This is a genomic window from Chryseobacterium sp. R2A-55, from assembly GCF_021401085.1.
Taxonomy (GTDB): domain Bacteria; phylum Bacteroidota; class Bacteroidia; order Flavobacteriales; family Weeksellaceae; genus Kaistella.
In genome coordinates this window covers 1-57,671 of the sequence record NZ_JACBFP010000012.1, presented here as the reverse complement: position 1 = coordinate 57,671, position 57,671 = coordinate 1, and the positions used below count along the sequence as shown (strand labels likewise).

Annotated in this window: 51 protein-coding genes (1 of these 51 running past the window's edge); 15 read left to right on the top strand and 36 right to left on the bottom strand. The window is 41.9% G+C overall.

The genetic code is table 11. The features are described from left to right. The 11 genes from sprA to speB form a co-directional block, all read right to left on the bottom strand. On the bottom strand, positions 1–3,440 hold the start of the coding sequence (gene sprA, locus L0951_RS12215) for a cell surface protein SprA (protein WP_234111540.1). Its footprint begins 3,634 nt before the window's first position; the window shows 3,440 of its 7,074 coding nt (coding positions 1–3,440); it begins with the start codon at positions 3,438–3,440; its stop codon lies beyond the left edge, outside the window. 3 nt (positions 3,441–3,443) lie between these two features. Then, positions 3,444–4,028 carry a Holliday junction branch migration protein RuvA gene (ruvA, locus tag L0951_RS12210; RefSeq protein WP_234111539.1) on the bottom strand — a complete coding sequence of 195 codons (585 nt, stop codon included), beginning with the start codon at positions 4,026–4,028 and terminating at the stop codon, positions 3,444–3,446. Between the two features lie 520 nt (positions 4,029–4,548). Next, positions 4,549–6,834, bottom strand: a complete 2,286-nt coding sequence (locus tag L0951_RS12205) for an NADP-dependent malic enzyme (RefSeq protein WP_234111538.1) — start codon at positions 6,832–6,834, stop codon at positions 4,549–4,551. Positions 6,835–7,003: 169 nt separating this feature from the next. After that, a complete protein-coding gene (locus L0951_RS12200; protein ID WP_234111537.1) occupies positions 7,004–7,864 on the bottom strand; it encodes a BadF/BadG/BcrA/BcrD ATPase family protein in 861 nt (286 codons plus the stop codon). A gap of 139 nt (positions 7,865–8,003) precedes the next feature. Continuing rightward, complete coding sequence (locus L0951_RS12195; protein ID WP_234111536.1) at positions 8,004–8,249, bottom strand: NifU family protein; 246 nt, start codon at positions 8,247–8,249, stop codon at positions 8,004–8,006. Positions 8,250–8,338: 89 nt separating this feature from the next. Beyond that, entirely contained in the window at positions 8,339–9,442 is a 1,104-nt protein-coding gene (locus tag L0951_RS12190) for an Mrp/NBP35 family ATP-binding protein (RefSeq protein WP_234111535.1), read from the bottom strand. Between the two features lie 143 nt (positions 9,443–9,585). Beyond that, complete coding sequence (locus tag L0951_RS12185) at positions 9,586–10,836, bottom strand: dicarboxylate/amino acid:cation symporter (protein WP_234111534.1); 1,251 nt, start codon at positions 10,834–10,836, stop codon at positions 9,586–9,588. A gap of 288 nt (positions 10,837–11,124) precedes the next feature. Beyond that, a complete protein-coding gene (locus tag L0951_RS12180) occupies positions 11,125–11,544 on the bottom strand; it encodes an SH3 domain-containing protein (RefSeq protein ID WP_234111533.1) in 420 nt (139 codons plus the stop codon). Positions 11,545–11,550: 6 nt separating this feature from the next. Then, positions 11,551–12,027 (bottom strand): BON domain-containing protein, encoded by a 477-nt coding sequence (locus L0951_RS12175; protein WP_234111532.1) that lies wholly within the window; start codon positions 12,025–12,027, stop codon positions 11,551–11,553. A 202-nt stretch (positions 12,028–12,229) separates the two neighbouring features. Further along, positions 12,230–12,844, bottom strand: coding sequence for an alpha-ketoglutarate-dependent dioxygenase AlkB family protein (locus L0951_RS12170; protein WP_234111531.1), 615 nt, complete (start codon positions 12,842–12,844; stop codon positions 12,230–12,232). Positions 12,845–13,286: 442 nt separating this feature from the next. Next, the gene (gene speB, locus L0951_RS12165) at positions 13,287–14,141 is read right to left on the bottom strand and encodes an agmatinase (protein ID WP_234111530.1); all 855 of its coding nucleotides are present in this window, start codon (positions 14,139–14,141) and stop codon (positions 13,287–13,289) included. 159 nt (positions 14,142–14,300) lie between these two features. Between speB and L0951_RS12160 the strand changes: the two genes are divergently transcribed. Next, entirely contained in the window at positions 14,301–15,398 is a 1,098-nt protein-coding gene (locus L0951_RS12160) for an acyltransferase family protein (protein WP_234111529.1), read from the top strand. Positions 15,399–15,426: 28 nt separating this feature from the next. Here L0951_RS12160 and L0951_RS12155 read toward each other — a convergent pair whose 3' ends face one another. After that, a complete protein-coding gene (locus L0951_RS12155; protein WP_234111528.1) occupies positions 15,427–15,666 on the bottom strand; it encodes a hypothetical protein in 240 nt (79 codons plus the stop codon). 181 nt (positions 15,667–15,847) lie between these two features. On the opposite strand from L0951_RS12155, the gene L0951_RS12150 reads away from it, so the two are divergent. The 3 genes from L0951_RS12150 to L0951_RS12140 all read left to right on the top strand — a co-directional run bounded on the left by L0951_RS12150 (position 15,848) and on the right by L0951_RS12140 (position 18,696). Continuing rightward, positions 15,848–16,426 carry a tRNA-(ms[2]io[6]A)-hydroxylase gene (locus L0951_RS12150; protein ID WP_234111527.1) on the top strand — a complete coding sequence of 193 codons (579 nt, stop codon included), beginning with the start codon at positions 15,848–15,850 and terminating at the stop codon, positions 16,424–16,426. A gap of 123 nt (positions 16,427–16,549) precedes the next feature. Beyond that, on the top strand, positions 16,550–17,218 hold the full coding sequence (locus tag L0951_RS12145; RefSeq protein ID WP_234111526.1) for a DUF502 domain-containing protein: 669 nt from the start codon (positions 16,550–16,552) through the stop codon (positions 17,216–17,218). A gap of 101 nt (positions 17,219–17,319) precedes the next feature. Further along, positions 17,320–18,696 carry a tryptophanase gene (locus L0951_RS12140; RefSeq protein WP_234111525.1) on the top strand — a complete coding sequence of 459 codons (1,377 nt, stop codon included), beginning with the start codon at positions 17,320–17,322 and terminating at the stop codon, positions 18,694–18,696. Between the two features lie 342 nt (positions 18,697–19,038). Here the strand turns inward: L0951_RS12140 and L0951_RS12135 are convergent, their stop codons facing one another. The 11 genes from L0951_RS12135 to L0951_RS12085 all read right to left on the bottom strand — a co-directional run bounded on the left by L0951_RS12135 (position 19,039) and on the right by L0951_RS12085 (position 30,273). Continuing rightward, positions 19,039–19,527, bottom strand: coding sequence for a hypothetical protein (locus tag L0951_RS12135; RefSeq protein WP_234111524.1), 489 nt, complete (start codon positions 19,525–19,527; stop codon positions 19,039–19,041). Positions 19,528–19,613: 86 nt separating this feature from the next. Beyond that, the gene (locus L0951_RS12130; protein WP_234111523.1) at positions 19,614–20,384 is read right to left on the bottom strand and encodes an alpha/beta hydrolase family esterase; all 771 of its coding nucleotides are present in this window, start codon (positions 20,382–20,384) and stop codon (positions 19,614–19,616) included. Positions 20,385–20,475: 91 nt separating this feature from the next. Beyond that, on the bottom strand, positions 20,476–20,805 hold the full coding sequence (locus L0951_RS12125; RefSeq protein ID WP_234111522.1) for a metal-sulfur cluster assembly factor: 330 nt from the start codon (positions 20,803–20,805) through the stop codon (positions 20,476–20,478). Continuing rightward, positions 20,802–22,073: a hypothetical protein gene (locus L0951_RS12120; RefSeq protein ID WP_234111521.1), complete on the bottom strand. Its 1,272-nt coding sequence runs from the start codon at positions 22,071–22,073 to the stop codon at positions 20,802–20,804. Before L0951_RS12120 ends, L0951_RS12125 begins: the two co-directional genes overlap by 4 nt. 125 nt (positions 22,074–22,198) lie before the next feature. Next, positions 22,199–23,032 carry a DUF2249 domain-containing protein gene (locus L0951_RS12115; RefSeq protein ID WP_234111520.1) on the bottom strand — a complete coding sequence of 278 codons (834 nt, stop codon included), beginning with the start codon at positions 23,030–23,032 and terminating at the stop codon, positions 22,199–22,201. A gap of 33 nt (positions 23,033–23,065) precedes the next feature. Continuing rightward, positions 23,066–23,560 (bottom strand): hemerythrin domain-containing protein, encoded by a 495-nt coding sequence (locus L0951_RS12110; RefSeq protein ID WP_234111519.1) that lies wholly within the window; start codon positions 23,558–23,560, stop codon positions 23,066–23,068. Between the two features lie 59 nt (positions 23,561–23,619). Beyond that, entirely contained in the window at positions 23,620–24,894 is a 1,275-nt protein-coding gene (locus L0951_RS12105) for an NAD(P)/FAD-dependent oxidoreductase (RefSeq protein WP_234111518.1), read from the bottom strand. Between the two features lie 55 nt (positions 24,895–24,949). Next, positions 24,950–26,086 (bottom strand): DUF2249 domain-containing protein, encoded by a 1,137-nt coding sequence (locus L0951_RS12100; protein WP_234111517.1) that lies wholly within the window; start codon positions 26,084–26,086, stop codon positions 24,950–24,952. A gap of 112 nt (positions 26,087–26,198) precedes the next feature. Next, positions 26,199–26,633: an RrF2 family transcriptional regulator gene (locus tag L0951_RS12095; protein WP_234111516.1), complete on the bottom strand. Its 435-nt coding sequence runs from the start codon at positions 26,631–26,633 to the stop codon at positions 26,199–26,201. A 124-nt stretch (positions 26,634–26,757) separates the two neighbouring features. After that, positions 26,758–28,884, bottom strand: coding sequence for an elongation factor G (locus tag L0951_RS12090; RefSeq protein ID WP_234111515.1), 2,127 nt, complete (start codon positions 28,882–28,884; stop codon positions 26,758–26,760). 441 nt (positions 28,885–29,325) lie between these two features. After that, positions 29,326–30,273, bottom strand: a complete 948-nt coding sequence (locus L0951_RS12085; RefSeq protein WP_234111514.1) for an isopenicillin N synthase family dioxygenase — start codon at positions 30,271–30,273, stop codon at positions 29,326–29,328. A gap of 214 nt (positions 30,274–30,487) precedes the next feature. Here L0951_RS12085 and menD point away from each other — a divergent pair, with 214 nt between their 5' ends. Continuing rightward, a complete protein-coding gene (gene menD, locus L0951_RS12080; RefSeq protein ID WP_234111513.1) occupies positions 30,488–32,158 on the top strand; it encodes a 2-succinyl-5-enolpyruvyl-6-hydroxy-3-cyclohexene-1-carboxylic-acid synthase in 1,671 nt (556 codons plus the stop codon). Positions 32,159–32,270: 112 nt separating this feature from the next. Here the strand turns inward: menD and L0951_RS12075 are convergent, their stop codons facing one another. Next, entirely contained in the window at positions 32,271–32,897 is a 627-nt protein-coding gene (locus L0951_RS12075) for an aminotransferase class IV (protein ID WP_234111512.1), read from the bottom strand. Next, on the bottom strand, positions 32,881–33,825 hold the full coding sequence (locus L0951_RS12070) for an aminodeoxychorismate synthase component I (protein WP_234111511.1): 945 nt from the start codon (positions 33,823–33,825) through the stop codon (positions 32,881–32,883). Before L0951_RS12070 ends, L0951_RS12075 begins: the two co-directional genes overlap by 17 nt. Positions 33,826–33,977: 152 nt before the next feature. On the opposite strand from L0951_RS12070, the gene L0951_RS12065 reads away from it, so the two are divergent. From L0951_RS12065 to L0951_RS12050, 4 genes are all read left to right on the top strand, one after another. Next, a complete protein-coding gene (locus L0951_RS12065; RefSeq protein WP_234111510.1) occupies positions 33,978–34,700 on the top strand; it encodes a hypothetical protein in 723 nt (240 codons plus the stop codon). Positions 34,701–34,769: 69 nt separating this feature from the next. Further along, on the top strand, positions 34,770–35,504 hold the full coding sequence (locus L0951_RS12060) for a beta-carotene 15,15'-monooxygenase (protein WP_234111509.1): 735 nt from the start codon (positions 34,770–34,772) through the stop codon (positions 35,502–35,504). Between the two features lie 72 nt (positions 35,505–35,576). Next, a complete protein-coding gene (locus L0951_RS12055; protein ID WP_234111508.1) occupies positions 35,577–36,659 on the top strand; it encodes an AI-2E family transporter in 1,083 nt (360 codons plus the stop codon). A gap of 88 nt (positions 36,660–36,747) precedes the next feature. Beyond that, the gene (locus L0951_RS12050) at positions 36,748–36,999 is read left to right on the top strand and encodes a DUF3820 family protein (protein WP_234111555.1); all 252 of its coding nucleotides are present in this window, start codon (positions 36,748–36,750) and stop codon (positions 36,997–36,999) included. A gap of 267 nt (positions 37,000–37,266) precedes the next feature. Here L0951_RS12050 and uvrB read toward each other — a convergent pair whose 3' ends face one another. Next, the gene (gene uvrB, locus L0951_RS12045; RefSeq protein ID WP_234111507.1) at positions 37,267–39,261 is read right to left on the bottom strand and encodes an excinuclease ABC subunit UvrB; all 1,995 of its coding nucleotides are present in this window, start codon (positions 39,259–39,261) and stop codon (positions 37,267–37,269) included. Positions 39,262–39,646: 385 nt separating this feature from the next. On the opposite strand from uvrB, the gene L0951_RS12040 reads away from it, so the two are divergent. Further along, positions 39,647–40,885, top strand: coding sequence for a PQQ-dependent sugar dehydrogenase (locus L0951_RS12040; protein ID WP_234111506.1), 1,239 nt, complete (start codon positions 39,647–39,649; stop codon positions 40,883–40,885). Positions 40,886–40,942: 57 nt separating this feature from the next. Here the strand turns inward: L0951_RS12040 and L0951_RS12035 are convergent, their stop codons facing one another. Both L0951_RS12035 and L0951_RS12030 read right to left on the bottom strand, forming a co-directional pair. Continuing rightward, positions 40,943–43,384: a TonB-dependent receptor plug domain-containing protein gene (locus tag L0951_RS12035; RefSeq protein WP_234111505.1), complete on the bottom strand. Its 2,442-nt coding sequence runs from the start codon at positions 43,382–43,384 to the stop codon at positions 40,943–40,945. Positions 43,385–43,601: 217 nt separating this feature from the next. Next, positions 43,602–44,630, bottom strand: a complete 1,029-nt coding sequence (locus L0951_RS12030; RefSeq protein ID WP_234111504.1) for a threonine aldolase family protein — start codon at positions 44,628–44,630, stop codon at positions 43,602–43,604. A gap of 296 nt (positions 44,631–44,926) precedes the next feature. Between L0951_RS12030 and L0951_RS12025 the strand changes: the two genes are divergently transcribed. The 5 genes from L0951_RS12025 to L0951_RS12005 all read left to right on the top strand — a co-directional run bounded on the left by L0951_RS12025 (position 44,927) and on the right by L0951_RS12005 (position 49,920). Beyond that, entirely contained in the window at positions 44,927–45,577 is a 651-nt protein-coding gene (locus tag L0951_RS12025; protein WP_234111554.1) for a metal-dependent transcriptional regulator, read from the top strand. Positions 45,578–45,651: 74 nt separating this feature from the next. Further along, a complete protein-coding gene (pruA, locus tag L0951_RS12020) occupies positions 45,652–47,277 on the top strand; it encodes an L-glutamate gamma-semialdehyde dehydrogenase (RefSeq protein ID WP_234111503.1) in 1,626 nt (541 codons plus the stop codon). Positions 47,278–47,478: 201 nt separating this feature from the next. Next, complete coding sequence (locus tag L0951_RS12015; protein WP_234111502.1) at positions 47,479–48,213, top strand: carbonic anhydrase family protein; 735 nt, start codon at positions 47,479–47,481, stop codon at positions 48,211–48,213. Between the two features lie 197 nt (positions 48,214–48,410). Next, positions 48,411–48,653, top strand: coding sequence for a YtxH domain-containing protein (locus L0951_RS12010; RefSeq protein ID WP_234111501.1), 243 nt, complete (start codon positions 48,411–48,413; stop codon positions 48,651–48,653). Between the two features lie 481 nt (positions 48,654–49,134). After that, entirely contained in the window at positions 49,135–49,920 is a 786-nt protein-coding gene (locus L0951_RS12005; protein WP_234111500.1) for a hypothetical protein, read from the top strand. 209 nt (positions 49,921–50,129) lie between these two features. Here the strand turns inward: L0951_RS12005 and L0951_RS12000 are convergent, their stop codons facing one another. The 8 genes from L0951_RS12000 to L0951_RS11965 form a co-directional block, all read right to left on the bottom strand. Beyond that, the gene (locus tag L0951_RS12000; RefSeq protein WP_234111499.1) at positions 50,130–50,984 is read right to left on the bottom strand and encodes a neutral zinc metallopeptidase; all 855 of its coding nucleotides are present in this window, start codon (positions 50,982–50,984) and stop codon (positions 50,130–50,132) included. A gap of 144 nt (positions 50,985–51,128) precedes the next feature. Continuing rightward, the gene (gene eptA, locus L0951_RS11995) at positions 51,129–52,649 is read right to left on the bottom strand and encodes a phosphoethanolamine--lipid A transferase EptA (RefSeq protein ID WP_234111498.1); all 1,521 of its coding nucleotides are present in this window, start codon (positions 52,647–52,649) and stop codon (positions 51,129–51,131) included. Continuing rightward, complete coding sequence (locus L0951_RS11990; protein ID WP_234111497.1) at positions 52,636–53,466, bottom strand: phosphatase PAP2 family protein; 831 nt, start codon at positions 53,464–53,466, stop codon at positions 52,636–52,638. Before L0951_RS11990 ends, eptA begins: the two co-directional genes overlap by 14 nt. 120 nt (positions 53,467–53,586) lie before the next feature. Then, a complete protein-coding gene (gene ribH, locus L0951_RS11985) occupies positions 53,587–54,102 on the bottom strand; it encodes a 6,7-dimethyl-8-ribityllumazine synthase (protein WP_234111496.1) in 516 nt (171 codons plus the stop codon). 112 nt (positions 54,103–54,214) lie between these two features. Next, positions 54,215–54,925, bottom strand: coding sequence for a tetratricopeptide repeat protein (locus L0951_RS11980; protein ID WP_234111495.1), 711 nt, complete (start codon positions 54,923–54,925; stop codon positions 54,215–54,217). Positions 54,926–55,031: 106 nt separating this feature from the next. Further along, the gene (locus L0951_RS11975; RefSeq protein WP_234111494.1) at positions 55,032–55,568 is read right to left on the bottom strand and encodes an adenine phosphoribosyltransferase; all 537 of its coding nucleotides are present in this window, start codon (positions 55,566–55,568) and stop codon (positions 55,032–55,034) included. A 1-nt stretch (position 55,569) separates the two neighbouring features. Continuing rightward, the gene (locus L0951_RS11970) at positions 55,570–56,748 is read right to left on the bottom strand and encodes a DUF6694 family lipoprotein (RefSeq protein ID WP_234111493.1); all 1,179 of its coding nucleotides are present in this window, start codon (positions 56,746–56,748) and stop codon (positions 55,570–55,572) included. Between the two features lie 790 nt (positions 56,749–57,538). Next, positions 57,539–57,671, bottom strand: a 133-nt coding sequence (locus L0951_RS11965; protein ID WP_234111553.1) for a tyrosine-type recombinase/integrase, incomplete at its 5' end; no start/stop codon positions are given.

Genomic DNA, 57,671 nt, shown 5'->3' with positions numbered 1-57,671 from the left:
ATTGTGTACTGGTTGTAGTTTTCGTTCTGATCCAGATTGTAATCACGGTTCACATCTTCCGCATCGGGAGTTTGGGTGGAAACTTCCAAGGAATTGGATTGCGAGTTTCCTTCCGGACCCCTGAAATATTTGTATCGTTCTGTCACAGATGAAGCCTGATCGCCCTGGAATTTGTTGGATAAATAAAATACGAAATCATCGGAAGCCGGATCCTGATTATTGGTTACAGGGTTCACAAAATCAGTTCCAAATTTTGCAGCCTCTCCTGCAGCATCCAGTCCGTCGTATCCTAAATCCTGTGCGCTTCTTTCGGCTCCTTCGGTGGAAAACGCATAAAGAATCGGAAATTGGTTGGGCTGCGTTCCCCAATTGGTCGTACTGGTATTTGCCGGAATATTTGGAGTTGGCAAACCATTTTCATATTGAAGTTTTCCATCTTTCAAAACATCTTCTGAAACATTTCCTAAATGCAGCAAAAGTTTCGGATTGGTTCCAAAGGTATTTCCATCCGCATAAGGATCCATCATCCAAAATTCCACATATTCAATATTTGAATTGATAAAATTGGATACAGAAACCGCCCTCATCAATCCTCCCCATCTTTGCAGCGGAGATTCATTTGCTTTATTGACGTTGTAAGGTCCTCTTTCATTTGGAAAATAAGAAATATCCAAAGTATTGGTGAAAATCTGCTCGCCTGCCACAAAATCCCTGCTATTATAGAGTTCCCTCATTTGCACCCGTCTGGAAGCATGGTTGGAAACTGCCTGTGCATTGATTCCGTTTGGCGCACTTCCACCAACACCGTAAAATCTAGGGTCAATATTGTACCAAGTCAGCAAACCTCTTCCGTTTCCATAATCCAGGTTGTCATTGAGACCTGCATTAGAGAAAATAGGTTCAGGATTTTTCTCAGGTTTTGAAGCAAGCGCCCATAATCCAGGTTCTTTCAATGATATTTTAGAAGTAGTTTGTTCAAAATCATCAATATACGACTGGTCATTTGTTCCTTTGCTCTGTCCCGGGATGAGATAGGCGGCTTCGGCCATGAAGTTTAGGTTGGATGGAGCTTCCGTATTGATCAGTGGAATCTTATCCGTCAATCTGGTCAAGAATGGCAATTCATTATTATACAGCACATTAAATCCGGCCATCGTGTTGTTCACCGCTTCCTGACCGAAATTCACTTTTTGGGTTAAAGGAGTTTCGGCATAATTGACCACGGTTCCACCAATGGTAAGGTGTTCGTTGAATTTTCGTTCTAAGTTCAGTCCCAGGAATCGCTTTCTCTGTGTATTGAAAGTGAGCTGGTTTTCCAGGGAAATGTTGATGGCCTGTCCGGATTGTTTGACTGCCTCATTGATGATATTCACCGATCCCAACATATAATCCACCGTATAGTCTATTCCTTCCTGAAGGAGCACTCCGTTTGCAGTTACTTTAACCGAACCTTGCGGAACGTTGATTGCACCGAGCGAAATTCCGCTTCCCTGTGAACCTTTGTAGCGACCCTCCATGGTATATCGCAAAGCGAGGTTGTTTTGGGTGGCAACCTGCTTAAGCTGGTCATAGAGGTCATTGAACACAAACTTCGGATCATTGCTTCCCAGCATGGTTTGCAGATATTCCCCAAATGGTTTCTTCTTGGTGAAGATTACCTTTCCATTTTCGGGGTCAATAGTGATATTGGGCACAAAGTCGAAAATTCCGTCGCCAGTGGTTCCTCCGTTTTGCTGCAGGTCACCATTGATATTCAACCGGTCCCAGTTGAACAATTTCAGCAAGTTTTGTCCATCCACTTGCGGGTTTCCTGATGTGGATGGCAAATAATTAACCTTTCCATTCTGGGCATCACGGTAATAAACATTGAGCAAGAAACCATCAGCAGACACGGCATTTGAATTGAGTGAATAAATATTCTTCATCATCAAATTCCACATCGGCGAAGTGGTTTTCACCGTAGTGTTAGGTTTCAAAACTTTGGTAATCAAAACCGAGCCGTCTTCAGAAAACTCCCCGACTTTATACACCTTGCTATCTCCATTTAAGGTATAGGAATAGGCGATCGCCAACAATTGATTGTCATTAAGCCTCTGATTAAGAGAAAGGTAACCCAGCTGCGGATGAAATTTATATTCGTTTGTATTGAGTTTTCTTGCTTTACGGTTAAAGATGAATTGTTCGCCGTCTGTATAGGTTTCCGGAACACCGTTTGCATTTGGAAAACTCTGTCCGTTTATGGCATTGTAAGCAGTATTGACATCACGAATTGCCGGTCCTAAGTTGGCAATACTTTGGTAAAGGTTGTTCTGCGAGTTATCCGGATATCCACTGACGCCTTCCCCTAAATCACGGATACCGAGGATTCCTTTCTGATCCTGAAGATTCCCTGAACCCTGGTCCAAAACCCATGCTTCAATTCTGGTGATATTGATTCTGGAATTAACTTGCGGATAATTCAAAAGTGCATTATCATAACTATTGAAGAAATAATGCCCCATGAAATAGTGCTGATTATCCTCATAATCAATTGCGTTCAGCTTGAAAGTGTTCATCACGCCGCCTCCCTGTGCCACAATTGTGCGGGCTTCACCCTGCTGTTGGGAAAAAACCACGGTACCATAGGTTTTTCCCAGCTGAAATTCGGTTTTCAGACCAAAAAGAGATTCCGATCCACGGATTAAACTGGTGGATAGGGGCATATTCACATTTCCGAATTCTACCCGCTTGATGATTTTATCCTCTCCTCCTGTAGTTTTATCATTCAGGCCTTTGCTCATCAAATCCTTCCATGTTCCTTTTGCCTGCCAAACCAAATTCATTTTGTTCTCGAAGGCAAATCCACTTTGGGTGTCATAATTGGCTTTAAGCTGCAGATTCTCACCCACTTTTCCCAATAATCCCAACTGAATTCTCTGCTGAATGTCTATCGCAAAACTGGTCCGGTTCTGCGGCAAAATTAATGGATTGTCTATTTTTTGATAAAGGATGCCCAAATCGAAAGAGGCGAAACCCTGTGGAATCAGCTCTATTTTGGTACCTCCAAAGATGGTTTCGAAAAGTTTATTCTTAATATTTAAAGTCGGCAGAAGTCCCTTCTTCACGGCATCAGTCTGGTCTTTTCGGTAACCCAGATTATTGAGTGCCGATTTTTCTTTGTAGTAAGCCGCCAACTGATTGTTCAATACATATTGATGATATTCATCAGTCGTCATGGAAACGGGTGTTCCTACCACCATGTTGCCTACTTTCGGGTAAAGAATATACATCCCACTGTGAACATCATAGAATGCTTCATAGTGAAGGGGATTTGGCAGGGGAAAATCCCGGCGGACTGATGCACTGTCTGATGGTTTTACCTGTGCAAACACCGAAGCAAAGGAAAAACAAAGAAATAAAAATGCGAGTACTTTATGCTGAAAAATAGTTTTCTTCTCCAAATGTTAAATATTTTTTAATATTTGTTTCACCAAATCCTCCACGGAAAAAGCGGGATTTTGCTTCAGAATTCGGTCTGCAATCTTTTCGCTCATCTTCTTTGGAATCCCCAAAACCTCTAATGCAGATAACGATTCTTCTTTCACTTTATTATCTGCAAATGTAGAAATATTTTCATCGGAATCTTTGAATTTTTGGACTTTATCACGCAGATCGACAATGATTCTTTCGGCCGTTTTTGTCCCGATTCCCTTTACTTTTTGTAAAAGAGAACTGCTGCCGGAAAGTATAGCCGAAGAAATCTCATCAAGTGAAAGCGAAGACAGCATGATGATGGCCGAAACAGGCCCCACTCCATTAACACTAATTAACAGATTAAACATTTCCTTTTCCGAAATTGTGTTAAAGCCAAAAAGCAGATGAGCATCTTCGCGGATAATCTGCTGAATATGTAAAAAGGTGGGCTGTCCTAAAATCAATTTTTCGGAAGTCTGCAAACTGATTCCTACGAAATAACCCACTCCGTTCACGTCTATTACGACTGAAGTAGGGTTGAGTTGTTGCACAATTCCTTTGAGGGAGTATATCATATGTGTCGAAATGACAAATATAGTCAAACTTATTTGAGTTTTGATCAACCAAACGAAGATTCGTTTTCTGAACTTTCAGACCACTATGATTTTGAAGACTCCAAAAACCACAATGATTTTCCCGGAATAGGTTTGCCGGCTCCATTCACCGGGAACTGAAATTGGCAGTTTGAGCCCTTCATTTTTTTGGGCATCCACAATTAATCAGTTCTGGCACCGCTTTCCTTACGTGTTTCCGCCAATAATTTTGATGGGGATCAACAACACATCCACCATTTTTGCCGAAACAAAAACTACCGGAAAATTTTTCCACGAATCGTCGAAACATCAGCTGTTTTCAGCCGATCGTTCGCACCCTGTTTTTGCGCTGCGAATTACAACCAGGCTGCCTTATTCAAAAATCCAAATTACTGAATCGTTTCTTTTTCTGGGGTAAGGTTGCGAAAAGCGTAAATGGATGATGAAGATTCCTGCTTAGATGAGCTGTTCTAAAAATGCTCCACCAAAATTACTCTCCAACTTAATTCCCTTCTCTCCTTTGTGCATCCAAAACCGCTATGGTTGCCAAATTCACAATTTCATCTACACTTGCGCGCATCTGCAATACGTGGACTGGTTTTTTCAATCCCATCAAAATAGGTCCCACTACTTGCGCCACCTTCATTCCCCGGATTATTTTGTAGGAAATATTGGCACTCTCCAAATTTGGAAAAATGAAAACATTGGCCGGTGTAGTTCCCAATTTTGAGAACGGATAGTCTGCAAGATGGTCAGAATTCATGGCGAAATCCGGCTGAATTTCCCCATCTACAATCATGTTTGGATATTTTTCGTGAAGGATGGAAACCGCTTTTGCCACTTTTTTCGAAGTATCTGAAATAGACGCAAAATTTTCAAAGGAAAGCATGGCGATTCTTGGATCAATAGCGAAAGTTTTCACGGTAATTTCCGCCATTTTTGCGATGTTCACCAAATCTTCAGCTGTAGGATTTTGAATAATCGATGCGTCGGCGAAAAAAATCGGTTTTTTCTCCGTGAGAATCATCATCATGGAAGAAATCTTGTCCACTCCTTTTTCTTTTTCCACAATTTTCAGAATCGGCTTTAAAACTGAAGAGTAATTTTTAGAAAAACCTACTATGAGCGCATCTGTATCACCGTGATGAAGCATCAACGGACCAAAATAATCTCTTTGTCGCACATATCTTTTCGCTTTGTACTCGTTCATCCCTTTTCGCTGACGCATTTTCCAAAGGGTTTCGCGGTATTTTAGCCGGTACTCTTCCTGGTCATCGTCCATTGGATCCACAATAGGAACATTCAAGTCGATGCCGTATTTTTTCATCTGCTCCTTGATGAATTTTTTCTCGCCGAGAAGAATTGGCTGTGCGATCCCTTCTTCGTAAAGAATCTGGGCAGCTTTCAAAACATTGTATTCTTCGGCATTTCCGAGGGTGACACGTTTCGGATTGGATCTTGCGCGGTTTTGCATCATTCGGATGAGTTTTTCATCCCGACCCATTCTGTCTAAAAGGGTATTTTCATAATCCTCGAAATCTTCAATCGGTTTCCCTGCGATTCCGCTTTCCATGGCGGCTTTTGCAACCGCGATAGAAACCTTGGTAATCAATCGGTTATCAAATGGTTTTGGAATAAAATATTCTCTTCCGAAATTCAATCCCTTTAAATTATAAGCCAGAATCACTGCTTCCGGAACCGGTTCCTTCGCCAAGTCCGCAATCGCCCGAACGGCCGCCAACTTCATGGCTTCATTGATGGCAGTGGCCTGAACATCCAGCGCGCCGCGGAAAATATAAGGAAAACCAAGCACGTTATTCACCTGATTAGGATAATCACTTCTGCCGGTTGCCATGATGGTATCTGGTCTGGTTTCCATAGCCAAATTATACTCGATTTCCGGATCTGGGTTGGCCAAACCGAAAACTATCGGATTTGCCGCCATGGATTTCAACATTTCAGGACTCATCACATTTCCTTTTGAAAGCCCCACGAAAACGTCTGCTCCTTTCAGTGCATCTTCCAAAGATTGAAGATCAGTTTGGGCAATGAAATCGATTTTTTCTGGCGTCAGGTTTTCTCTTTTATGGTTGATGATGCCTTTGGAATCACACATCAGGATATTCTCCTTTTTCACACCGAGTTCGATGTAGAGTTTCGCACAAGCGATCGCAGCAGCTCCTGCACCATTCACCACCATTTTCACCTCACCGATTTTTTTGTCGGCAATTTCCAGAGCATTGATCAGCGCCGCTGCGGAAATGATCGCGGTTCCGTGTTGGTCATCGTGCATCAATGGGATATCCAGTTCATCTTTCAGGCGCTGTTCGATGTAAAAAGCTTCCGGAGCTTTGATGTCTTCAAGGTTGATCCCACCAAAAGTGGGTGCAATTCCTTTCACAATTTCAATGAATTTATCCGGATCTTTCTCGTCAATTTCTATATCGAAAACATTGATGTCTGCAAATATTTTAAACAAGAGTCCTTTTCCCTCCATCACGGGTTTTGACGCTTCTGCACCAATATTTCCCAAACCCAGAACTGCGGTTCCGTTTGAAATAACTGCTACCAAATTTCCTTTTCCGGTATAATCATAAACAGCTTTCGGATTTTTTTCAATCTCCAGACAGGGAACCGCCACTCCCGGAGAATAGGCTAAAGAAAGATCTCGCGCTGTAGAGTGGGGTTTAGACGGAATCACTTCGATTTTTCCTTTCGGTTCTGCTTTGTGGTAATCGAGTGCGGCCTGGCTAAAGTTTTTTTCGTCTCTTTTATTTTTGTTGGGCATAAACTTGAGTTTAATGTATTAGAAAAACATTTTGAAGTCCAAAAAAATGGGTTCAAAATTCTGAGCGCGATTCTGACAATTCAAAATTGCGGATGCAAAGTTCGGAAATTGAAACGAAATAGTATTCGCTACATGGTAGAGATTTTGAAAATCACTGCAAATTGAAGGATTAATCCAGATTCAGGAGGTATTTTTTGTGGTAATCCACCAAACTCTCGATGGGTTTCTGCACGATGTTTCCAACCGTGAGATTTAATTCCGCTGCAGCAGCACGGATAAAATCCTCATAGTAGAACGCTATTGATCCGATGAAATTGATTTCCGCTTCTCTGGCTTCTTCATAAGGCAAAACCTGATAATCCAAAAAATTTTTCATCTCGTCGAAAATCATATTCTGAAAATACGGATGGCTTTTATGCTGCACTACGAATTTGTTGAAATCGGCTAAGTAAGCGTTTGCTCTAGGATTATGATACATGTTTTTTATGGCATCTTCAATGGTGAGATGATATTTTTCCACGAAATCATGATGCAAATCTGAAGGAAGTTTTTTCATGAAATACCGGCGAAGAAGCAGCTTGCCGATTGCGCTTCCGCTTCCTTCGTCACCAATCAAAAAACCGAGTGACGGCAATTCGCGCTTTACTGTTTTCCCATCGAAATAGCAGGAATTGGAACCTGTTCCTAGAATGCAGACAATTGCAGGCTTTCCATTATAAGCGGCGTAAGCAGCCGCAGTAAGATCCTCTTTCACAATGATTTCACCGTGTTTAAAAACCCTCTGAAACTCATTTTCCACCAAAGCCACATTCTCCGGAACGCCACATCCGGATCCGTAGAAAAATACTTTTTGCAAAGAATCTTTGATGGAAACCAGATTATTGTTCTTTTCAATTTCCGGAACAATCATCTCCGCGTCTATAATATTTGGATTAAATCCGATGGTTTCAGTTTTTAGGAAAATCTTCCCGAACTTGTCGAGAATCACCCAGTCGCATTTGGTGGAGCCGCCGTCAACAATGGCAATCATAAAATATAATTTAGTCCGCTAAAGTATTAATTTAATTTGAAAAAACTTCAAGAGCATCATTTTCAATATTTAGCAGCCATTGAGATCATAAAAAAAGCGAACCCAAAAAGCCCGCTTCCACATTTTTTAAGATCTAGAATCACTCCACATTCAGAACCTCAACAATATCAGGCGCGAACTGCTTAATGGTGTTTTCGACACCCAATTTCATGGTGGAAAAACTCATCGGGCACCCATTGCAATTCCCCACCAGTTTTACAAAAACCGTTTTTCCTTTTACATCTACCAACTCAATATCGCCACCATCTTTGTTCAAAAATGGTCGGATACTTTCCAGCGCATCCATCACCTTGGTTACTGTTTCTTCGTGCTTTATATTTTTCATAATTCTTTCTTTTTGGGTGATAGGAGTTGGGTGATGAATCTTTACCTCACTCAGCCCATCATCCAATCTCCAACTTCTTTATGCTCCCGTTATTTCTTCGGAGAACATCCCGCCATGGTCGTGATTTTCACGGCTTCTGTCGGAGGGAGGCTCTTGTTTCTTTCCACCAAGCTTTCAATCATGTTTTGAGTGGTTTTGGTGTAGATTTCGGCAATCTTTGATCCATCCTGCATTGCGGCAGGACGGCCAACATCACCTGATTCTCGGATGCTTTGGATTAATGGGATTTCGCCCAGAACAGGAATTCCCAGATCTTCCGCTAAATGCTGTGCACCTTGGTTTCCGAAGATATAGTATTTATTGTTCGGTAATTCTTCAGGGGTAAAGTACGACATATTTTCAATCAATCCAAGCACCGGAATATTAATGCTGTCCATAGTAAACATGGCGATTCCTTTTCTCACGTCGGCTAAAGCGATATGCTGTGGAGTGGACACAATCACCGCTCCGGTCACCGGAACTTCCTGAACGATGGAAAGGTGGATATCTCCTGTTCCCGGTGGAAGGTCGATCAAAAGGAAATCCAGCTCACCCCAATGTGCATCGCGAATCATTTGATTCAAGGCTTTTGAAGCCATTGGTCCCCGCCAAACTACGGCTTGATTGGCACCGGAAAAAAATCCTATCGAAAGCATTTTCACTCCATAATTTTCTACCGGCTTCATCAGGTTTTTTCCGTCCACTTGTACCGACAAAGGCTTGTCGCCGAAAGTATCCAGCATGGTCGGAATTGAAGGTCCGTAAATGTCTGCATCCAAAATTCCGACTTTGAATCCCATTTTGGCTAAAGTGACCGCTATATTGGCGGTAACTGTAGATTTCCCGACACCGCCTTTGCCGGAAGCTATTGCGATGATATTTTGGATCCCGGGAATCTGTTTTCCTTTGATTTGATTTTGTTGAACTTCGGAAGGTTCGGGAGAAGCGATCTTCAGTTTCAAGACCACGTCTTCACCAAACTCCGTTGCAAACGCCTGCTTCATGGCTACTTCCAATTTCTTCTTTTCGTGCATTGCAGGTGAATGTGCGGTCATATCGATATACACATCATTTCCCATTACCTGGAAATTGTGAACCAAATCGTCCACTTCTATCTCTTTCAGGAAATCCTGAACTTTTGCTTTCGTCAACATAATTTTCTTCTAAAAATTGAGTGACAAATTTAGGCAAAATTTTTCTTATTTAGAATGAATAAAATTTATGACTTTTGTCTTTAAATAAAAATGACCGCCAATGCAGCAGTCATTAAAATATCGCAGGTAAATTGAATTTTATGTTACAGTTCTCCGCCGTGATGATCGAGTTGTCCTTCCCATTTGGATACGGCGGAAGTGGCCAAAGCATTCCCCAAAACATTCGTCATGCTTCTTCCCATATCGCAGAAATGGTCGATCGGGAGGATTAATGCTATTCCTTCCGGCGGAATTCCAAACATGGTGCAAGTTGCCACGATGATGACCAAACTTGCTCTGGGAACTCCGGCGATTCCTTTGGAAGTGAGCATTAAAACCAAAAGCATCGTGATTTGTTGTCCAATGGTCATGTCGATTCCATAAATCTGTGCAATGAAGATCGCTGCGAAAGTCATGTACATCATACTTCCGTCTAAGTTGAAAGAATATCCTAAAGGCAAAATGAATGAGACTACTCTGTTGTTGCAACCAAATCTCTCAAGTTCTTCTACCAATTTCGGGAAAACCGCTTCTGAACTTGTGGTAGAGAATGCAATGAGCAACGGTTCTTTGATTCTGCGAAACAATTCGAAAAGTCTGTTTCCGATGATTAAATAACCCACCACACAGAGGATAAGCCATAAGACAGCCAATGCGAAAAAGAAATCCCGGAGATAAATGGCGTACACTTTGAAAATCTCGAATCCGTTTGTGGCCACCACTGCCGCGATTGCGCCCAAAACTCCCAGTGGAGCAACCCACATAATGTAACCCACCATTTTCAGGATGGCATGTGCGCAAATATCAAATGCTTTGATGATAGGCTTCGTGTATTCTTCGCCCATGTTTGCCAATGCGACACCAAACATAATGGAGAAAACCACAATCTGCAAAACCTCATTGGTCGCGAATGCCTCGAAAATACTTTTCGGGAAAATGTGCTTTACGAAATCTTCCATCGAAAATCCTTTGCTGGATTTGATCAAATCTTCGGCAGAAGCATGATCCTGAATCGGAAGCTGAGTCACATGTCCCGGTTCCAGCCAGTTTACAAAAATCAACCCGATGAAAAGCGAGACCAGTGATGCAGAAATAAACCAGAGCATCGCCTTTGTACCGACTCTTCCGATCATCCGCATATCGCTCATTTTAGCAATTCCCACCACCAGTGTAGTGAAAACCAGCGGTGCGATAATCATCTGAACCAATCTGATGAAAACCGTTCCCAAAAGTTTGATGTTTTTCGAGAAAGAATCTATGCTTTCAGGATATTGCGTGTGCACCACTCCGCCCATAATCACACCAAGAACCAAACCGATGATAATGGCGATGAAGAGTTTGTTTTGACCTTTCATGTATTTTGATTTTTTTCAAAGATTACAAATATAGATTTTTTTTGGTTCTGTGGGAATTGAGGATCCATGATTTTTGGCAGCGGAAAAAAGCCAGAAAAAGAAAAAGAAAATTTGTAATAATCATTTTCAATTGTTCCGGATCATTTTTGACACCAATTCGCACGGGGACAATTTCCGAAATGGATCCCAAAAAAATTAATAATAAAGTATGGGCAAAAAATAATGAATCTTGGCAGAAGCAAAAAACCCCCGAAGAATTCAGAGGTTTAATTTTTATTTGGGTTCGGATCAGGCCTGCAAATATCTTGCATAGGCATATCCTTCAGTTCCCGAAGCGGTTTTTACTTTCCACCAGTCGTCGGAAGTTTGCTCTACCAAAGTGAGGTTTTCACCTTTTGCAGCTTTTCCTATGATTGCGGCTTCGGTGGAAGGTTCCTGTCTGATGTTCAAATTGGAATCTTCTGTAACCACGGTCAGTGAAGCACCAGCTGCCAATCCCGAAACCTGCACATCCACATTAATATCTGAGGCTGAATAGGTGGAATCAATAGCTCCCAATGCGTTCCAGACTGCATCTTTTGCCGCAGAATTAGAAGCATTTCCGGAAACGTAAAGAATTCCGTTTTGTTCTGTAACCTGCAAATTTGAAATTCCCGCCGACTGTGCCGCCGAAATCACTCCCGCATATTTGTCTTGTAATGCACTCATTTTGAATTATTTTACAGTGTAATTATAATTAACTTTTCCAGCTTTCAAAGCATCTACCGACATTTTGATTTTTCTGGCCTGTTCTGGAGAAACGTTCCCGGTAAGGGTGAGTTCGCCATTCACTACTTCCACTTTCACTGAAGGGAAATCTTTCACTGCATCAGTCACTTTTTGCTGAACCAAAGGATCCACCGCTGAAACGGTTTCTACCACCGCAGGAGCTATGGTTGCCATATCCATCACATCCTTAATTCCCGGAATAGCTTTTAGGGAGGCAATCATCGCATCTTTTTCCGCTTCATCAGCGAAAGTTCCGCTCAGATGTGCAGTTCCGTCTTTCACTTCCACAGATGCATTTGGATTAGAAGTCACCACAGTAGTTGCCTGCGTTTGAAGTTCGGCATCGGAAGTTTTTTTCTTGCAGCCTATTGTGACAAATGACACTGAAAGTGCCAAAGCTGCCATAGCGAGTGTTTTTTTCATAGTTGAATGATTTAGCGTTATTAAAATACTTATGCTCAAATTTAGCAATTATTTATCTACCAATTTTTGTAAAAAAATATAAATTTTTCTTAAAATATCTGAAAAAATCCAACTGATTTTAGAATTTTCAGATGATTCTGATTGCAAGACCACAAACTAAAAAACGCTCTAAAATAAAAGCCTCCCAGAATTTCCGAGGCAATTATTTTCCGGCAATGGTGCGGAAAGTGAGATTAATTCTGGGCGAAAATATTTTTTTTGTGGGCGGCAGCCGGTGAAGCCAAAATGATTGGGTTTCGCCTTTCATCACCAAAAGACTGCCGTGCTCCAAAACCAGCTCCACCTTCTCTTTGGTTCCCTTATGTTTCAATGAAAATTTCCTTTCAGCTCCGAAACTCAGTGAACCGATTGCGCCATTTTTCTTCAGGTCTTTTTCGTCATCACTGTGATAAGCCATTCCTTCGGTTCCGTCATGATAAAGGTTCAGCAGACAGGAATTGAAGGTTTCACCCGACTTCTCTTCGATTCGCTTTTTCAGTTCCAACAATTCAGGAATCCATGGCAACGCTTTTTTGGTGGTTTTGGAATAGGTGTATTCAAAATCTTCATTTCCGTACCATGCAACTTTCCTCCTGGTAAAAATTTTTTCTCCGAAAATGACGGCTTCATCGTTTTTCCATTCGATCTTTTTCAGAAGTTGTTCGAAATAAAAATCAGATTTTTCACGATCAAAAATTTTGCCATAATAATTCACGGTTCCATCTTTGGGAAGGAGGTTGATTTGTGAGTCAAATTCAAGAGGGAAGAGTGATTGCATGCTCAAAAATAATCAAATTGTGGATTTCCGTTTCCGTTCAAAAAACTGCCGCTCATCTAAAATTGCGGGAGGTGCAGAACCCCTTTAAAAAGGACCTTAAATCAGTCCTCAGATTTCGGGTAGGTGATTTTCACTTTTTGCCTTGAATCCAGAAAAATTCTTGCCAAATCAGAATTTTGAGGCAAAAAAAAGTATTCATCAAAAAATCTACTGATGATCGGGATAAAACAGGCGTTTTGAAATCATAAAAAAAATCGTGCATAAGTGGCTGAAAATACCACGAATACACGAATGATTTTTAGACGAAAGGAATGTATCGGTTAATCACTTTAATCTTCCAAACCTGCGGCTTTTGGACAAGTCACGAGTGGCAGATAAAGCCGCGGAATTTCTTGAAAACAATTCAATCAATGTGTTCAGAAATCCCTGATCTCCGGATTTCTTAATTATTAGAAATGTGATAGTACGCCAACATTTTGTAATAAAGCTTCGCTGCCAAAAAAGCAGTTGGTTTCGGCATTGCAGAATCCATTAATTCCACGATGTCAAAAGCTACGACATTGCATTTTTCAAACACTTTTCTCAATAATTCCAAAGTAGGATACCACTGCAATCCGCCCGGTTCCGGAGTTCCTGTGGATGGCGCAATGGATGGATCGAAAGCATCCAAATCAATGGTGATATAAACGTTTCCGGAGACCTTTTCCAAAACGTCATTGATCCAGTTTTCATTGACGGCAATTTGGTGTGCCCAAAAACACTGATCCTCATTCACATGTTCCATTTCTTCCAAATCGCATGAACGGATTCCTACCTGAACCAAATTATGCTTTTTGCTGGCTTCATACACTGCGCATGCGTGATTGCAAGTGGAACCGTGGAAATCTGGCCTCAAATCGGTATGCGCATCTAATTGCAACACGGTCAGGTTTTCATATTTTTCGCCCACTGCGCGGATTGAACCAATGGAGACGGAATGTTCGCCACCAAAAAGCGTAAACAATTTCCCGTCATGGTTCAGCAATTCTTTGGTTTTCTGGTAAACCGCTTCTGTCATTGCTTCGGGTGTGGAATTTTCTGTGACTTCACCTGCAAGATAAACTCCCTCCAGATAAGGTTCGGTTCTGGTTTCGATATCAAAAAGTTCCATGTTTTCGGAAGCATCCAAGAACAGTTCAGGACCTTTGTCTGCACCTTTTCCCCAGGTTGAAGTTCCATCATACGGAACGGTGACAAGCATTACTTTTGAGTTTTCAAGGGTTGCGTTTTCTTCTGGAATTCCGGCGTAAGTGTTCATATTTTGTTTTTTTTGAGTGCCACAAAGATATGAAAATGTCCGGTTTGATTTGGGTTAAAGGAAGCCGGTCACCGTAAGCGAAAAAAAATGTTTTACCCGAAAAAAACAGTTCATAATTCCACAAACCCACCCTAATTGCTATATTTGAAAAAAAAACGCATGAAACGGGATCTCTACATCGACTTTGCCAAAGGATTTGCCACCATTTCCATTATTTTTATCCATACGGTTTTTTGGTCCGGGCAATTTTACGTTCCCACAGAATTGCGGGTTTTGTCTTTGCTGGTAGATGTTCCGCTGTTTTATGCGTTAAGTGGTTTGACTTCCGGTGGGAATATAGAAAAAACGATGTACCGATTGCTGAAACTGCAGATTACCTACATGATCTTCGTGACGTTTCTGTTCTTTCTCGATTACTTTTTTAAAGTTTTCGGGCTGAATTTTTTCGGCCTGGACTGGATGAAGGATTTCTACTCCACTTTTGGGGCGAAATATACTCCTTCGGATATCTCCACCAAACCGCAATGGCAGAATCTTGGCAATTGGTACCTTCACCAATACACGATGGCAGATACTTTTCCTGTGGTCATGGGTAGTTTCTGGTACCTCAAGGTCTATTTCATCCTCACTGTTTTTGGTGTTCTGATTCTAAGGTTTTTCCCAAAACATATCAAATGGTTCACTTTCCTTTGTTTGGGTTTAACCCTCATGTTCAATATTTTGCCTTCCTACTATCCGAGCGGACAAGTGGGTTATGTGGCGTTTTACCTCGGATTGTTTTTGGTGGCACACCAAATGAAGGGAAAACAAATACCGAAAAAGTGGATCCCTTTTCTGTACGGCGTTTTAACGGTAATTCTGGTCATCCTTTTCTGGCATTTCGGGAAAGACTATTTTATGCGGATGAATAAGGCCAAATTCCCTCCGAAGCTGCTCTATATTTTCTGGTCTTCCTTTTCTTTACTGACCCTTTTCGTTTTATATAACCGGCTGAAAATCACCAAAAACAATTTCATCACCTATATCGGGAAAAATGCGATTTTTTATTATTTCGCACAGGGAATGAGTTCCTCACTGGTTTATTTTATCGTGGTTCCCTTGAAAGAAAAGTTGATCTGGTGGGTTTTGATGATTCTGATATTCTGCATCAATCTCATTTTGGCTATCATCATTGCGGAAGGCGCAAAAAAACTCGATGATTTTGGCTGGAAGGTTTTGGAATTATTGCGAAAAAAAACCGCTTCAGCGACAAACTAAAACGGCAATGGATTGACAAAAGCAATGGTTATTCTTTGTTCCCGCCACTTCTCACGATGACGGCGATCAAGATGATGAAAAGCAACGCACCAATCACCCAATAAACCGGATTGGTAAACCATTCCTCGGTGGTGGTGGTTTTTGTGGATGTAGTGGTCACATCTACTTTAGGGGTTTGTTCTTGCGCCAAAGCAATGATGCCGAAGAAGAAAGTAACTAAGAAAATCCCCAGATTTTCAATTTTTTTGGAAATAGCTTGCGTATTCATAATTTAAAATTTTAATGTTGTTGATTCTACTTTCAAGTTTTATGCCAATATTTCAGACCTTTATTTATCAATTATTCAAATAAGAATCGTATTATCCCTATTTTCGACAATCTTGATGCAAGCAAAAAAAAACAGAAGTACCCTCAGATAGAATCACTATTTTTACCGAAAAGTTTTACCGATGTTTAAACTTAAATTATTGACCGACCCCAGATGGGCAAATATTGCTGAAGGTAATTTGGCCGAGATCCTCACCGATCATGCGTGGTGCGAACAGAAGGCAACAACCAATGCCATTACTTTAGTCACCATGCTTCCTGAATATCCCGAAATTGTGACCGAACTGCTGGAGATTGCACAGGAAGAACTTGATCATTTTCAGCAGGTTCACGAAATCATCAAAAAACGGGGCTATGAATTCGGACGCGAAAGAAAAGACGATTATGTCAATCAGCTGTTCAAATTCATCGTGCAGGGAAGCCGGCAGGATTACATCGTGGACCGGATGCTTTTCGCGGCCATGATTGAAGCAAGAAGCTGTGAACGGTTTAAAGTCTTAACTGAAAACATCAAAGATGAAGAACTCAAGACTTTCTATAAGGAACTGATGATTTCTGAAGCGAATCACTACACCACTTTCATCGGTTTTGCCAGAAAACTGGGAGATCCGGAAAAAGTGAATAAACGCTGGGAAGAATGGCTGGATTACGAAGCGGAAATCATCAAATCTTACGGAAAGAAAGAGACCATTCACGGGTAAGGATCCCTTACAAGCAACACTGTTGCAAGCCTGTCTGCCGACCGACAGATTTCCGGTTTTGGATGCAGGTAAACTGGGCAGTCTTCATTTTATAATTTTTGTTATTTTTACCAACAGTGTTTGATGAACCTGGAAACTTCAAACCCGCAAACCAAAACCCACCTGAATCCATTGGAAGAATCCAAATACAGCAGAATCCTCAATATCCTGGCAAAATCTTTTTTCCAGGGACTTTTGATTCTGGGTCCGTTTCTGGTCACCGTCTGGATTATTTGGTACGTGGTCTCCAGCATCGATAGCCTGATTCCCTCCCTTTCTGAAAAAACCTACCCCGGAATCACTTTCCTGATTGTAATTGCCACCACTACCCTGATCGGTTTTTTGGGAAGCAAATTTATTCTGGGACGGGTGGTGGTGGACAGTTTCGACTTTCTGCTGGAAAAAACGCCGGGAATCAAATATATCTACACTTCACTGAAAGAAGTGATGACCTCATTCGTGGGTGACAAGAAGAAATTCAACCAACCCGTGCTCATTAAAACCAATGAAAATCCAGAGATCTGGCGCGTAGGATTCTTAACCCAAAGTGATCTGTCTTCCGTGGGGTACCCGGATTATGTTTCGGTTTATCTGCCTCATTCCTATGCGGTTTCGGGTTGGGTAGTTTTTGTTTTGGCTACCAATATCGTGCATCTGGAAAATGTTTCCGCAGCACAGGCCATGAAATTCGCTGTGAGCGGCGGCATTGCGGGCTTCCATTCGGATGATAATGTTTTCAAAGCGCCGGAATGAAACCATTAATAATTAACAATGAAGCATGAATCCCGGAAGACCTCCAAGAATTCATCTTCCGAAAAAACCTTAATTATTCATTTTTACTTAGTCCTTAAATCATGAAACTTCCTTACGCAGAACCTTTCAGAATAAAAATGGTGGAAGAAATCCGGCAATCCACCCGTGAACAAAGAGAACAATGGCTGAAAGAAGCCGATTATAATTTATTTAACCTGAAATCATCCCAGGTTTTTATCGACCTTTTGACGGATTCGGGAACCGGAGCGATGAGTGACCAACAGTGGGGCGCACTGATGACCGGCGATGAAAGCTATGCCGGTTCCAGAAGTTTCCAGCAACTCCATGAAACCGTTCAGAAAATATCCGGGTACAAATATCTGCTTCCCACCCACCAGGGAAGAGCGGCGGAAAACGTGTTGTTTTCTGTTTTGGTGAAAGAAGGCGATGTGGTTCCCGGAAATTCCCATTTCGATACTACCAAAGGACACATCGAGTTCAGGAAAGCACATGCGATAGACTGCACCGTGGATGAAGCTTTCGACATCGAAAACCTTTACCCCTTTAAAGGAAATATAGACTTACAAAAACTGGAGAAAGTGTACCAAACCTATCCCAAAGAAAAAATCCCGTTTTGTCTGGTCACCATCACCTGCAATTCTTCCGGCGGACAACCGGTTTCCCTGGAAAACATGCGTGCCGTGAAAGAACTTTCAGACCGATACGGAATCCCGGTTTATTTCGATTCCGCGCGTTTTGCCGAGAACGCCTATTTCATTAAACAAAGAGAAAAAGGCCAGGAAAACCGTTCGATCAAGGAAATCGCAAGAGAAGTTTTTTCTTACGGAGCCGGAATGACGATGAGCTCCAAAAAAGACGGCCTGGTCAATATCGGTGGGTTCATCGCATTAAATGATGAAAAAGTCTATCGTGCCGCGTCCAATTTCACGATTATTTATGAAGGTTTCATCACCTATGGCGGAATGGCGGGAAGAGATATGGCTGCTTTGGCGGTGGGTTTGAATGAAGCCACGGAATTCCCGTATCTGGAAAGCCGCATATCGCAGGTGGAATACCTCGGAAATAAAATGATTGAATACGGAATACCGCTCCAGAAGCCAATTGGCGGTCATGCCGTTTTTATTGATGCCTTGAAATTTTTGCCCAACGTAAAGAGAGAAGAATATCCCGCTCAAACGCTGGCAAACGAAATCTACAAGGAAGCCGGAATCCGCACCGTGGAAATAGGGACCATTTTAGCAGACCGCGATCCGGAAACGCGAGAAAACCGTTATCCAAAACTGGAATTGGTCCGTTTGGCGATTCCGCGCAGAACTTATACCAATAACCACATGGAGTACATCGCAGCGGCGGTAAAAAATGTTTTCGACCGGCGGGATGAAATCCTGAAGGGTTACCACATCACCTGGGAATCTGATATTTTAAGGCATTTTACCGTGAAACTGGAGGAAGCTTAAAACAAAGATCCGTTCGGCATTGCTGAGCGGATTTTAATTTCCCCCCGCTCCCTAAATCCCCCCACTCTAAACTCCTATCCCCCAAAACTCTCCACTCCAACACACTCCATTAGGTTAATGCCCCAAAACTTTAGGTCTTTTACCCAAAGCATTAGGTCTTCAAGCCAAATTTTTAGGTCCAAAACCCAAAACTTTAAGTCCGGAACCTAATCGATTAGCCAGGGAACCCAAAACTTTCACCCTTTAACCGAAACGATTCTCAAAACAACCGAAACACTTCTGTAAAATAAAAGAAAAAAGCCTGCGGAAACCACAGGCTGTCTCTGATGAAGTAGAAATCAGTTATTCCTCTCCCTCAGGAGCAGGTGCAGAACGTTTGCCGTTTCGCGGAAAAAACTGTTTCAGCTCATTCATCTTCGTTTCATAACCCGCCACCTGGGAACCGGCTCTGTACAGGGTGTAGGCATAATCTGCCAGTGCAGCCTGGTAATTGTCGTGATCGTGCAGGATCTTGGTATTTTTGATTTTTTCCTGCAAAGCACCCCATCGGTGCTCCAGGTTTTCCATCACAAGGCGGCTGTTGTAATCGTTTTCAAACTCCGCCCAATCCAGATCCGGCACCGAAAGGCTGGGTGCATTCCTGCGATAATCCCATACCTTGTTGACCAGGAGTTTGTTTTGCTCGTTGATGCTTCCGTAAGCGCTTCGCTCATGGGGAGTCAAGGTTACTGTCAGCATTTCGAGCGCAGTTTCCAGTTGGGTGAGGGCATCTTCTGCGGCAGTAATCTGAGCCGGGGTAAGATGCGCATTGTTGAGGTTTGGTAATGGCATAACTTTTAGTTTTTAGGGTTAATAACAGCACGAAAATACTATAAACCAACGAATTAAACACCCGTTAAAACACCCTATTTTATGTTTTACCTGTGATGCCTTTTAAAAAACGCCACCATTCCGGGGATGGATTCATGAGGAAATTCGTGTCCGGCATTGCGTTCTTCCAAAACCAATTCAGTATTGTTGATCCCTTTGAAAGTGGTGATTTCGCCATCTTCCACTTTTGAATTTTCATCGGTCTGCAGATTTTTTTTCACTATCGGAACCGCTGATTTCTGCTGTCTGTAGGGAACCAAAGGATCATTTTTGCCCATGCTCATCCAGATGGAAATGGGTTTGGCATTTTTGACCATTAATCCTCCCTGTGCGGCCACGGAGCAAATTGCGGCGATTTTCTCACCTCTTTCCTTCCACAAAACATTCACAAATCTTGCTCCGTTGGAATGCCCCACGAGATAAATTCTTTGGGAATCAATTGGATATTTGCCTTGTACCTCTTTCAGCACTTCATCAAAAAACAAGACATCGCGGTTCCCGTTTTCGTTGGGAAACATTTGCCAACCATTCAGAAGTCCCTGTTTATCGATAACCCGACCAGAAGTCCCGGGAATTCCCTGCATGAAAACCACCAATGCTTCGGGAAAATAATCCTGAAAATCCATTTTCGCAGCGGCATATTTTGCATTGCCGCCATGTCCGTGAAAAACAAAAACCAGGGGCATCTTTTCCGCGGTTTTTTCCGGTTCAAAAATCAGCGCTTTTCGCACGGAACCATTGATGCTGAAAGTGAATTCCTTTTGCGCAAAACAGCATGGAGACAGAGCGACCAGCAGAAAAATCAAAATACTTTTCATAAAACTTTTTGAGGTAAACGAAAAAATTGCCTGTTTTCTTATTTCAATAAGCACGAAGTTACCCGTGATTGGGCAGCCCAAAAAAAAACAGCTACCTATTCTGCAGCTCCATCATTCCCTCCGGAGAAACAAAATCGTAATTCCAGGCCGGTTCGAAAGTGAGTTCGATTTCGACTTCGATGCCGGGAAATTCTTTTTCCAAAGCGTTTTGAACACCGGTTTTAATCGCATCTCCCATCGGACAAAATGGTGAAGTTAAAGTCATTAAAACATGGATTTTATTTTCCTCCGGGAAGGTAATATCATAAACCAATCCCAAATCGATGATGTTTACCATTAATTCGGGATCCATCACTTCGTAGAGCACAAATTCTGCACGCTGCTGAAGTTCGTAATTTTTATCGTTTTCGTCGAAAGTCATTCTAATTTTTTTGTTTTGTGTAAAAGTAATTTAAAGACATTCACATTATAAATCACTGCCAGAATCACCCATAAAAACAGTCCGATTCTGATGACGATTAAGTTCTGCACCATCAATCCTAAAGCAAAAGTGAGGAACGCAGCAATGAAAACTCTGAACTGCCAAATCGTGAGTTGCTCGCTGTACAGATGTTTCGGAAGCGGCACTTTCACCTTTCCGGAAAGATGTTTGTAATGCCCGTTCCAAATGATGAAAGGCAAGGTTTTGAAGGTTTTTCCTAAGATAATATTCGTAATCCAACCCAGGAAAATCAGCGTCCCATAAACCATCACCCATCGGTAACCTTCGGAATAATACACGATTGGAATGATTAAAACCGCAATGATTAAACTTAAAAATGAAAGAAAGGCATGCTTCATCAAGAGTTCCACCCTTTTTCGCAAACGGTTTCTGAAGGCATCATAAAGATAGAGCAGCCAAAAGATAATTCCGATGAGAACGAAGCCAGCATAAATGAAAATCCGCCAGGTGATTTCAAAGAAAAATCCATCAACCAAGAATAAAATCAAACCTAAATTTTGGAAGACGAATGCACGTTGTAACAAATACTCCTTGTCAGATTTTCCCAACAAAAACATCGGAACCAGTTTCGTGGAAACTCCGGTGATCAGCTGCAGAAACCATCCCGCAATTCCCATGTGGGCGTGAAGTTTCAAGACTTCCAAATGACTGATCGGGAAAAGCGATGACCTCATCTTGAGATTTATCGCCAATAAAAGTCCGACCGAAACCGTGAAAAGCAACCAAAGCGCGGAACTGGTGATGAACATTTTCTGCGCGGAATATTTCGAGCAAACTCTTGTGGTTTTCAGAACATTAATTACAAACAGCAAAACCGAAAAAACAATCAGCGAACCGCCTGTAATCATGATCCAACCGACATCGAGATTCCAAAATTTCCAGGTGAGGAAAATAATTCCCAAAGTCAAAGTGTACCAACTTGCAGACGCCATTTTCTCGCTGTACAAATCCTGCTCGCAAATCACGGGCAGCAATTGGTGAGCCGCCCCGAAAATCATCATCGTTCCCCATCCCAAAGCCGCAAGATGCACGATGGTCAACAGATGCGGATTGAAATAATGCCGGGTAAAAGATTCGGGCGTGGTGAACATCAATACACAAAGTACCAGAAAAACCACCGCTCCTGTTGCATAAAACGGGAGAATAGCGCTGTTTCCCGGTGCTTTTCCAATGTTGATGTCTGCCATTTTTTTTAATGAATAGGTAAGAATGAATAATTTGAGTGATGGTTCAATGAAGTTCTGATCTGTTTTCTGAATATGGGGATTCCTCTCTTGGTTCGGAATAAGAAATTGCTCATTTCATTTACCTTTTACTTCTGAAAAATTAACATTTTCACGTCGCCTTCTCCGACATTGTGGATGTGGACTTCAAAATCTTTTTCTGCAAGCTCTTCCAAAAGGTACACAGGAATTCTTTTGTGGTCAATGTACAAAGCGTTTCCGGCAGGAAGCGTTTCCAGCTCGCCTAGAATCGCCTGCATCGGACCGGGCATTTCCAGTTCGCGCACATCTATTCTGATGAGTTTTTCATCCCCGAACTGAGCAATAACGTCATTGAAATGTTCCGCACCGTGCATCATCACTTTGCTGTCTGCAGTTTCTGAAGTTGGTTCCACTTCTTTCTTTTTCTTCAGGAAATAGGTGTGAAATTCCTGATCAGAAATGGTTTCCACGAAAGAATCCTCTGCTTTTTGCTGTTTCAAAAGATGGATTAAAGGTGTCGGAACGAAATTATTGATGATGCATAGAATTTTTCCATTCGGAATGGTTTTGAAACGACCGAGAATTTCTTTCAACGGATCCGCTCCATTGTCGATGATTGGACGAACATCATAAAAACCGATATCTTCTTTCGGGGCGTTCTGCAGCCAGCTCGGTCTCGGCTCGTGTGAAGTTTCCACTTTTGAGGATTCCATTCCCTCGAAAACAAATCCGAGCGGAGTGAGTACCTTTTTGAAGTCTTCTACTTTTGCGCCGCCCATTTTTGCCGCTTCTGCAATGGTGACCCGTGAAGCCATAATTTTCCTCAATATCGGATTCCTTAATTTCTCAAGAGGTTTTGCGATGGATGCGATGGCTTCCACAGATTGCGGATTCTCTTTAATCAGCTCGGATATTTTGGTTTTTTCGGTAATTACTTTCATCAGTGAATTTCGCTTTTGTTGCTATTTTCTCAGTTATTTTTGCATTGGGTTGTTCGCCCAAAATTCATCATCATAATCTTCCAACGCAGAATGTTCTTCTTCACGCAGGATATCTCCGATTTTATCCAGTTCTTCGTCGGATAGTTTTTCTTCTAAATAGGGAAAAAGAGTTCGTTCCTCAAACCGGGTGTGGTCATCTATCAAATCTGCAAGTTCCAGGTACAGTGGATCACTTTTTTCCAGGGTCCTCACATTGATTTCGTTGATTTTGGCTACAATCAATTGGTGTTCATTTAAACCGCGGTTTACCATTGCATCTTTAAAATCAAGGAAAAGCAACTTTTCTTCCGACCGGAAATGGGGCTCCAGATGATGTTTCCAAAACCAGTTGATGTATCGGGTCATTCTCTGGGGCTGCACTTCGGCTTTCACTCCCTTTCTTATTTTCCAGCAAAAAAGCAATGTAGCGTGATGTTCGCGGGAAATTGGAACGATGTTTCTGTTTCTTTTGATGGGTTTATTTTCCATGTTAATTTTTTTTGGAGCCTTAATTTTGTCTTAAAATGCCACTATTTATACTGAATCATCTACTGATAAATCCATTGTGGCTTTTCAACCTTTAAACTTGCCTTTTCCGCGATAATTAAGCGCAGCGAAGAATCGTTGGTAAAGAAAGTCCACATCCAGTTGATAAAAACGATGAGTTTGTTCCGAACACTCAGAATCAGCATTAAATGCAGGAACATCCAGAAAACCCATGCAAAAAAACCTTTGAAACTGAAGAGCGGCAAATCCACCGCGGCTTTGTATTTCCCCACAGTCGCCATGCTTCCCTGATCTTTATAAAGAAAGGGTTTCCACGTTTTTCCTTTAATGCTGTTGTTAAAATTCTCGGCCAGGTTTTTCGCCTGATTAATGGCAACATTTGCAATTTGCGGGTGACCTTTCGGATATTTTTCGGATTTCTGCATCGCGATATCTCCTACTGCATAAATATTTTCAAATCCGGATATTTTGTTGAAATCATCGACTAAATAACGGTTTCCCTGAATGATTTCCTTTGAAAAACCCTCCACAATATTGCCGGTAACTCCCGCTGCCCAGATCACATTTTCGGATTTGATGGAACAGCCGTCTTTCAAAATAAGGTTTCCGTTTTCATACCGATCCACCAGTTGGTTGAGCAAAACTTCCACACCTAATTTTTTCAAATATTCCAAAGAGGCTGTTTGAGCAAGTTCGCTCATATTTCCCAGTGTTTTTCCGCTTCCTTCAACCAGGATGATTCTGATTTCCGAGGTATCTATTTCCGGATAATCATTCGGTAGGATATTCTTTTTCATTTCGGCAAAAGCACCGGCCAATTCCACACCGGTCGGTCCGGCTCCTACGATCACGATATTGTTTAGGCCGCTATCGTAATCTTTGGTCGAATTAATCCGCTCAAAATTCCTCAAAACCCTGTTCCTGATCTGGATTGCCTCAAAAGTACTTTTCAGAGGAAGTGCTGACTTTTCCAGTTCGGAGTTGCCGAAATAATTGGTTTTGCAGCCGGTCGCAATCACCAGATAATCATATCCGAATTTTCCGGCATCGGTTGAAATCGTTTGTTCATCAGGATTTACCGAATTTACTTCGGCCATCTGAATACTGACTCCCTCCCTTTTCTGAAAAATTTTCCGAAAAGGAAACGAAATGCTTGAGGGTTCCAGTTGCGCAGCCGCCACCTGATAAAACAGCGGCTGAAACTGATGGTGATTGGACTTATCCAGCAAAAGCACGTTGTAATGCTTGGTATCAATGTGTTTCGCAAACTGAAGTCCGGCGAATCCGCCGCCAATGACGGCTATTTTCTTTTTCACAATATTTTGTTTAAAGCATTGTCAGCACTTCAAGCGCTGACAACGCTGAGTTAAATTATGCTTGCGCAAGTTCCTGATCCAGCTCCAAAGCTTTTGGGAACAGGTAATCGTTTTCCAGCCGGAAGTGCTCGTTTAAATCTGTTTCAAATTCTTTTAGCTTACTGTAAAGGTAAGAAAACGAGTTACATGCATTTTTCGGAGGGGTAAAATTGTTAGTGATCCTTCTGATCAAATTCAAATCTTCGTTGGCAATTTCGTGGTCTTTTAAAAGTACCCTGATTGGCAGATCCAAAGTACCAACTTCATAAGTTGTTTTTTCCTCCGGATTTCTCTTTTTCGCCAAACCTTGCTTGATTACCGGGAAAAGCACGCCTTCTTCATTTGCAATGTGATCCAACAAATCTTGCAGGAAATGATGTGTCTGAGTCGCAACGCGGTGAAGTTCAGGATGATCGGTTCCGTGATGTTCGGAGACTTTGATAGCCAAACCATTCAACGCTTCCGCATTTTCCTTGATATATTGATGGTGCTTTTCCACGATATAATCTGCAAGTTCGTCCAGTTCCCATTCATCGAAATCTTTGGATCCGGATTTAGAACTTTCGGTTTCACTGCAACCGAATTTCACTCCTTTTTCTTTTAAAAGTTGAGCTTTTTTCACATCCTTTTCAGGAATCGCAGCAGATGCAGTTTTGGTTTCTTCAGGATTTTTTGCAATTAAGACCTTAAACCATTCCGGTCCTTGCTGAAGATATTCCCAGGTGAAGATATTTCCTCTTTCTGCCAGAAGTTCGTAGTAAAGCGGTTTTGGATCATGATCATTATCGATGATGAAACTTTCACCCGGATTCAGTGCATCGAAATGCCGGAAGATGGTTGGATGTTTGAATTTAGGTTCAATTTTGGTGACGTCCAAAGTTTCCTTCGGTTCAGCTTTTGCAGCCTCTTTGGTTTCTTCTACAGGATTTTTCGCGATCTGCACCATAAACCATTCCGGACCTTTCTCCAGATATTCCCAAGTGAAGATATTTCCTCTTTCGGCAAGAAGTTCGTAATACAGAGGTTTCGGATCGTGGTCGTTTTCTATGATGAAGCTTCCGCCCGCATCCAGTGCGTCAAAATATTTAAAAACGGTTGGGTGTTTCAGGCGCGGTTCTATTTTCGTAACGTCCAAAGTTTCCAGTGTAGCCATTGTTGTTTTGATTTTTTTGTTTAAAATTGTTTTGATTGATGTCTGATGATTTTGTTTAAAATTTGATCAATTTTATATAAGACTTTTTTATCCTGTTTAATCCTAAAATTTTTTATTTCCTTCTCAACTGTAAAACTTTTTCCACATCTTCGTTTCTGAATCTGCTTAAAGTTACCTTTCCATAGATTTTATAGATTTTGTCTCGTGCTTCCTTGTATTCATTGTGGATCGGACAGGGATTGGTTTCTGAACAGAACTCCAAACCAAGACCGCAACCATGGAACATTTTGTCACCGTCGATGGCTTCCACAATATCTGCCAGAGAAAATTCCGCGGCTTTATCCGAAATATAAAATCCGCCATATCTGCCTTTCGCGGATTGCAGGAAACCCTGTTTGCTCAATCCCTGCAGAATCTTCGCGATGAAAAGCTCCGGAGAGTTGATTTTCTCCGAGATTTCCTTGATGTTGACCATAGTTCCATCCTTGGATTTCTGCGCTACATAAATCATTGCCCTTAAAGCATATTCACAAGTTTTCGAAAGCATATCAGTAATTCTACCCGACAAAGGTAAGTTTAATTTTTAATTCAGACAAGTTTGTCTTAATTAAAAATGGACGGAAAAAATCCCCCAAGAAAATTTCTCAGAGGATTCAGAATATTTAGTGGAATTAAACCTCCACACTTTCCGCAGAATGTTGTTTCACCAGTTCCTGCTGCACATTGGGCGGAACAAGTTGGTAATCCGAAAACTTCATGGTGAATTTGGCTCTGCCTCCCGTAATCGAACGGAGCGTGGAACCGTAATCGTGCATTTCTGCCAACGGAACATTGGCCATGATTTTCTGGTAATGCCCTTCGGAATCCATTCCGGAAATAATGGCACGCCGGGTTTGAAGATCGCCCATTACATCACCTGTATCCTCATCCGGACATAGGATTTCCACGGAATACATGGGTTCCAAAAGTTGCGGTTTTGCCATGTGGAAAGCAGTTTTAAACGCTCCGGAAGCCGCCAACTGGAAGGAAATATCATTGGAATCCACACTGTGCATTTTGCCGTCATAGACAGAAACACGAATGTTTTGGCAGTGGGAACCTGTCAATGGACCTTCTTTCATTTGCTGCATGATTCCTTTTTTAATGGCTCCAATATATCGGTTATCGATAGCTCCACCTACGATACACCAGTAGAAAGCGAGTTTTCCGCCCCATGGTAAATCTTCAATTTCTTTCTGTCGGATGCTCATTCCTGTGGGTTCGTCCATTCCTTCATAAAAATTCTCAACCCGCATGTGGATTTCCCCGAATTGTCCGGCTCCACCGGATTGTTTTTTATGGCGATAATCGGCATCAGCTTTAGAAGTAATTGTTTCTCTGTAAGGAATTTTAGGGTTACTGAAATTCATTTTCACGCCAAATTCGTCCTGCAGTCTTTGTTTCACCAAATCCAGATGCAACTGACCTTGACCATGCAGCAATGTTTGTTTCAGTTCCGCAGATTGTTCCACCCTCAAAGTTGGATCCTCTTCTGAAATCCTGTTGAGCGCAGTCACCAGCTTTTCCATATCGGCGGAAGAATCCGTGGAAACGGCTTTTCTGATTCGGCTTTCCGGGAATTCCATCGGGCGGATTTTTCGGTCCAGACCTTTGGTATTCAGGGTGTTGTTTGAGTGCCCGTATTTCAATTTTACGGTGGCTCCCAAATCTCCCGCCACGAGTTCATTCACAGGGATTCTGTCTTTGCCTTTTGCCAAAAATATTTGAGAAATTCTTTCTGTTTCGCCATTGTTAGCGTTCACCAATTCGTCACCCGCTTTCAATTTCCCTGTCAGTACTTTAAAGTAAGAAACCATTCCCACCTGGGGTTCAGATAAGGTCTTATAGATAAAAATGGTTGTTTTATCGTTCGGATCATAGGTGATTTCTTCACCGTTTTCCAATTTCCTTGCTGGTCGGTCCGCTGGTGACGGGGCGATATCGTTGATGAATCCCATCAATCTTCCGGTTCCCATGTCTTTCAAACCGCTGGTGACGAAAACCGGGAAAAACTGCTGGTTTGCAATGGCGATGGTGATTCCTTTTGCCAATTCCTCTTCGGAAAGGTTTCCTTCCTCGAAATATTTTTCCATTAAACCTTCCTCATTTTCCGCGGCAATTTCCACCAAAGCGTTGTGCATGGCGTTGGCTTTTTCCATTTCGGATTCGGGGATGGGTTTTTTCTCGGGTTTGCCGCCGTTTGAGGGGAATTCGTACATCACCATTCTCAAAGCGTCTATAATTTGGTTAAATTGCGGTCCAGAATTGTGTGGATATTGAATAGGAAGAAGTTTCGGGCCGAATCTTTCTTTTGCCTGTTCCAAAGTTTTCTCAAAATCCGCTTTCGGATGATCCATCTGGTTGATGACGAAAATAGTGGGGGTGTGGTTTTTTTCTACGTACTCCCAAACCAGTTCGGTTCCCACTTCTACACCGTTTGCGGCGTTCAAAACAATTACTGCGGTATCGGCCACTTTTAATGAAGAAACGATTTCGCCGACGAAATCGTCAAATCCGGGAGTATCGATGATGTTGATTTTATTGTCGCGCCAGTTGACAAACATTTGGTGTGAGAAAATAGTTTTGCCTTTTTCGTGTTCCAAATCGGTATTGTCGCTCACGGTGTTCTGCGCTTCCACAGTTCCGCGGCGCTTAATCTCCCCGCCTTCAAATAACATGGCTTCAATGAGCGTGGTTTTGCCGCTATCGGAATGTCCGAGCATCACCACGTTTCGTAAATTTTTGGTTTCAGCACTCATAACTAAATGTTTTGTTTAAAGTTTGACGTTTGCACTGCTTTCAAATTTGGCAGTTCCAGAATAGATCTACTGCATTTGAACCTGCATGCTCCATTTTTTTGGAGAACTAAAGTTACGAAGTTTTTAAATTAATTGCCGAAAAAATAAAGATGTGAAGGAATGATATTTGGCAGGAATAGGAATCTCATTAATCTTTAAGGACAAAAACACCAAATTGAAAATAAACGAATTGAAAAGCACCACAATCCGCAGAACTGAGCTCTGTGTAGAAGCTGAAAGTTGAAAAAGCAGAAAGCACTCCGTGGGAGTGCCATCTTATCATATAAAAACCTGAATTCTACACCGGGAAAAAAACGCTGCAGATGACATTCCTGCGGAATGCTTTTTCGCTCCGGGAACAGTATTGCTACCCGGATAAACTGCTACGGAGTTTCAAAATTCCTACTTGATCAACCCCAGTTCCACCAATCTTTCATGCAGGAATTCACCTGCAGTGGTGTCCGGGTAAAGTTTCGGGTTATTTTCGTCAAAAGTCCCTTCCAAAGCATTGAGCGGCATTTCACTTACCGGATGCATAAAGAACGGAATGGAATATCTTGAACTTCCCCACAGTTCTCTTGGCGGATTCACTACCTGGTGAATGGTGGATTTCAGTTTGTTATTGGTATGTCTGGAAAGCATATCGCCTACGTTGATCATCAGTTCGTCTGGTTGAGCAATTGCGTCAATCCATTCACCGTCGTGGTTTTGAACCTGCAGTCCTTTTCCTTGCGCCCCCATCAGCAAAGTGATCAGGTTAATATCGCCATGTGCCGCTGCACGAACTGCATTATCCGGTTCTTCCGTGATTGGAGGATAGTGAATCGGACGAAGAATTGAGTTTCCTTCCTTCACAAACCGGTCGAAGTAGAATTCATCTAATCCAAGATGCAGAGCAAGGGCTCTTAACACATAAACTCCCGTCTTTTCCAACATTTGGAAAGCCAATTTTCCCACCTCATTGAACTTCGGAGTTTCTTTTACGATCACATTTTCCGGATAAACTTCGGCATATTTTGAACCTTCGTTAAGGTATTGTCCAAAATGCCAGAATTCCTTCAAGTCACCTTTTTTGAAACCTTTTGCGGTTTCTTTACCGAATCCCACATAACCGCGCTGTCCGCCGATTCCAGGAATTTCGTACTGTTGTTTGGTCTCCACAGGAAGATTGAAAAAATTTTTCACTTCGCCATAAAGTTCATCAACCAGATTGTCATCCAAAAAGTGACCTTTTAAGGCGACAAAGCCGATTTCTTCGTAAGCTTTTCCGATTTCATTGACAAATTTTTGTTTGCGTTCCGGGTTGTCCGAAAGGAAATCACGCAAATCCACACTAGGAATTTGATTCATTGTATTTGCTTAAAAATTACGGGGGCAAAAATAGGGAAAATTTAGCGGAGCGGAAACTGGGTCAGCAATTCCAAGAATTGAGGAAAGTGATGATGGCACAAACAGACCGGATTCGTTCCCTATTGATCTTTTGATCTGTAAGAAAAATGATTTTCTCAATGAGCGGATTTTTGGATTTAATAATTCGTAAATTTGCATCCATCCAAAATTTCCCATGAAACAGTTCTCTTCCAAACGAAGCATCCAGATTTTAGCACACCTTTTAGAGCAGTACGGAATCCACAATATCGTGATTTCTCCCGGTTCCAGGAACGCACCTTTAGCAATCCATTTTTCGGAACTTGAAAGTTTCAACTGCTACAGCATTGTGGACGAAAGGAGCGCCGGCTTCGTGGGTTTGGGAATGGCTAAAAGCGAGAAAAAACCTGTCGCAATTACCTGCACAAGCGGCTCTGCCTCAGCAAATTATTATCCTGCGATTACCGAAGCATTCTATCAAAATGTTCCGCTTTTGGTGTTAACTGCAGATCGCCCAACAGATTTCGTGGATATTTTTGATGGACAAACCATCCGCCAAAAAGAGATTTTCGCCCAACATTCTTATGGAGATTTTCAACTTTTGGAGGACGAAAAAGAAGGTGCCGATGAAACCAATTTTGAGCTCATTAAAAAAGCGGTGGAATTGTGTTTCGAGAAAAAAGGTCCGGTTCACATCAATATTCCTTTGGAAGAACCTCTTTATGAATTGATTACGGAAATTCCGAAATTTCCTGCCATAGAAAAAACCATCCGGAAAAAAAATTACGAACTCCCTTCCAACCTCGCCGCAGAATGGAACACCGCGAAGAGAATTATGATTCTGGTGGGAACCAGAGACTACAGTGAGGAACTGGAAATGCAGCTGTCTCAATTGGTCAAAAATCACAGCGCCGTCATTTTATGCGAAGCCAATTCCAATTTGAGAAACGAAAAGTTTTTCTCGCATATCGACCGCTATATTTATAATTTTGGCGAAGAGGATTTCAAAACCTATGGTCCGGAACTTTTGATTACCATTGGACAAAACGTGGTCTCCAAAAAAATCAAGCAGTTTTTGAGGAAGGCGAAACCGAAAAATCACTGGCACATCGACGAAGTCTGGCATCCGGATACGTTCTTTTCTTTAACCGAAAAAATAGAAGCTACCGCCGAAAATTTCTTCGCCAAATTATTGAATTTCGCAAAATTAGAACCGCAACCTTACTACAATCTGTGGGATATTTTGCGGGACAAAAAAGATTTGAGGCATCAGGAATATTGCCTTCTGACCAATTTTTCAGATTTCAAATTCTTTGAATCACTTTCCTATAAACTGCCGGAAAACATCAATTTGCATTTCAGCAATTCATCGGCAATCCGCTATGCGCAACTTTTCGATTTTAATAAAAATAAAGTCTATTGCAACCGGGGAACCAGCGGAATTGACGGCTCCACTTCTACCGCGATGGGATTTGCCATGCGTAATCCGAAGCAAACGGTTCTCATTACGGGAGATCTGAGTTTTTTCTACGATATCAATGGACTTTGGAACAATTATATCCCGCCTTATACCCGAATTATCATTTTCAACAACGGCGGTGGAGATATTTTCAAGATTATTCCCGGACCAAGTTCCACCAACGCTTTAGATGAATTTATCCTGACCAAACACCATAAAAACGCAGAACTCCCCGCCAAACATTTTGGGTTTGGATATTCCAAAGTGGACGATGAGGAAACGCTTTTGAGGGTTTTGGAAAATTTCTTTAAACCTGATCAAAAAGCAAAAATTTTAGAAGTAGATACTTCCAAAGTGGAAAACGCTGACGTTCTGAAAGGGTATTTTGAGTTTTTGAAAAATTCTTAAAAAACGATCTGATTTTTTGTTGCGGGAATTTACTTTAAAATCCACCTGAATATAATTTCGCCATTCCAAAAGCGTACATTTTCACGCTTATTTTAAAAATCCAAACAGAGGTCTACAATTCCAAATAATCGCCATTTTCGGGCAGATTGGTGATTTTTTCTATCGGGTAAATAAACATATCGTCGAAATCGTTCATCGAATTGATGATTTGAAAATGCGAAAACTCCTTGATGTTTTGCAAAGTAATTTCAGTTTCCCTGATCTTTTTGCTTTTCAGCAAATGCTGTCTCTGAACGCCATTTAAAAGAAAACTTGTGGGCGTGAACCATTCTTTCCCTTTCTGAAAAAGGAGATTTGAATAGGAAGTATCGGTGATGTGGTTGTTTTTCACGATGATGATTTCATTAGCTTTTGATTTCATCTTCATCCTTTCCAACTCCGTTCTATCCTCAAATTTGAAGGAATAACTGAAGGAATTGTTATCTACCAATTGAAAATCGGTAATTTCTGAAATCGCGTAGGGAATCAGTTGTGTTCTAACACGTTTTTCCAAATCATAAGAAATCCTGAGCTTGAAAAGCCCGTCCTCATCGTGGTTCAGCGATTTATAAATTTTGTCCAAATCGATGGAACCCTTATTTCCGAAATTCGCAAAAGTATCATTCACCCGCTTTTGATGAAAATCCAGGAGAAAAATTTTCTGGTCTTCTATCTTAATGCTTTCAAAGAATTGGGACATAAATTTTGTTTTTCATTTCTTGGTATTCGTCGGCTAATATACTTAAATGGGTGATTCCGCCACCACTTTTGAAGTATAATTTTCCATTTTCTTTTTGTATGAACCTGATCATCACGCAGGAATCCAGGTTTTTTCCGTCGAACCGGCCGCAAACTCCGGTATAGAAACCGCGTTCGTAGTTTTCAGCTTCCAGAATGATCTCCAGCGTTTTTGGTTTTGGCGCACCAAGAATGGAACCGGCGGGAAGAAGCGTCTTCATAATGCTTCCGATTTTGTTTTGGAATTCAGGTTTTAATTTCCCTGAAATTTCCGAACTCATCGCATAGAGGTTTTTTTGTTTGGTTTTAATGAAGTCAATCCGCTGAAAAGCATTCACTTTCACCTGATCTGCGACCATGCTCAAATCGTTTCGGAGCAAATCCACCACGGTATAATGTTCGGCTTTTTCCTTCGCATCATTTTTCAGGGTTTCCACGGCGTTTTCCTTTGCCGCATCAATGGTTCCCTTCATCGGATGGGTAAAAATTTCACCATTGGCAATTTCCACAAATGTTTCCGGTGAAAAAAACACAAACTGATCCGGAACCAAAACCTTGTATTTCGCCTTCGAAAAATGAAAGATTTCTTCCAATGAAAAATTGGTTTCAATTTCAGTTGTACAGGTGTAATTAGCGAGGTAGGAATTCCCGAACCTCAAATTTTCCTGCACCTTTTCGAAGCCATTTTTGTAGGTTTCTAGGGATTCCGGAAATGAAACCAATTCCAGTATTTTATCCGGACCTTCTTCCACATTACTGTTTTTAAAATCCTTAAAGTCAACCAGCAAACCGGAATCCGCAAGTTCAGGTTCGGTAAAAACCCACACATTCTCCATTAGGAAATCCACCATAAAGAAGAACGGAACTCCCTGGATTGAAAGTTGATCCATCCTCCCAAAATTTTTCTGTGCTTCTGAATTCATCCGTGCAAAAATACGGTTTTAGGAAAAAACTCCTGTTGTGTTTCTTGAATCCCAATTCTTTTGCCTCGATTCTTTTCCCCTGTTTCTCTTGCCTTGTTTCTTTTCCCTATTTTTGCCGGATGGAACAAAACAACCTGCCGAAACCCGGACTCAGCAACATCCTTTCAGACGCTTTCAGATATTGGAACCGCACCCTTTTTTTCCAACTGCTTTACAGCCTCCTGTTCTTTTCGCTTTTTTTTCTCGGCTATTTCTACCTCTTCCAGCGTTTTGGTTTATGGGAGGAATACTCGAAATACTTGGAAGTGACCCAAAACAACATTCCCGCACTTAATGAAAAAATGAAGGAACTTGCCGAACTTCCGCAAATGGGAAGTTTCATTTTGGCAGTTTTTGTATTACTCGCCCTGCTCAATCCGCTGAATGTGGGATTTTATAAGATGTACCGGAAAATTGATCTGGGTGAAAAACCCGAAATCAACGATTTATTCGCCGGGTATTTAGGTTTTAATTTTTTCAAATATTTTGGATTCTACCTGTTTTGGTTCATCGTCTTCAGTTATGGTAACTCGCTTTTGATTTTGGGACTGGTCTGGATCTTCATCACCTTGTTTTCGTTGCCGCTCATGTTTTTTATGGACCTGAAAATTTTTGACGGGATCAGGTTCAGCATCAAAGGTTTGCGAAAGGATTTCCCGACTATTGTGGTAGCCATGTTCGTTGCGCTTCTATTCGGATTGAGCGGAATTTTGGTATTCGGATTTGGTTTCCTTTTCACCTTCCCATTTTGGAATGCGATGATTTATTCTCTTTATAAACATTATTTTAAAGAACTTTCCTAAAATTCTTATTGAATTCCACGAAAGTTTCATGAAAAATTTTATATTTGATAAACCTTAAAAATAAACAACATGGACGCTTTTCAAGAATTCGATCAACCCAATGCTCCTCAGAAATCGAGTGGTGAAATCATTTCCCACGCTTTCGGAATTTACAAAGGGATTTTTCTTTACGTACTTTTGGCAATGGCCATCTACATCGTGGCCTCACTGCTGGTTAAGACCTTTTCCGGTTTCGATCAGCAAATGATGATGGAAGAAATTCGAGATTCCGCAGGAGACTATTCATCACTTAGAATTTGGGAAATCCCGGGATTGAAATTCTACTACGGAATTTCCGGATTGGTGGGAATATTGGCTGCTCCACTTTATGTGGGACTGATGTATATTGCAAACAAATACAGCTATAAACAGCAGATCCAAATTTCAGATCTGTTCATCGGGTACAGACAAAATTTTCTGAATATTATTTTGTATGCAGTGATTTCATCCATTATTTTGGTAATCTCCATGATGCTGTGCTTCTTGCCTTTCTTTTTTGTGCTGCCATTTTTGATGTTGGGGTATCCAATATTATTGTTCGAAAATAAGAGTGCCATGGAAGCATTGAGCAAGTCTTTCCAAATTGCCAAAGAAAATTATGGTGTTTTCCTGGGGACCACTTTATTGGGAATGCTGATCAGTATTTCGGGATTGTTGCTTTGCATCGTGGGAATCCTTCTGACCATGTATTTTTATTTAATCGTGATGTATTCGCTGTACTGCGCTTATTTAGGAAGACCGAGACAAATTGAGGTTAAAAATTAAAAAATAAGATCAAAATATTTGTACATTTGAAAGCAATAGTTCCACACTGTTGCTTTTTTTTAAACCCAAAATATGCCGAACAGAAAATACCAAGTCCACGCCGTCAAGATTAAGCAATTTTTTTTGCTGGCGGTTATCGTTGCACTTGCCGGACTGATTTTCTTCAATCTTTCCATGTTCATCCCGGGTGCTTTGGGAGCGATCACGCTCTACATCATTTGCCGGAGATACAACCTTTATCTTCAGGAGGAAAAAAAATGGAAACCGTGGGTGGCTTCCAGCGTTTTGATTTTGGGCACTTTGGTCGTTTTAATTCTGCCCATCTATTTTATTGCAGATTTGCTGATTGAAAAATTGGGAAACGCATCCGTTTATATGGATAAATTCAACATCTTTATCGATAAGATCCATGCGTTCGTTTATCAGAAAACCAATCTGGATATGCTCAATAAAGAAAATTTGGACAAACTCAAGAATATGGTGGGGAAATATTCCACTGCAGCAGTGAGCGGCACTTTCAATACTTTGACCGTGGTGGCTTCCATGTACTTCATCCTCTATTTTATGCTCGAGAAACCACGGCTTTTTGAACGGTTGATCAGAGATGCTGCCCCTTTGAAAAAAGCAAACATCAACCTTATTGGCGATAAGATCCAGAAAATGGTGGTAGCCAATGCAATCGGAATCCCGGTTACTGCGATTGGTCAAGGTGTGGTAGCGCTGATTGGTTACTGGATTTTTGGTGCACCAAGTGCGATTCTCTTGTTTGCGCTGACCTGTGTAGCCTCCATGCTTCCTGTGGTAGGTGCGGCGGTGGTCTGGATTCCGGTCTGTATTTTCATGATTGCGGAAGGAAGAGTGGGACCGGGAATTGGACTTGCGCTGTATTCATTGGTGGTGGTAGGATTGACCGATAATGTTTTGAGATTCACCATTTTAAAAAAACTAGAAAATATCCATCCATTAAATACCGTTTTCGGAATTATCGCCGGACTCAACCTTTTTGGCTTTATAGGTTTGGTTTTCGGACCGATTTTGATTTCGATTACCGTGTTGCTGATTCAGGTATATCGGGACGAATTCAGCACAGACGATAGGGAAATCATTTTACCCGAACCCAAAGAAATCGAAAAGAAAATTAACCTGGAGATCTGATGGAAAAATTGCCGCAAGAAATCTACTTTCCCCGTCCCTAAAGGGAGAGAAATTTCCTCAAATAAGAACCCTATAGACCATGGAAGAATTGCACCCGGAAATCCTGAAAGAAATCTGCGAAGTTGAAATGCCCTTTGGAAAATACAAAGGTACGATCCTGGCCGATTTGCCCATCCATTACCTGGAATGGTTTCAGCGACAGGGAATGCCGAAAGGAAAACTCGGAATGCAGCTTTCCACGATTTACGAGATTAAGCTGAATGGCTTGACGGATTTGCTGGTCCCGATTCGCGGGAAAGTGAGAGAGGAGAAAGCGAAGAAGAGGGTTTTTAGATTTTGAATAAAAAAAACCGAAGAGTATTTCGCCATTTATTTTAAAGAGCATTATTTTTTTGGTACTGAACAGGTTTAATGTTTTCCCTTCAAAATATAACTTCAGACAAGATGATGCAGACAAATCCAATACTGCACTTTGGTTTCGTATCTGATCAAAAGTGCTGTGGAACTGTCTGTCCGCACATTCATCTGCTCTGTCACTAACCTTTTTTTGTTCAGTTTATTATCCGGTATTTCTTCTGCTTCCCGGCTACTATCGCTCCTTCGTAAGTCAGCCTCCCTTCAAAACCGCAATCTCGTCCCGGAATCTTGCAGCAGAAATGAAGTCCAGATTTTTTGCTGCTTTCTCCATGGCCTTCTGTTTTTCGGCGATGAGTTTTTCCAGATCTTCGCTTCCGTACCGGGCGCGCTCTTCCGCGACTTTTTGCAGGATTTCTTTTTGGATGTATTTTTCATCCGGGAAATCTTTGCTCCTTCCCACCAAAATCTCGGAGATCTTTTTGTTCAAAGCCGTCGGAACCAAACCATGCTCCTCGTTGTATTTCATCTGCTTTTCCCGGCGGTAGTTGGTTTCGTCAATGGTTGCCTGCATCGATTTGGTCATTTTATCGGCGTACATGATCGCTTTTCCGTTCACATTTCTTGCAGCACGACCAACGGTTTGAATCATCGAGCGGCGTGAGCGAAGCATTCCCTCTTTATCGGCATCCAAAATCGCAACCAGCGAGACTTCCGGCAAATCCAGACCTTCCCGCAAAAGGTTCACCCCCACCAAAACATCAAACAGTCCAACCCGCAGATCCTGCATGATCTGGATTCGTTCCAGTGTTTCCACATCGGAGTGGATGTAGCGCGTTCTGATTCCCACTTTCGTGAAATATTTCGAGAGCTCTTCCGCCATTTTTTTGGTCAAAGTCGTTACCAAAATTCTTTCGTCTTCTTCTACCCTTTTCTGGATTTCTTCAATAAGGTCATCGATTTGGTTTAAGGTGGGGCGAACTTCAATCACAGGATCCAGCAATCCGGTTGGACGAATAATCTGCTCGATATATTCACCACCGCTTTTTTCCAGTTCATAATCCGCCGGAGTTGCGGAAACGTAAATCACCTGATTCTGCATTTCCTCAAACTCATTGAATTTCAAAGGCCGGTTATCCAAAGCCGCCGGAAGCCGGAATCCGTATTCCACCAAAACTTCTTTTCGGCTCCGGTCACCTCCGTACATCGCGTGGATTTGCGGAATGGTGGCGTGGCTTTCATCAATCACCATCAGATAATCTTTCGGGAAATAGTCCAGAAGACAGAAAGGTCTGGAACCGGGAAGTCTTCCGTCAAAATACCTTGAATAATTCTCTATTCCACTGCAATAGCCGAGTTCCTTCATCATTTCCAGATCCAGTTCGGTCCTTTCCTGGAGCCGTTTTGCTTCAAATGGTTTTTCAATTTGGTTAAAGAAATCAACCTGCTTCACCATATCGTCCTGGATTTCGCGGATGGCATTTTGCTGGGTTTCCTTGGAGGTCACGAACAGATTCGCCGGATAAATCTGAATCTGGTCAAAATCAGACATCACATTTCCGGAAACCGGATCGAAACTTTGAATCTTCTCAATCTCATCGCCAAAAAAATGCACCCGGACCGCATTGTCGGCATAAGCAGGATAAACATCCACCACATCTCCTTTCACCCGGAAAGTCCCGCGTTGAAATTCATTTAAAGTTCTTGCATACAACGCATTAACCAGGGAATGAAGGAGATTTGTCCTAGTCAGTTTTTGGTTTTTCTCAATGGAAATCAGCGATTTGTTGAATTCCGCAGGATTTCCGATCCCATAGATGCAGGAAACCGAAGCAACAATCAAAACATCCCTTCTTCCGGAAAGCAAACTTGCCGTTGCAGAAAGCCGAAGTTTCTCCACCTCTTCATTGATGGATAAATCCTTTTCAATATAGGTATTTGTGGATGCGATGAATGCTTCCGGCTGGTAATAGTCGTAATAACTCACGAAATATTCCACGGCATTTTCAGGAAAGAACTCCTTGAATTCCATGAAGAGCTGTGCCGCCAAAGTTTTGTTGTGCGCCAAAACCAAAGTCGGTTTCTGCACATTCTGCACCACGTTTGCCACGGTGAACGTTTTCCCGGAACCGGTCACTCCGAGAAGGGTTTGATATTTTTCGCCGATTTCAATGCCGCTGGTCAATTTTTCAATGGCTTGCGGTTGGTCGCCGGTGGGTCGGTATTCTGATTGGAGATTGAAATTCATAGTTGAGATGATAGAAAAAAGAAAGTAGTGAACAGACTATTTTCTTGGTGCAAAATTAGCGAAAATTGAATTGGTGGTAATTTTTTAAAAACGCATCAATGTCGGTTGTCTGCTCCGGTTTTTCCGGACGATTAATTGCTTCATCCATTGCTGCAGGTGTTTCCTCATCTGCCTTTCTTGAAGCGTTTTATATAAATCTCCGTTCAAACAAATGGAGGTGAGTTTCTTTTCACCTATCATTTTGCAGTGTTCTGTATATTAAATGTAATACAAAATTTGTGCAGGATGAAGTTGATTTCAGACTAAACATGGTAAATCCCAAAAACTTGCTATTTTTAAGGAATAAATTTTGTACTCCAACATAACATTCCACAACCATTCTCCAATGAAAACCAAACTGAACCATAGCATTCCGTTTTTAGCTTTAATCTTTTTAATGTCCTGCGGCGGAAATTCGAAATCCCAAAATACCATTCCAAACGAAACCGTTTCGGAAAGCGGGAAACTTCCCAATCCTGAAACTGGACACCCGAATTCACCGGAATTTAAATCCGCATTTGTCGGACAAACCAGAATTCAGGGGGTGAAAACCGCAACTCCTTATCAGGTTGAAGTCTTAAATTCCCATTTAGGAAAACCATGGGGAATTGCCAATTTGCCGGATGGAAGATTCCTGATTTCGGAAAAATCCGGCTTCATGAACATTGTTTCTGCCGACGGAAAAACGGTTTCAAAAGTGGAAGGTTTCCCGAAAGTGGATTCCCGCGGACAAGGCGGACTTCTAGACGTAGCCCTCGATCCGGACTTTAAAAACACCCGGATGATTTTCTTTAGCTTTTCTGAACCGGCTTCCGGTGGAAATCACACTGCGGTGGGAAAAGGGAAACTTTCGGCAGATGAAAAAATTCTTGAAAATCCCACCGTCATTTTCAGGGCTACTCCAACTTATGACGGAAGACTGCACTACGGAAGCCGGCTTGTTTTTGACCAGGACGGAAATTTGTTCGTGAGTACCGGGGAACGCTCTGATTTGGCAACCCGGCCTTTTGCGCAGAAACAGGATTCCTATTTGGGAAAGGTCTTAAGAATCACTAAGGAAGGAAAACCGGCACCGGGAAATCCAAATATCCCTGGATGGAAACCCGAAATTTATTCCACAGGACACAGAAATCCGCAAGGTTTGGCAATGGATGAAAAAGGCCGGCTTTGGGAAGCGGAAATGGGACCGAGAGGCGGCGATGAACTGAACCTCATCCAGCCAGGAAAAAATTACGGATGGGGCGATGTGACTTATGGAATCGAATACAGCGGCAAAAAAATCAACCACGGAACCACCCAAAAAGCCGGAACCGAACAACCCGTATATTATTGGGATCCATCCATCTCTATGAGTGGGATCACGTTCTATAACGGAACTATTGACGAATGGAAAAATGATCTTTTTCTGGGATGTTTAAGTGGAGAGAAAATCATCCGGTTGGTCATTAAAAATAATAAAGTGGTCGGTGAGGAATGGCTGTTGGAAGATAAAAAAGATCGGATCCGAGATGTGCTGAATGGGCAGGACGGAAATCTGTACGCCATTTCCGACAGCGGAAAGCTCTATAAGATTTCAAAGAAATGACCAAGTAAAAAGTCTGACGGAAAATTCCATCAGACTTTTTCTTTATTGATCACAGTCTTAGAACTTGAAATTCACTCTTGCAAAAACCTGCCTTCCCGCAAATCCCATTTGAACCGGGTCGAAAATTCCCCCAGACTCTGTGTTTCCGGCAGAAACCTGTGCAGTTTGCAACGTTGGATATTGATTGAAAATATTTTTCCCGCCCAAAGTCAGATTGAATTTTGGCGTAAAATGATATCCAAATGACAAATCGGTTGTAATTCTTGCGTCATAATTTTGGAAATCATCCGGACCTTCATAACCGAGATAGGTAACCTTGTCAAATCTCACCATCTGGAGATTCGCATTGAATTTCTTAACGGCATAATTAAGATTAAGGTTGAATTTTGTCCGCGGCGCAGAACTCAGGATAAACGCTCTTTCTCTTGGACTCAGATAAACTTCTTCTTTTCCGACCAGTTTTCCGGAGGTGTGAACCGCGGTGATGTCCATGTTGTTATAGTTTCCAGCTAAAGTTGCGACCAGATTTCCTGCACCGATGTTTTCGCGGTAAGTCAGAATCACATCCACTCCTCGGGTCTCCGTATCGATTGCATTGGTGAAGAACTGCGCCTGATCAATGTGATTTGCCGCCAAAATTGATCCGATGGCATCATCATCTTGTCCAAAATATCCGGTAAGCACGATTCGGTCCTTCACCTTTACATAATATCCATCTACTGTTGCGGTAAATTTTGAAGAATTAAAGGTAAAACCTGCGCTTCCATTGAGTGAAGTTTCCTGTTTTAAAGGAGAAATCCCAACTGCTTTTGCCAAATCGCTGTCATTGGAGGCAAGCTGAATGGTGACGAGTTGCTGTGCGATAAAATTCGTAAACTGCAAACTGTAATATTTTTGAACCAATGAAGGAGCGCGGAAACCTGTGGAAACCGACCCTCTTAAAGCAAATTGTGGCGTAATCACATACCTTGTAGAGAACTTCCCATTCAGCGTGCTTCCGAAATCGCTATAATTCTCGAATCGTCCTGCTGCACTTATCATCCAATTCTTGGTCACATCCAATTCCGTATCCACATAGCCTGCAAGATTGTTCCGGCTTTTGTTGACTTCCTGCGAATATCCTGGAAAACCCTGACTTCCACCGGGACGGATTTCCCCCGAAATCGGATTGGTCACATAGAGACTCGGATCGGTATTTTCGGTCACCACATTTCCATTGACATCATACATGGCATAGGAACCTTCTTCCCCTTTATAGATATTGAATTTCTCATACCGGAATTCCGAACCGAAGGCGATGTTCAACCCTTCCAAAACCCTGAATTTTTTCACAGCGCTGAATCCGGTGGTGTTCTGAAGCAGCGCATGTCCACCTGCGTCAAAACTGGTCTTTGATTTCGTTCCTAAAGTGGCATTCAGGGTATTGTCAATCTGATACCTGAAATTATTGTCACCAAAAGCATTGAAAAAATCCACATCCCAATCTGAGACTTTAAATTTCAAACCGTTGTCAAAAGTAAAATCGTTGATCTTTGTATTTTCGATGGGGTTGAAACCATCCGGATAAATTTCCGGAATATTTCCGTCAGAATCGGCAGATCTCGTCCACGCATAAGCTTTTGTGTTTCGGTAGGAAAATCCCGGATGAGTATAGAAAGTCAAGCCATCTGCAACGGGAATCTCGATGTTTCCAAAGAAATAGAAGTTTTTGGAAGCAGCGTCTCCAAACCTTTTTCGCGGCGCATCGTATTTGTCGGGATTTGCATTCCGGAAAGCGTATTGCTTGTCGATATATTCTACGGTGAAATTCCCAAATCCACCTTTTGAGCCTATCTTTGTTCCATAATTTCCGCTAAAATCGAAGGTATTTCCATCGATAGATTTATCAGAAATCACATCGTTGTTTCCGGGACTTTTAAAAAGATTTGCTCCATAAAAAACATCGCCTTCAAAACCTTTATTCCGGTCATTCAGAATCACATTGATTACTCCTGCAATCGCATCGGAACCATATTGCGCAGAAGCTCCATCACGCAAAACTTCTATTCTTTTGATGGCGGCAATCGGAATCGTGTTCATGTCCGTACCGGAATTTCCCCTTCCTTTTGTCCCGAAAAGATTCACCAGTGAAGATTGGTGGTATCTTTTCCCATTGAGCAAAACCAAAGTCTGATCAGGACCCAAACCCCGAAGCGTTGCCGGATCCACGGCATCTGAACCATCTGAGCCAGACTGTTTGTTGGAGTTAAAAGAGGGTGCGGAAAATTGAAGAAGTTGATTGAGATCCACCTGTCCCGTGTTTTTACTCACGTCTTTAATGTCGATCACATCCACCGGAACCGGACTGTTCACCACGGTTCTGTTTTTATTTCGGGAACCGGTGACGATGACCTCGTCAATTAACTTGTCATGACTGATGGTGTCCCCGGATTTGGTTTGCGCACTGATCAAAGTGATCCCTCCCAGGAAAAAAGCGACTCCTGCTGTTTTGAGTTTCATATTTTAAGTTTTTAAGATTAACACAAATTTAACACAAATTTTTCCACTTTATCATCAAATCAAGACAAAGAATATTATTCTCAACACAAATATCTTCCATGATTAACTAAAACATATCATTTATTATAATTCATTGCATTTTCGAAAATGAGTTTGCCCCAAAAAAAACCATCAACTTTTGTTGATGGTTTTGGATTTCCGTGAATGAAAATTTAATCTAAATTCCAGCGATTTCCCCGATAAAATGATCCACCGTTTCATCAGTTGTTGCCCAGGAAGTGATCAGTCGGATGGCTGCTTTTTCTTCATCCATTTTTTTCCAGACATAGAAATCAAATTTTTCTGAAAGTTTTGCAATCTGACTTTGGCTTAAAATCGGAAAAATCTGATTGGTAAAGGTTTCCGACAAGAAATCAACCTCTTTGTCTTTCAGCGCTTTCTTCATCTTCATCGCCTGTTTGTTCGCATGATCTGCCAAATCGAAATACAGATTATCCTTCATCAGTTCCTGAAACTGGATTCCTATAATACGTCCTTTTGCGAGCATTGCTCCTTTTTGTTTGAGATGAAATCCAAATTCCTCCTGAAGATTTTCATTATTGATCACTAAGGCTTCGCCGATCAGAGCGCCGTTTTTGGTGCCGCCCAAATAAAAGGCATCGGTATATGTTGCCAGATCCTCCATTGTTAAATCGTTGGTTTCCGCAGTCAAAGCATGCCCCAGTCTCGCTCCGTCCATGAAAAGGAAAAGATTTCTATCCTGACAAAACCGATACAGCTCCTGCAATTCCCTTTTGGAATAAATGGTTCCAATTTCAGTGGAATTGGAGATATAGACCATTTTTTGCTTTACCTGGTGAGGTTTGTTCTGGTGCAGATCGATCACCTTTTGAACGTCTTCCGGCCGAAGTTTACCTTCCAAAGTTTCCATGCCGTGAACCTTGTGACCGGTCGCTTCTATGGCGCCGCTCTCATTGGTGAAAATATGTCCGCTGGAAGCAGAAACCACACTTTCATGGGGCCGCAAAAACGCAGAAATCACAATTAAATTAGCCTGTGTTCCACCGGAAACGAAGTGAACTTTTGAATTCTGGTTTTTAATTTGATGCACAATCAATTTTTCTGCATTCAGGGAATAATCATCCAAACCATAACCGTTTTGCTGCTCGAGATTGCTGCGTACCAATGCCTCTAAAATCCTCGGATGTGCACCTTCGGAATAATCATTTTTGAAAGAATATTTCATCAGGTAAAATTAATAAAAAAGGTGATTTCACCCCTAAAAAAACCGTGAAAACACTTTTTTTTGCAGCACTTTAAATCGCCATCTTTGTAGAGCCAAATCAAAAAACCAAATCATATCATTAATAACCACGACGAATCACTAAAAGCTTATCTGCAAAATTCTACTCAAAAAAGTTTTTTTCATTCATTATTTTTATAACAGATAATCAATTAAATGAGATTCGAATCGCACATTTCAAAAATGTGCGTTTTTTTGTCTGAAAATTGTTAGATTTGTATTCCACTATATCTAACTTCATGATTTCGCTTACCGAAGAAAATTATCTAAAAGCTATTTTTCATCTCAACACTGATGAAAACACGGTAACCATCAATGAGCTCAGCAAGTTCCTGAACGTGAAAATGCCGAGCGTAAATAACATGATGAAGAAGTTTGCCCAGAAAAAATGGGTGATTTATGAAAGCTATAAACCCTTATACATCACCGACTCCGGAAAAAAACAGGCCGCACTCGTGGTGAGAAAACACCGGTTGACAGAGATGTTTTTGGTAGAAAAAATGAATTTCGGTTGGGAAAACGTACATGAAATCGCTGAACAACTGGAGCATGTCCATTCTGAACTTTTCTTCGATAAGATGGACGAAATCCTGAACTACCCGAAATTTGATCCACACGGCGAACCCATCCCCGACAAAGATGGAAACATCATCGCGCAGGACCTCACCAAACTAAGTCAATGCAACTTGGGTGATCAGGTCACTTTCAGTTCTGTAACCAGTTCAGCGGACGATTTTTTAAATTTTCTGAATGATAAAAATCTGGAATTGGGGAAAAAAATCACCGTTTTGAACATTGAGAATTATGACCGGTCCATGACCATCCAAATCGAAGGCAGCCCAATCATCCTCAGTAAAATGGTTTGCGACAAGATCCTGGTTTCGCACTGATTTTCGTTTTTGTCACTTTCCCACAATTGCCGTAACTTTGTATCATTCACAAAAAATCAATAAAAATTAAAAATATGTCGAAAGCTATTTCACAGGTTCCTTACGCGGTGAACGAACCCGTAAGAAGTTACGAACCAGGATCTGCCGATGTGAAATCACTGATCTCCACTTACAAAAAAATGTGGAAGAAAAAAGTGGAAATCCCCATGTACATCGGAGGAAAAGAAGTGAAAACCAAAACGAAAACGCCCATTCAATCGCCACAGGACCACCAACACGATCTTGGATTTTACTATGCGGGAGATATGAGTCATGTGGAAGCCGCGATTGATGCGGCTCTGGCTGCCAAAAAACAGTGGGCTGCTTTGGGTTGGGAACAGCGTGCCTCTATTTTCCTGAAAGCCGCCGAATTGCTGGCAGGACCTTACAGAGACCGCTTAAACGCAGCGACCATGATTGGTCAGGGAAAAAATGTGATGCAGGCCGAAATTGACGCCGCATGTGAATTTATCGACTTTCTTCGTTTTAACGTGGAATTCATGACTGAACTGTATGCGGAGCAACCGATTTCAACTGATGGAATTTGGAACAGAGCAGAATACCGTCCGTTGGAAGGTTTCTGTTTTGCAGTGACTCCGTTCAACTTCACGGCCATTGCCGGAAATTTGCCGAGCTGTATGGCGATGATGGGAAATGTGGTGGTTTGGAAACCGTCTCATTCGCAGGTTTATTCAGCGCAGGTCATTATGGAAATCTTCAAGGAAGCAGGTCTTCCAGACGGCGTGATCAACCTGATTTACACGCCGGGTGCAGAAACTGCGAAAAAGGTACTTTCCCATCCTGATTTTGCTGGACTTCATTTTACAGGATCTACTTCTGTCTTTCAGGGAATGTGGAAAATGATCGGTGATCATATCCATCAATACAAAACCTACCCGAGAATCGTGGGTGAAACCGGCGGAAAAGACTTCGTGATGGTGCATCCGAGTGCAGATGCAGCAGAGGTTGCAACGGCATTGGTGAGAGGCGCTTTTGAATATCAAGGTCAGAAATGTTCCGCGGCTTCCCGAGCTTATATTCCAAAATCCCTTTGGAAAGAGGTTCAGAAAATCATGGGCGATCAACTGAAATCCATCAAAATGGGTTCTCCGGAAGATCCTTCCAATTTTGTGAATGCGGTGATTCACCAGCAATCTTTTGACAAATGTAAATCCTACATCGAAGCCGCAAAAAAATCAAAAGAAGCAAAAGTTCTGTTTGGTGGAAAATGCGATGACCAAAAAGGGTGGTTTGTGGAGCCCACCGTCATCGAAACTTCGAATCCGCAATATTCATCCATGTGTGAAGAGATTTTCGGACCGATTTTAACTGTTTATGTTTATGAGGACAAAAAGTGGGCAGAAACCTTGAAACTGGTCGATGAGACTTCGCCGTATTCATTGACGGGATCCATTTTTGCTAAAGACCGCTACGCGATTGATGAAGCCTACCACGCTTTGGAAAATGCAGCCGGAAATTTCTATATCAACGACAAACCTACAGGAGCAGTTGTTGGCCAGCAACCTTTTGGCGGAGCAAGGGCTTCAGGGACCAATGACAAAGCAGGTTCGAAAATGAACCTACTTCGTTGGGTTTCTGTTCGTTCGATCAAGGAAACTTTTGTAAGTCCGAAAGATTACAGATACCCGTTTCTGGGATAAAGAAACAGTATTCAAATAAAATACAGCCCAACCCGCGGAAGAAATTTCTGCGGGTTTCTGTTTTTTACCGATTAAAATCCCTCCACCGCAAAACGAGATCACTATCACTGCCCGATCAATTATTTTCAGTCCACATTTCGAATCTTCAACATATTTCCTTAGATTTACTCCATTACTGTTTAACCAAAAAAACTGATTAAAATGAAAATCAAGAGTTTTACCATTTCGTGGGCAGCAATCTGTCTGATGGCTTCATGTGCGGGAACACCATCAGTCCGTACAGAACTTTCCCACGCCAAAAGCAATCAGGTGCTGACCAAAAAAGAGCAGTCAAAACTGACCCCGGACGATGTGATTGGAATCCTGAAACAAGGAAACGCGGAATTTGTCAATAACCGGCTTTCAACAAGAAATACTCCAGACCGCATCAAAGCCGCCATCAACGGACAATATCCGGAAGCAATCATCCTTTCCTGCATCGATTCCCGGGTTCCGGTAGAAGATGTTTTTCACCGCGGGATTGGCGATGTTTTTGTGGCAAGAGTTGCGGGAAACATTGTCAATACCGATATTTTGGCGAGTATGGAATATGCCTGCAAGGTAGCAGGTTCCAAGGTAGTCGTTGTTTTGGGCCATGAAAGTTGTGGTGCACTGAAATCAGCAATTGATGATGTGAAATTGGGAAATATTTCAGAGCTGCTTCAGAAGATTACTCCTGCAGTCCATTCATCCAGGACCGGTTTTCAGGGAGAAACAAATTCTTCAAACCCTGCTTTCGTAGAGAAAGTCAGCCATTCCAATGTTGCTTTGGCCATGTCTGAAATCCGTAAAAACAGTCCGATTCTGAAAGAAATGGAGGCTCGCGGAGAAATCAGGATTGTGGGTGCCATGTATCATCTCCAAAATGGAAAAGTAGATTTTTTGGAGGACAGATAGAATCTGCATTCAAAAACCTGATATGCCAAACAGAATTTGGTGGAGAGATAATCTGTCTTTTCAGCAACTTGTCCCTTTTTCAAAGAAGAACAGGATTTTAACAAAACTTTATATGCCAATCCCTTTTTATGGCACGCTTTTTACAATCAGTTCATTATCAATTCAATTTTTGAAAATAACTTAAAACTTAAAAAATTATGAGCACTAAAAGAAACGGATTATTGGCTTTGCTGGGATTGGGCGCATTGGCGTGGTGGAAATACAAAAACTCCACTCCTGAAGAGCAACAAGCGGTAAAAGACAAAATCAACACCGCTAAAGACAACTTCAACAAATGGGGAAATGACCTGAAAAACAAGGCCAGCGAAGTCGCACAGCAGGTTCAGGAGAAAATGGATCATACCAAAACCTCCGTAGAAGACTCCGTCAATCAGAGTTAAGAAATTTTATATTCATATAGTTTGGAAGCCGCTGCATCTATTGATGGAGCGGTTTCTTTTTGCATCCACAGAAAGTCCCGCAAAAAAAGATATTTAATGAATCTGCAAAGTTCATGTGCTTTACGAATTTTCGATGCTAGAAATCTTTCCGTCAAAAAAATAACTCTTCAAATTTTGTCGTATCACTTAACTACATTTATGGCAAAGAATTAAGGTTACAGCCAAAATGACATTAGAAAAAACTCCATCCTTCCGCATGAAATGAAGCAAAGCAAATCATCAGAGATCATGAATCAGCATGTGGCAAAATAGCGATGTTCTGAAAGGCTTATCGAAATAGTGCTTTTCATTTGATGTGATGATAACATTTAATTTACCTGGAAAAACAGTAATAAAAACAAAAAACAGAAGGTTTTATGATTGATTTCGTTATCTTGCGCAGCTAAATTTGATTTTTATGAAAAACAAACTAGCCTTTTTTTTGGCATCAATCCTGATTATCGGTTGTTCAAGAACCAATGATGAAGGGACTCCACCAGACACGACCCCCGTTCTGGTTACAAAAATTAATTATCTCGCAGCTGATGGGAGTACCGCGGGGAGCATGAATTTTACTTACAGTGGGGATAAAATTGTAAAAGCAGAAGATTCTGACGGAAGTGAAAAAATAGAATATACGTACACTGGTGAAGACCTTTCAAAATCAGTTCGATATGTTGACGGCAAAATCAATTCGATAGAGGAGTATTCTTATGCCAATGGGAAATTAACCTCACAAAAAGTGACAGAAAGTTACTCCCCACATACTTATACTTTTACCATTAATTATGAATACGTGAATGACAATTACGTCAAATATTCAAGAATTATAGGTTATACTACAAATCCTACAGGAGGGATCACTTATAATTATGCTAATTATGAAGCATTTCTTTCAAATGGAAAGTTAAATAAGTTAATTTCAACATCTTCTAGTAGTGGCACCACCACTTATACCTACACGTATGATGACAAAAACAGCCCCTATCGAAATATCAAAGGCTTTACCAAAGCCATGCTCTTTGATTCAAGTGATGCGGAAATCAGCCAAAGCAATCTGACTAAAAGCAATATGTCGCAAGTATGGGGTACAAGCACTTACAGCAGTAGCAGAACCATGAATTATACTTACAATTCAAATAGTTATCCAACGAAGAGAACAACGTCATCTACCTCAAGCTCGTCTCCTTCAACCACCTTTAGTGTAACCTTCGAATACAACAAATAATATTCGGCTGTTCGCTAAAAAACCGAAGTAAACAAAGATTAAAATCTACCTGGACCGCTCAAGAGATTGAGCGGTCCATCTGTTAGAAACTTAAGAGGGTTAATCACAATTCAGTAAACCTTTTCTTGAAAGATTTAGAAAACCCTGAATATTGACCACTAAAACAATAGCTCTGCTACAAAATTCCTGAAAAGAAACCGGAATTCCAATTACCTCAAAAGTGCATTGAAAGTATCACCCTGCCGAATATCTCCGGTATTGTACCCTTTCATAAACCATTCTTTCCGTTGCGCTGAACTGCCGTGTGTGAAACCTTCCTGGTTTACATAACCTTGCGAACGGCGCTGGATATTGTCATCACCCACCGCTTCCGCCGCAGATATCGCAGATTCAATATCTCCCGGCTCCAGAATATGTTCCCGATTGTCGGTTTGCCTCGCCCAAACTCCGGCATAGAAATCCGCCTGAAGTTCGGTCGCCACAGAAACCCTGTTCATTTCGGATTCAGAATATTTTCCACTTGCCCGCAATTGGTCCACTTTTCCTGTTGTACCCAAAAGTGTCTGCACGTGGTGCCCGATTTCGTGCGCCATCACATACGCAATGGAAAACTCCGTCACTTTCGCCCCAAATCGCTGCTCCAGCTCTCTGAAGAAGCTCATATCCATATAAACGGTTTGATCTGCAGGACAGTAAAAAGGTCCCATCGCTGCCTGCGCAGTTCCACAACCGGATTGGGTCACCGATTCAAACATCACTACTTTCGGGGCGCGGTATTGCATGCCGTTTTCCTGGAAGATTTTTCCCCAGGTCTGTTCGGTTTCGGCAGTGACCATCGACACGAAGTCGCGGACTTTCAATTCATCCGCTGTCAGACTTCTCTGCTCCGTGGGTGCGGAAGATCCGATGCCGGAATTTAAAATCGCGGAGGGATCGCCGCCCAGAAAAAACACTATTGCCGCAATGATCAGCGTTCCCAGTCCACCACCGACTAATAGTCCGCCTCCTCCACCGTTTCCGCGTCGGTCATCCACGTTGTCACTTCTATCGTTGGTCCATTTCATAGATTTAAATTTTATTAAGGAAAAGTAAATTTACAAAAATCAACTGCAATTCTCCCGCCAATTTTTGATCCGCTAAAAATGAAAATTCCCATCGGGTCAACCATGGGAAAATCTGTAATTCTGCAATAGAAACGTGAAAGTCGGCTATTTAAAGATATTCATCTTCTCGTCATACACCGGACTTGATATTCCCAGGAAGTTCAAAACACTGTGAAAAACATGGTGCTGCGTTAAGGATTTCTCCGGTTTCAGAGTTTTAGAATGATCGGAAACCCAGACAATGAATGGAATTTCATACTGCTCTTTTGGTGCAATACTCATCGGGACTCCGTGCATGTACAGGTTTTTTTCGCCCAAAGACTCGCCATGGTCTGAAACAAAAATCATGGAACTGTCATAATCCTTCAGTTGTTTCAAATCCTCAATGATGTTGTGCAAAAGGTAATCTGTGTAAACGATGGTATTGTCATACGCATTGATCAGTTCTTCCCTGCTGCATTTTCCCAGTTCCACACTGTTGCATACCGGTTTGAAAACCTCAAATCTTTGCGGATATTTTTTGCTGTAAGTGGGACCGTGACTGGTACTGGTGTGCAAAACAATCAGAACTTTATCACTTTTGCTCGACAAAATCTGATCTTTCAGTCCATTGACCAGAATCTGATCATACCCACAATCTCCGCCTTTGCAGTTCTTTGCCAACATTTCGGAGGTTTGGTAATTCGGAATATGTACGGGCGGTTCGCCCCAATTCGTAGTTCGCCATACTACATCTACTTTATTCCGGTTCAGGTAGTTCGGCAGGATTTCATACAGATCTCCGGTGTCCCGGTGTTCCAAAATACATTTTACGCCTGCCGTGGTATAGGTTGCGCAAGAGGTGGCATTAAAATGAAAAACATTGGGGGTTTTCGAAAGTAAAGGGTTCGTGTTTTTTTGATAGCCGTACAGCGAAAAGTTTTCGGAACGGGCAGATTCCCCGATGACCAAAACCACCACCGCCTTTTTGTGGTCTTTAAAAGCAGCATCCGGCAATAGGATTTCTTTCTTATTCTTTTGGGCATCATGAATGAAAAAAAGCGCAGTGTTCACCGAATAAGACCATGGCATCGCAAGTCCGCCGAGGGATTTGGAATTTTTGTCAATCCACAACCAGTTCGCAGCGTTCACAAAAGCCATGATCAATGCAAACAATAGGACCAGTCCGCTTTTGATGAAAAATTTTCTGACAGGATCCTTCCTTATTGTAGCCTTAATGATATAAATGCCTGGAAGAATCCCAAACAGCAGCACATACAGAACCATTTTGAACGAGAAAAAACTCCCCGCCTCATTCTGATCGGTATTGAAGACATTCCCAATCATGCTTTCATCGATGATGACGCCATAAGTATTGACAAAATAGACCGACAAAGCGGAAAGGATAAAGGTTAAAACCAGCAGGAATTTTCCCAAATATTTAGAAATCGAAAGAAAAAGATAGAAAACCCATGCATTCAAAACCAGCATCAGGATCATCAGACTCCCAATGGCCAGAATACCGTTGAAACTCTTGTAATCCAAATTCGTCAGGACAAATTTGAAGAATGGCTCATGAAAAAACAAAAAGTTCATCGCACCCAGAATCAAAGAGAATCGGGTGATGGAAATGCTATTTTTGAACATAGACTTTAATCATTTTATAAAGCGATACCACCAATCCGACGATGGCCACATAAAAAACCGGCAGATTCTCTGTGCGGATCTTCGTGATGAACACAACCACGCAAACCAGAAAAGCGAGTATTAAAAAAGGAAACCATTTCTTCTGGCCCAACCAACCAAAAAGGTTACATTTCCGCATCGTGAAAATTCCCAGCAAACCACAGATATAACCGATAATACTTCCGGAAACCACATCGAGCGGATAATGCGCGCCGACTCCCACCCGGGTGAATGCCACGAAAAGTCCGGTACAGACCATGAAAGCAAACCATAAAATCTTCTTTCCCAAATTTTTAGGCATAAATCCATACATCAAGACCGTGATAAAGGTGAAAACGGTAATCGAATGTCCGGAAGGCAGGCTGGAATAGCCTACGAGGGTTTTCCCGATGATGTGGAAACTGTCCTGATCTAAAATCCCGGCAGGTCGGGGAACGGAGAAAAGACTTTTGAAAAGCTTTGAAAACACCAATGAAAAGAGGGCGGCCGGAACCGCAGCTTCCCAGATCTTTGGAGCAATGACGATGAAAACCCCCATCATAGAAAGAAAAACCATAGCATCTCCCACATAGGTGAGATTGTTCATCACATTGGGAAATTCGGATAAGCGCGAATTGATTGCGTAGAAAAAGGGTTTCTGGATTTCAACGTAACCATGGGTGCTTAACGCATTCTGAGAAAGCAAAAATAAAGCAATCACCGAAAGCAAAACCACCGGCAAAACCAACAGTACCGGTTTGAGCTGAGCAAAATTTCTGGCAACCTGGAAATTCATCATGAGGAACAGCACTTTTTTCTAAGACAAAAACACTTGAAAGCATTCACTTTTCTAAATCCATTGCGGCATTCAAGCAAAATAATCCGCGTAAAAATACAGGAAAAATATTTGGCGCGGAAATTATTTTCCGAAACCGATATTTCCTTTCTTCCGCGAAAGTTTCCGTTTGAAATCAATCATCTTCAAAGCGGTCACTGCGGCTTCCACCCCTTTGTTTCCCAATGTTCCACCGCTTCTCGCGATAGACTGCTCCTTATGGTCATCTGTCAACAGGCAGAAAATGGTGGGGGTATCGGTCAGAATATTGCAGTCTTTGATTCCCTGGGCAACGGCAGAACACACATATTCAAAATGTGGAGTCTCGCCACGGATCACACAACCGATCGCAATAACCGCATCATATTGACGTTCTTTGCAAAGCTGCATGGATGCATAATTCAGCTCAAACGCTCCCGGAACGTCAAAAATTCTGATGTTTTCTTCTTGTACGCCTTCTCTGATCAGGGTTTCAAGGGCGCCGTCACGCAGGTTGAAGGTCACGAAATCATTCCATTCTGAAACAACGATACCGATCCTGAAAGAACCGGCATCATTTATTTCCAATGGTTGGTAATCTGAAAGATTTACTGTTGCCATACCTATTTTGTTTGAAGTTTAAGGCCTGTCTGCCGACCGGCAGGTTTCAGATCTTACATCTGTCTTTCCGCAAAGAGGTTTCAAGCCAAAAACCTGTATAAAACTTTTGGGATTAATAGTATTTCACCATTTCAATATAGGCATCGGACATTCCGTTGTCATAATCCTGATATTTTTCGTCGATGGTGGAGAAGTATTTTTTTGCTTCGGTGTTTTTCTTTAATGCCAAAGCGAAGATTCCGGCTTTCCTGGTAAAATAGTAAGAAGTATATGGATCTTCTGATGCCTTGGTTGCCTTATCCAGCAATGAAAGTGCATCTTCGTTCCTGTTCAGATTGGATTGACAGTCTGCCATCGCTCCGTATTTCAGCGCCATCAAAGTTTTGTTGTCAGAGGAAAATTTATCGAGTAAATCATAGGCTTCCTGGAATTTCCCCTCCTTAAATTTCAAAAGACCTGCATTATAAGCAGAAAGTTTTCCTACCTGAGTCCCGGAGTATTCGTTGTAAGTCCCTAGATAACCTGGATTTGCAGCGGTTTTTCCACCGAGTGCCAAATCTTCTTTTCCGTCTGCCAAATTTTTCTGGGCAGCCAGATAACCCATTGTTGCCTCATTGTTTCTTGGTAGCACGTAGAACTGCTGGAATGCGAAATATACCAAAACGATCAAAACCAAACCTACGAAGATTCCGATCAAAGTTTTGGCGTGATTCTCCAAAAACTGTTCTGCATCGAGCGCGGTTTTATCCAGCCCTTTGAAAACCTCCACGGTTTCCTTACCTTCCATTTCCTTTTTGCTCGGTCTTCTTAAATTTTTTGCCATAATGTCGTTAAAAAAATTGAGTGCAAATTTAATTGTTTTTGAGGGATATACAAAATTTATTGCCTGTGGTTTGGAAAAATTACCTTCATCAGCAGAATTTACCTCATCAATACTCCAAAATCTGGTGAACTTCAGCATCAAACTGCTTCAGTCTTTCGGTTCCGTGCAAATCCTTCAATGCGATGAGGAAACTGAACTGAGCTACTTCGCCGCCCTGCTTTTCAATCAATTTTGCGGCTGCTTCGGTGGTTCCGCCCGTGGCCAACAGATCGTCATGGATCAGCACTCTCTGTCCGGGTTTTAACTGGCCGGTCCGCATTTCGATTTCAGCCGTACCGTATTCCAGGTCGTATTTCTCACCTACGAAAGGTGGCGGCAATTTCCCTGCTTTTCTGATCAGGATAAAGGGCACTTCCAAAGCCACGGCGATCGCGATTCCGAAAAGGTAACCCCTGCTTTCGATTCCGCATACCGCATCTATTTTTCCACGACTGAAGTCTGCGAGATCCTTGATGACTTCCTCATAAAGTTTCGGATCCAGAAAAATCGGGGTGATGTCTTTGAACTGAATTCCGGGTTGTGGGAAATCAGGGATGTTCTGGATGGTTTTTTCTAATTTTTGAACCAGTTCGGGATTTGTCATTCTAATTGATTTTATAGCTGGATATTTTCCATTCGCCGTTTGCATTTTTCAATCCGAAAGTCACCAGTAAAGCGGTAGTTCTGCCTTCTTTATCGGTCACTTCATAGGTTGCGTTGACACTAGCGGAATTGGCGGAGGTGCTGTTGGTGGTGATATTCTTCACCGAGATGTTTTTCACCGCACCGAATCCGGATGTCGGATTCGAGAAATTTTCATAAGATCCCCAGTTGGGATTGTCTGAAACTTCGTAAGCGCCGCGCAGGTTTTGCGAACCCAGACTGCCGAGAAACTTTGAAACGGTTGCTTTCGGGTCTGCATTGGATTTCTGCGGAGCGGTTCCGGTGGTGCTTCCGGCAGTTTCATTGGGATCCACCGATTCCAGCGGGATCTGGTTCGGATCATTCGGATCCGGATTGGTGGGATTATCAGCGGGATTTCCGGCCGGCATCAGGAGTGCTTTCGGATTCACCTCTACTCCTATTTTAGACATTTTAAAAGTCTTCTTCGTTGTTTTTACTGAAACTGTGATGTCGATTTTACCGTCGATGATTTTTTGAGCAGGCAGTGAAGCAAACCTCAGATTAAAGCCTTTGAAACTGTTGTCGAGCATGAGGTTTTTTGAGGTCAGGACTTTATTTCCACCGCTGAAAACATCCAGCACCGTTTCCAGTGCGGCTCCTTCAAAACGGATATTGTTTCCCGAATTATCAACCAACCGCGGAATAATCTGCAGGGATTGCGCACCCAGAATATGGTCGGTAGCAACGGGCTGAACATCAATACTCAAGCCGTTTGCGGAAATATCGTTTGGATCGGTTACCTTTGCGTCTTCACTCCCAAAAATATTCATTTCGCCCAATGAAGGCGGACCTGTGCTCGTCCATTCGATTCCGTTTTTCCGGGCCACCTGGTCGGCAAGTGCCAGAATTCCCGGCACCTTCATCCCGTTGATCAGTTTTCCCAATGCTTTGATCTCATTCAGATCACCATCTGCATCCACCCCGAAAGTTTTCAGGATATAAAGTGCTTCATTGAACTTCACCTGCTGCAGAGTGGTGAGGCTGGAAGCCATATCGTTGATACTGGACTGAAAGCTTTTGGGATCTGTGGCATCCACCTTGTCTTTTTTGCAACCTGTGATCAGGAAGCCTACAAACAATAAAAGCAGGATTTTTTTCATTTTGAGGAGATTTAGACAAATTTAAAAAAAATACCGGGATAATGACGGGAAAATATCATGGGGGTTTATTTGTTTTCCACTTCTTTTAAATCATTCTTAAAGAACCTCCGAAAACCTTCTGCATATTGGGGAAAATAGCTCCTGCCAAAATGGAACTGCCGTAGACGGTTTTAAATTTCACCTCAGGCATATTATGGTCATGATTGATTTTGTCAAAAAATACATAATTAAAGTAAATATTAAATAAAAAACCGCTTCAAAATTTTGTTTTGAAACGGCTTCCATCAATAACTTGGATAAGCTTTAAAATCATATTCTCCCGTTCGCATTCTATAAACCATACGTGATGTACTCACCTGATACATCCAATTTCGATTTCATAATCACCAAAAAACATATTATGAAATCCACCTACAAAACAGGACACGCAAAAAATGTCGCTAACTTCCAAGACCTCATCGAATTTATTACAGGATATGGAGTAAGCTACAATCCGTCCAAAAAATCCCTGTAACTTCCACAATTTATCATATTAAAATCATCTTCAGAAAGTTCTTCAGCTAATGTTATCACAAAAAACACACTTTACAATAACAACAACACACTGAAACCGGCAATGTCTCATAGGGGTTTACCGAATATCCGGCGGGGAAAGTCGGCATAAACTACAAGGGGCTATTCTTAGGGGTGGGAGGAGCCTGCCTTGAAACAACAACATTGATATTCTGAAAAAAAACTGCAGGTAATAACCAAGCTTTCTTTTTTTCCGAAGGACCGGTGCGGCAAATTTTTACAAAGAATCCAGCGGACTTTTGATTTTCGATTTGGAAACATCCGTTACATGAGTGTAGATCTGTGTTGTTTTGATGGAGTGATGGCCTAAGAGTTCCTGTATAAAGCGGATATCGGTACCCGTTTCCAGC

Coding starts and splice junctions, on each gene's coding strand:
- L0951_RS12145 (WP_234111526.1), top strand. CDS start 16,550: ATGAACCTGGAAACTTCAAACCCGCAAACCAAAACCCACCTGAATCCA.
- L0951_RS12035 (WP_234111505.1), bottom strand. CDS start 43,384: ATGAAACTCAAAACAGCAGGAGTCGCTTTTTTCCTGGGAGGGATCACT.
- L0951_RS12125 (WP_234111522.1), bottom strand. CDS start 20,805: ATGACTTTCGACGAAAACGATAAAAATTACGAACTTCAGCAGCGTGCA.
- L0951_RS12085 (WP_234111514.1), bottom strand. CDS start 30,273: ATGAATCAAATTCCTAGTGTGGATTTGCGTGATTTCCTTTCGGACAAC.
- L0951_RS11980 (WP_234111495.1), bottom strand. CDS start 54,925: ATGGCAAAAAATTTAAGAAGACCGAGCAAAAAGGAAATGGAAGGTAAG.
- L0951_RS12115 (WP_234111520.1), bottom strand. CDS start 23,032: ATGAAAGTAATTACCGAAAAAACCAAAATATCCGAGCTGATTAAAGAG.
- ruvA (WP_234111539.1), bottom strand. CDS start 4,028: ATGATATACTCCCTCAAAGGAATTGTGCAACAACTCAACCCTACTTCA.
- L0951_RS12025 (WP_234111554.1), top strand. CDS start 44,927: ATGATTTCGCTTACCGAAGAAAATTATCTAAAAGCTATTTTTCATCTC.
- L0951_RS12040 (WP_234111506.1), top strand. CDS start 39,647: ATGAAAACCAAACTGAACCATAGCATTCCGTTTTTAGCTTTAATCTTT.
- L0951_RS12200 (WP_234111537.1), bottom strand. CDS start 7,864: ATGATTGCCATTGTTGACGGCGGCTCCACCAAATGCGACTGGGTGATT.
- L0951_RS12205 (WP_234111538.1), bottom strand. CDS start 6,834: ATGCCCAACAAAAATAAAAGAGACGAAAAAAACTTTAGCCAGGCCGCA.
- menD (WP_234111513.1), top strand. CDS start 30,488: ATGAAACAGTTCTCTTCCAAACGAAGCATCCAGATTTTAGCACACCTT.
- ribH (WP_234111496.1), bottom strand. CDS start 54,102: ATGGCAACAGTAAATCTTTCAGATTACCAACCATTGGAAATAAATGAT.
- eptA (WP_234111498.1), bottom strand. CDS start 52,649: ATGTTCAAAAATAGCATTTCCATCACCCGATTCTCTTTGATTCTGGGT.
- L0951_RS12160 (WP_234111529.1), top strand. CDS start 14,301: ATGAAACGGGATCTCTACATCGACTTTGCCAAAGGATTTGCCACCATT.
- L0951_RS12000 (WP_234111499.1), bottom strand. CDS start 50,984: ATGAAATGGACCAACGATAGAAGTGACAACGTGGATGACCGACGCGGA.
- L0951_RS11970 (WP_234111493.1), bottom strand. CDS start 56,748: ATGAAAAAAATCCTGCTTTTATTGTTTGTAGGCTTCCTGATCACAGGT.
- L0951_RS12100 (WP_234111517.1), bottom strand. CDS start 26,086: ATGGCTACACTGGAAACTTTGGACGTTACGAAAATAGAACCGCGCCTG.
- L0951_RS12170 (WP_234111531.1), bottom strand. CDS start 12,844: ATGCAATCACTCTTCCCTCTTGAATTTGACTCACAAATCAACCTCCTT.
- L0951_RS12015 (WP_234111502.1), top strand. CDS start 47,479: ATGAAAATCAAGAGTTTTACCATTTCGTGGGCAGCAATCTGTCTGATG.
- L0951_RS12060 (WP_234111509.1), top strand. CDS start 34,770: ATGGACGCTTTTCAAGAATTCGATCAACCCAATGCTCCTCAGAAATCG.
- L0951_RS12190 (WP_234111535.1), bottom strand. CDS start 9,442: ATGTTGACGAAAGCAAAAGTTCAGGATTTCCTGAAAGAGATAGAAGTG.
- L0951_RS12120 (WP_234111521.1), bottom strand. CDS start 22,073: ATGGCAGACATCAACATTGGAAAAGCACCGGGAAACAGCGCTATTCTC.
- speB (WP_234111530.1), bottom strand. CDS start 14,141: ATGAACACTTACGCCGGAATTCCAGAAGAAAACGCAACCCTTGAAAAC.
- L0951_RS12030 (WP_234111504.1), bottom strand. CDS start 44,630: ATGAAATATTCTTTCAAAAATGATTATTCCGAAGGTGCACATCCGAGG.
- L0951_RS12150 (WP_234111527.1), top strand. CDS start 15,848: ATGTTTAAACTTAAATTATTGACCGACCCCAGATGGGCAAATATTGCT.
- L0951_RS11975 (WP_234111494.1), bottom strand. CDS start 55,568: ATGACAAATCCCGAACTGGTTCAAAAATTAGAAAAAACCATCCAGAAC.
- L0951_RS11990 (WP_234111497.1), bottom strand. CDS start 53,466: ATGATGAATTTCCAGGTTGCCAGAAATTTTGCTCAGCTCAAACCGGTA.
- L0951_RS12065 (WP_234111510.1), top strand. CDS start 33,978: ATGGAACAAAACAACCTGCCGAAACCCGGACTCAGCAACATCCTTTCA.
- L0951_RS12195 (WP_234111536.1), bottom strand. CDS start 8,249: ATGAAAAATATAAAGCACGAAGAAACAGTAACCAAGGTGATGGATGCG.
- L0951_RS12155 (WP_234111528.1), bottom strand. CDS start 15,666: ATGAATACGCAAGCTATTTCCAAAAAAATTGAAAATCTGGGGATTTTC.
- L0951_RS12070 (WP_234111511.1), bottom strand. CDS start 33,825: ATGGATCAACTTTCAATCCAGGGAGTTCCGTTCTTCTTTATGGTGGAT.
- L0951_RS12130 (WP_234111523.1), bottom strand. CDS start 20,384: ATGAAAAGTATTTTGATTTTTCTGCTGGTCGCTCTGTCTCCATGCTGT.
- L0951_RS12175 (WP_234111532.1), bottom strand. CDS start 12,027: ATGAAAAAAACACTCGCTATGGCAGCTTTGGCACTTTCAGTGTCATTT.
- L0951_RS12090 (WP_234111515.1), bottom strand. CDS start 28,884: ATGAGTGCTGAAACCAAAAATTTACGAAACGTGGTGATGCTCGGACAT.
- pruA (WP_234111503.1), top strand. CDS start 45,652: ATGTCGAAAGCTATTTCACAGGTTCCTTACGCGGTGAACGAACCCGTA.
- L0951_RS12110 (WP_234111519.1), bottom strand. CDS start 23,560: ATGGAAAATAAACCCATCAAAAGAAACAGAAACATCGTTCCAATTTCC.
- L0951_RS12010 (WP_234111501.1), top strand. CDS start 48,411: ATGAGCACTAAAAGAAACGGATTATTGGCTTTGCTGGGATTGGGCGCA.
- L0951_RS12180 (WP_234111533.1), bottom strand. CDS start 11,544: ATGAGTGCATTACAAGACAAATATGCGGGAGTGATTTCGGCGGCACAG.
- L0951_RS12140 (WP_234111525.1), top strand. CDS start 17,320: ATGAAACTTCCTTACGCAGAACCTTTCAGAATAAAAATGGTGGAAGAA.
- uvrB (WP_234111507.1), bottom strand. CDS start 39,261: ATGAATTTCAATCTCCAATCAGAATACCGACCCACCGGCGACCAACCG.
- L0951_RS12185 (WP_234111534.1), bottom strand. CDS start 10,836: ATGAAAGGTCAAAACAAACTCTTCATCGCCATTATCATCGGTTTGGTT.
- L0951_RS12055 (WP_234111508.1), top strand. CDS start 35,577: ATGCCGAACAGAAAATACCAAGTCCACGCCGTCAAGATTAAGCAATTT.
- L0951_RS12095 (WP_234111516.1), bottom strand. CDS start 26,633: ATGCTTTCGAAAACTTGTGAATATGCTTTAAGGGCAATGATTTATGTA.
- L0951_RS12135 (WP_234111524.1), bottom strand. CDS start 19,527: ATGCCATTACCAAACCTCAACAATGCGCATCTTACCCCGGCTCAGATT.
- L0951_RS12075 (WP_234111512.1), bottom strand. CDS start 32,897: ATGTCCCAATTCTTTGAAAGCATTAAGATAGAAGACCAGAAAATTTTT.